The 57,671-nt window shown below is 34.9% G+C and carries 56 protein-coding genes, 2 pseudogenes and 1 riboswitch (2 of these 59 cut by a window edge); of the genes and pseudogenes, 24 read left to right on the plus strand and 34 right to left on the minus strand.

All coding sequences use genetic code 11. The features are described 5' to 3' along the window. The 6 genes from NSQ69_RS26550 to NSQ69_RS26575 all read right to left on the minus strand — a co-directional run. Window positions 1–552, minus strand: the 5' portion of a protein-coding gene (locus NSQ69_RS26550) for an HD domain-containing protein (RefSeq protein ID WP_002130105.1). 753 nt of this gene lie to the left of the window's left edge; 552 of the gene's 1,305 nt are visible here — the first part of the coding sequence; it begins with the start codon at window positions 550–552; its stop codon lies off the left edge, out of view. Between the two features lie 145 nt (window positions 553–697). After that, on the minus strand, window positions 698–1,636 hold the full coding sequence (locus NSQ69_RS26555; protein ID WP_002138981.1) for an ABC transporter substrate-binding protein: 939 nt from the start codon (window positions 1,634–1,636) through the stop codon (window positions 698–700). Window positions 1,637–1,833: 197 nt separating this feature from the next. Next, complete coding sequence (locus NSQ69_RS26560) at window positions 1,834–2,646, minus strand: ABC transporter ATP-binding protein (RefSeq protein WP_000212073.1); 813 nt, start codon at window positions 2,644–2,646, stop codon at window positions 1,834–1,836. 15 nt (window positions 2,647–2,661) lie between these two features. After that, window positions 2,662–3,678, minus strand: coding sequence for a FecCD family ABC transporter permease (locus NSQ69_RS26565; protein WP_002130107.1), 1,017 nt, complete (start codon window positions 3,676–3,678; stop codon window positions 2,662–2,664). Continuing rightward, window positions 3,675–4,730 carry a FecCD family ABC transporter permease gene (locus NSQ69_RS26570; protein WP_000388282.1) on the minus strand — a complete coding sequence of 352 codons (1,056 nt, stop codon included), beginning with the start codon at window positions 4,728–4,730 and terminating at the stop codon, window positions 3,675–3,677. The genes NSQ69_RS26565 and NSQ69_RS26570 overlap by 4 nt, the downstream gene beginning before the upstream one ends. Window positions 4,731–4,967: 237 nt before the next feature. Continuing rightward, on the minus strand, window positions 4,968–5,192 hold the full coding sequence (locus NSQ69_RS26575) for a DUF1450 domain-containing protein (RefSeq protein WP_000526075.1): 225 nt from the start codon (window positions 5,190–5,192) through the stop codon (window positions 4,968–4,970). Between the two features lie 289 nt (window positions 5,193–5,481). Here NSQ69_RS26575 and NSQ69_RS26580 point away from each other — a divergent pair, with 289 nt between their 5' ends. After that, entirely contained in the window at window positions 5,482–6,177 is a 696-nt protein-coding gene (locus tag NSQ69_RS26580) for an RsfA family transcriptional regulator (protein ID WP_002016365.1), read from the plus strand. A gap of 127 nt (window positions 6,178–6,304) precedes the next feature. Further along, the gene (locus NSQ69_RS26585; protein WP_078203733.1) at window positions 6,305–7,150 is read left to right on the plus strand and encodes a lipoate--protein ligase family protein; all 846 of its coding nucleotides are present in this window, start codon (window positions 6,305–6,307) and stop codon (window positions 7,148–7,150) included. A gap of 69 nt (window positions 7,151–7,219) precedes the next feature. Here the strand turns inward: NSQ69_RS26585 and pta are convergent, their stop codons facing one another. Then, entirely contained in the window at window positions 7,220–8,191 is a 972-nt protein-coding gene (gene pta, locus NSQ69_RS26590) for a phosphate acetyltransferase (RefSeq protein WP_000067219.1), read from the minus strand. Between the two features lie 278 nt (window positions 8,192–8,469). Here pta and hemQ point away from each other — a divergent pair, with 278 nt between their 5' ends. From hemQ to gerQ, 4 genes are all read left to right on the plus strand, one after another. Next, window positions 8,470–9,213 (plus strand): hydrogen peroxide-dependent heme synthase, encoded by a 744-nt coding sequence (hemQ, locus tag NSQ69_RS26595; RefSeq protein WP_001287592.1) that lies wholly within the window; start codon window positions 8,470–8,472, stop codon window positions 9,211–9,213. Between the two features lie 195 nt (window positions 9,214–9,408). After that, a complete protein-coding gene (locus NSQ69_RS26600; protein ID WP_078203732.1) occupies window positions 9,409–10,686 on the plus strand; it encodes a serine hydrolase in 1,278 nt (425 codons plus the stop codon). Window positions 10,687–10,860: 174 nt separating this feature from the next. Then, the gene (cwlJ, locus tag NSQ69_RS26605; RefSeq protein ID WP_002068596.1) at window positions 10,861–11,283 is read left to right on the plus strand and encodes a cell wall hydrolase CwlJ; all 423 of its coding nucleotides are present in this window, start codon (window positions 10,861–10,863) and stop codon (window positions 11,281–11,283) included. Between the two features lie 27 nt (window positions 11,284–11,310). Beyond that, window positions 11,311–11,748, plus strand: a complete 438-nt coding sequence (gene gerQ / locus NSQ69_RS26610; protein ID WP_002068595.1) for a spore coat protein GerQ — start codon at window positions 11,311–11,313, stop codon at window positions 11,746–11,748. A 31-nt stretch (window positions 11,749–11,779) separates the two neighbouring features. Here the strand turns inward: gerQ and NSQ69_RS26615 are convergent, their stop codons facing one another. The 4 genes and pseudogenes from NSQ69_RS26615 to NSQ69_RS27815 form a co-directional block, all read right to left on the minus strand. After that, complete coding sequence (locus tag NSQ69_RS26615) at window positions 11,780–12,148, minus strand: DUF423 domain-containing protein (protein ID WP_002130112.1); 369 nt, start codon at window positions 12,146–12,148, stop codon at window positions 11,780–11,782. A gap of 63 nt (window positions 12,149–12,211) precedes the next feature. Continuing rightward, window positions 12,212–12,499: a YwdI family protein gene (locus NSQ69_RS26620; RefSeq protein WP_001198367.1), complete on the minus strand. Its 288-nt coding sequence runs from the start codon at window positions 12,497–12,499 to the stop codon at window positions 12,212–12,214. 6 nt (window positions 12,500–12,505) lie between these two features. Then, a pseudogene (locus tag NSQ69_RS26625) lies at window positions 12,506–12,799 on the minus strand (cation:proton antiporter regulatory subunit); the annotation flags it as partial. Further along, window positions 12,768–12,869, minus strand: coding sequence for an ion channel (locus NSQ69_RS27815; RefSeq protein ID WP_002130114.1), 102 nt, complete (start codon window positions 12,867–12,869; stop codon window positions 12,768–12,770). The pseudogene NSQ69_RS26625 and the gene NSQ69_RS27815, both read right to left, overlap by 32 nt. Window positions 12,870–13,040: 171 nt before the next feature. Here NSQ69_RS27815 and NSQ69_RS26630 point away from each other — a divergent pair, with 171 nt between their 5' ends. The 3 genes from NSQ69_RS26630 to NSQ69_RS26640 all read left to right on the plus strand — a co-directional run bounded on the left by NSQ69_RS26630 (window position 13,041) and on the right by NSQ69_RS26640 (window position 15,854). Beyond that, window positions 13,041–14,324, plus strand: coding sequence for a purine/pyrimidine permease (locus NSQ69_RS26630; RefSeq protein WP_002167308.1), 1,284 nt, complete (start codon window positions 13,041–13,043; stop codon window positions 14,322–14,324). Between the two features lie 205 nt (window positions 14,325–14,529). After that, a complete protein-coding gene (locus tag NSQ69_RS26635) occupies window positions 14,530–15,351 on the plus strand; it encodes a Cof-type HAD-IIB family hydrolase (RefSeq protein ID WP_002130116.1) in 822 nt (273 codons plus the stop codon). Window positions 15,352–15,560: 209 nt separating this feature from the next. Beyond that, window positions 15,561–15,854: a DUF3817 domain-containing protein gene (locus NSQ69_RS26640; protein ID WP_000953390.1), complete on the plus strand. Its 294-nt coding sequence runs from the start codon at window positions 15,561–15,563 to the stop codon at window positions 15,852–15,854. 38 nt (window positions 15,855–15,892) lie between these two features. Here NSQ69_RS26640 and NSQ69_RS26645 read toward each other — a convergent pair whose 3' ends face one another. From NSQ69_RS26645 to NSQ69_RS26665, 5 genes are read right to left on the minus strand one after another with little or no spacing between them, the layout of a single operon-like run. Beyond that, window positions 15,893–16,570 (minus strand): uracil-DNA glycosylase, encoded by a 678-nt coding sequence (locus NSQ69_RS26645; protein ID WP_341099842.1) that lies wholly within the window; start codon window positions 16,568–16,570, stop codon window positions 15,893–15,895. A 19-nt stretch (window positions 16,571–16,589) separates the two neighbouring features. Next, on the minus strand, window positions 16,590–17,582 hold the full coding sequence (locus NSQ69_RS26650) for an ABC transporter permease (RefSeq protein ID WP_341099843.1): 993 nt from the start codon (window positions 17,580–17,582) through the stop codon (window positions 16,590–16,592). Further along, window positions 17,575–18,492 (minus strand): ABC transporter ATP-binding protein, encoded by a 918-nt coding sequence (locus NSQ69_RS26655; RefSeq protein WP_002089840.1) that lies wholly within the window; start codon window positions 18,490–18,492, stop codon window positions 17,575–17,577. Before NSQ69_RS26655 ends, NSQ69_RS26650 begins: the two co-directional genes overlap by 8 nt. Continuing rightward, a complete protein-coding gene (locus NSQ69_RS26660; protein ID WP_078203730.1) occupies window positions 18,489–19,370 on the minus strand; it encodes an SGNH/GDSL hydrolase family protein in 882 nt (293 codons plus the stop codon). Before NSQ69_RS26660 ends, NSQ69_RS26655 begins: the two co-directional genes overlap by 4 nt. 10 nt (window positions 19,371–19,380) lie before the next feature. Further along, window positions 19,381–20,358: a LacI family DNA-binding transcriptional regulator gene (locus NSQ69_RS26665; protein WP_002167305.1), complete on the minus strand. Its 978-nt coding sequence runs from the start codon at window positions 20,356–20,358 to the stop codon at window positions 19,381–19,383. Between the two features lie 98 nt (window positions 20,359–20,456). On the opposite strand from NSQ69_RS26665, the gene NSQ69_RS26670 reads away from it, so the two are divergent. Continuing rightward, complete coding sequence (locus NSQ69_RS26670; RefSeq protein WP_002130121.1) at window positions 20,457–21,083, plus strand: YczE/YyaS/YitT family protein; 627 nt, start codon at window positions 20,457–20,459, stop codon at window positions 21,081–21,083. A gap of 29 nt (window positions 21,084–21,112) precedes the next feature. On the opposite strand, the gene NSQ69_RS26675 is transcribed toward NSQ69_RS26670, so the two are convergent. From NSQ69_RS26675 to NSQ69_RS26685, 3 genes are all read right to left on the minus strand, one after another. Continuing rightward, window positions 21,113–22,408: a homoserine dehydrogenase gene (locus NSQ69_RS26675; protein ID WP_002130122.1), complete on the minus strand. Its 1,296-nt coding sequence runs from the start codon at window positions 22,406–22,408 to the stop codon at window positions 21,113–21,115. 141 nt (window positions 22,409–22,549) lie between these two features. Further along, complete coding sequence (gene metA, locus NSQ69_RS26680) at window positions 22,550–23,455, minus strand: homoserine O-acetyltransferase MetA (protein WP_002143920.1); 906 nt, start codon at window positions 23,453–23,455, stop codon at window positions 22,550–22,552. Next, window positions 23,439–24,737, minus strand: a complete 1,299-nt coding sequence (locus NSQ69_RS26685; RefSeq protein ID WP_002068601.1) for a bifunctional O-acetylhomoserine aminocarboxypropyltransferase/cysteine synthase — start codon at window positions 24,735–24,737, stop codon at window positions 23,439–23,441. Before NSQ69_RS26685 ends, metA begins: the two co-directional genes overlap by 17 nt. Before the next feature lie 234 nt (window positions 24,738–24,971). Continuing rightward, window positions 24,972–25,076: riboswitch (SAM riboswitch) on the minus strand. 319 nt (window positions 25,077–25,395) lie between these two features. On the opposite strand from NSQ69_RS26685, the gene NSQ69_RS26690 reads away from it, so the two are divergent. Continuing rightward, window positions 25,396–26,625 carry a chloride channel protein gene (locus NSQ69_RS26690; RefSeq protein ID WP_033731129.1) on the plus strand — a complete coding sequence of 410 codons (1,230 nt, stop codon included), beginning with the start codon at window positions 25,396–25,398 and terminating at the stop codon, window positions 26,623–26,625. A gap of 66 nt (window positions 26,626–26,691) precedes the next feature. Here the strand turns inward: NSQ69_RS26690 and NSQ69_RS26695 are convergent, their stop codons facing one another. The 3 genes from NSQ69_RS26695 to NSQ69_RS26705 form a co-directional block, all read right to left on the minus strand. Further along, the gene (locus NSQ69_RS26695; protein ID WP_078178094.1) at window positions 26,692–27,318 is read right to left on the minus strand and encodes an FMN-dependent NADH-azoreductase; all 627 of its coding nucleotides are present in this window, start codon (window positions 27,316–27,318) and stop codon (window positions 26,692–26,694) included. A 190-nt stretch (window positions 27,319–27,508) separates the two neighbouring features. After that, window positions 27,509–28,156 carry a response regulator gene (locus NSQ69_RS26700; protein WP_002016393.1) on the minus strand — a complete coding sequence of 216 codons (648 nt, stop codon included), beginning with the start codon at window positions 28,154–28,156 and terminating at the stop codon, window positions 27,509–27,511. A 20-nt stretch (window positions 28,157–28,176) separates the two neighbouring features. After that, entirely contained in the window at window positions 28,177–29,748 is a 1,572-nt protein-coding gene (locus tag NSQ69_RS26705; protein WP_002130130.1) for a GAF domain-containing sensor histidine kinase, read from the minus strand. A 134-nt stretch (window positions 29,749–29,882) separates the two neighbouring features. On the opposite strand from NSQ69_RS26705, the gene pdxK reads away from it, so the two are divergent. Next, window positions 29,883–30,707 (plus strand): pyridoxine/pyridoxal/pyridoxamine kinase, encoded by an 825-nt coding sequence (gene pdxK / locus NSQ69_RS26710; protein WP_002016397.1) that lies wholly within the window; start codon window positions 29,883–29,885, stop codon window positions 30,705–30,707. Window positions 30,708–30,818: 111 nt separating this feature from the next. Here pdxK and NSQ69_RS26715 read toward each other — a convergent pair whose 3' ends face one another. From NSQ69_RS26715 to NSQ69_RS26750, 8 genes are all read right to left on the minus strand, one after another. Next, window positions 30,819–31,874: a GGDEF domain-containing protein gene (locus tag NSQ69_RS26715; RefSeq protein WP_002167302.1), complete on the minus strand. Its 1,056-nt coding sequence runs from the start codon at window positions 31,872–31,874 to the stop codon at window positions 30,819–30,821. 146 nt (window positions 31,875–32,020) lie between these two features. Further along, on the minus strand, window positions 32,021–32,224 hold the full coding sequence (locus tag NSQ69_RS26720; protein ID WP_002130134.1) for a YbdD/YjiX family protein: 204 nt from the start codon (window positions 32,222–32,224) through the stop codon (window positions 32,021–32,023). Then, complete coding sequence (gene cstA / locus NSQ69_RS26725; RefSeq protein ID WP_002089870.1) at window positions 32,217–34,292, minus strand: carbon starvation protein CstA; 2,076 nt, start codon at window positions 34,290–34,292, stop codon at window positions 32,217–32,219. Before cstA ends, NSQ69_RS26720 begins: the two co-directional genes overlap by 8 nt. Before the next feature lie 122 nt (window positions 34,293–34,414). Beyond that, window positions 34,415–35,131: a LytR/AlgR family response regulator transcription factor gene (locus NSQ69_RS26730; protein ID WP_002089871.1), complete on the minus strand. Its 717-nt coding sequence runs from the start codon at window positions 35,129–35,131 to the stop codon at window positions 34,415–34,417. A gap of 208 nt (window positions 35,132–35,339) precedes the next feature. Further along, window positions 35,340–36,539, minus strand: coding sequence for an MFS transporter (locus NSQ69_RS26735; protein WP_002016404.1), 1,200 nt, complete (start codon window positions 36,537–36,539; stop codon window positions 35,340–35,342). Between the two features lie 154 nt (window positions 36,540–36,693). Further along, window positions 36,694–37,434: a WecB/TagA/CpsF family glycosyltransferase gene (locus NSQ69_RS26740; RefSeq protein WP_002016406.1), complete on the minus strand. Its 741-nt coding sequence runs from the start codon at window positions 37,432–37,434 to the stop codon at window positions 36,694–36,696. 21 nt (window positions 37,435–37,455) lie between these two features. Then, window positions 37,456–38,565: a glycosyltransferase family 4 protein gene (locus NSQ69_RS26745; protein ID WP_002089874.1), complete on the minus strand. Its 1,110-nt coding sequence runs from the start codon at window positions 38,563–38,565 to the stop codon at window positions 37,456–37,458. A 95-nt stretch (window positions 38,566–38,660) separates the two neighbouring features. Then, window positions 38,661–40,112, minus strand: a complete 1,452-nt coding sequence (locus tag NSQ69_RS26750; RefSeq protein ID WP_341099844.1) for an O-antigen ligase family protein — start codon at window positions 40,110–40,112, stop codon at window positions 38,661–38,663. A 495-nt stretch (window positions 40,113–40,607) separates the two neighbouring features. Here NSQ69_RS26750 and NSQ69_RS26755 point away from each other — a divergent pair, with 495 nt between their 5' ends. The 3 genes and pseudogenes from NSQ69_RS26755 (at window position 40,608) to NSQ69_RS27825 (ending at window position 42,663) form a co-directional block, all read left to right on the plus strand. Then, window positions 40,608–41,240 carry a trimeric intracellular cation channel family protein gene (locus tag NSQ69_RS26755; protein WP_002016412.1) on the plus strand — a complete coding sequence of 211 codons (633 nt, stop codon included), beginning with the start codon at window positions 40,608–40,610 and terminating at the stop codon, window positions 41,238–41,240. A gap of 241 nt (window positions 41,241–41,481) precedes the next feature. Beyond that, a pseudogene (locus NSQ69_RS27820) lies at window positions 41,482–41,859 on the plus strand (protoglobin family protein); the annotation flags it as partial. Next, window positions 41,857–42,663 (plus strand): methyl-accepting chemotaxis protein, encoded by an 807-nt coding sequence (locus tag NSQ69_RS27825; RefSeq protein WP_370458378.1) that lies wholly within the window; start codon window positions 41,857–41,859, stop codon window positions 42,661–42,663. The pseudogene NSQ69_RS27820 and the gene NSQ69_RS27825, both read left to right, overlap by 3 nt. 90 nt (window positions 42,664–42,753) lie before the next feature. Here the strand turns inward: NSQ69_RS27825 and NSQ69_RS26765 are convergent, their stop codons facing one another. After that, window positions 42,754–44,067 (minus strand): ArnT family glycosyltransferase, encoded by a 1,314-nt coding sequence (locus NSQ69_RS26765; protein ID WP_050000798.1) that lies wholly within the window; start codon window positions 44,065–44,067, stop codon window positions 42,754–42,756. 366 nt (window positions 44,068–44,433) lie between these two features. Between NSQ69_RS26765 and NSQ69_RS26770 the strand changes: the two genes are divergently transcribed. The 7 genes from NSQ69_RS26770 to NSQ69_RS26800 all read left to right on the plus strand — a co-directional run bounded on the left by NSQ69_RS26770 (window position 44,434) and on the right by NSQ69_RS26800 (window position 52,996). Next, complete coding sequence (locus NSQ69_RS26770) at window positions 44,434–44,946, plus strand: acyl-CoA thioesterase (protein ID WP_000412118.1); 513 nt, start codon at window positions 44,434–44,436, stop codon at window positions 44,944–44,946. A 218-nt stretch (window positions 44,947–45,164) separates the two neighbouring features. Further along, the gene (locus tag NSQ69_RS26775) at window positions 45,165–45,893 is read left to right on the plus strand and encodes a glycosyltransferase family 2 protein (protein ID WP_000021472.1); all 729 of its coding nucleotides are present in this window, start codon (window positions 45,165–45,167) and stop codon (window positions 45,891–45,893) included. 6 nt (window positions 45,894–45,899) lie between these two features. After that, on the plus strand, window positions 45,900–46,244 hold the full coding sequence (locus tag NSQ69_RS26780) for a DUF2304 domain-containing protein (protein ID WP_002016417.1): 345 nt from the start codon (window positions 45,900–45,902) through the stop codon (window positions 46,242–46,244). Window positions 46,245–46,475: 231 nt separating this feature from the next. After that, entirely contained in the window at window positions 46,476–47,456 is a 981-nt protein-coding gene (locus tag NSQ69_RS26785) for a glycosyltransferase family 2 protein (protein ID WP_002034967.1), read from the plus strand. 93 nt (window positions 47,457–47,549) lie between these two features. Further along, window positions 47,550–48,971, plus strand: a complete 1,422-nt coding sequence (locus NSQ69_RS26790) for a flippase (RefSeq protein WP_002034968.1) — start codon at window positions 47,550–47,552, stop codon at window positions 48,969–48,971. A gap of 321 nt (window positions 48,972–49,292) precedes the next feature. Next, complete coding sequence (locus NSQ69_RS26795; protein WP_263894398.1) at window positions 49,293–51,965, plus strand: YfhO family protein; 2,673 nt, start codon at window positions 49,293–49,295, stop codon at window positions 51,963–51,965. A 92-nt stretch (window positions 51,966–52,057) separates the two neighbouring features. Continuing rightward, on the plus strand, window positions 52,058–52,996 hold the full coding sequence (locus tag NSQ69_RS26800; RefSeq protein WP_002130144.1) for a glycosyltransferase family 2 protein: 939 nt from the start codon (window positions 52,058–52,060) through the stop codon (window positions 52,994–52,996). A gap of 48 nt (window positions 52,997–53,044) precedes the next feature. Here NSQ69_RS26800 and NSQ69_RS26805 read toward each other — a convergent pair whose 3' ends face one another. Beyond that, complete coding sequence (locus NSQ69_RS26805) at window positions 53,045–53,983, minus strand: SDR family NAD(P)-dependent oxidoreductase (protein WP_078203727.1); 939 nt, start codon at window positions 53,981–53,983, stop codon at window positions 53,045–53,047. Between the two features lie 58 nt (window positions 53,984–54,041). Beyond that, window positions 54,042–54,614, minus strand: a complete 573-nt coding sequence (locus tag NSQ69_RS26810) for a TetR/AcrR family transcriptional regulator (protein WP_002130146.1) — start codon at window positions 54,612–54,614, stop codon at window positions 54,042–54,044. A gap of 169 nt (window positions 54,615–54,783) precedes the next feature. Here NSQ69_RS26810 and NSQ69_RS26815 point away from each other — a divergent pair, with 169 nt between their 5' ends. Continuing rightward, entirely contained in the window at window positions 54,784–56,337 is a 1,554-nt protein-coding gene (locus NSQ69_RS26815; RefSeq protein ID WP_002130147.1) for an ABC-F family ATP-binding cassette domain-containing protein, read from the plus strand. A gap of 23 nt (window positions 56,338–56,360) precedes the next feature. Here the strand turns inward: NSQ69_RS26815 and NSQ69_RS26820 are convergent, their stop codons facing one another. Beyond that, the gene (locus tag NSQ69_RS26820; RefSeq protein ID WP_002167294.1) at window positions 56,361–57,242 is read right to left on the minus strand and encodes a TetR/AcrR family transcriptional regulator; all 882 of its coding nucleotides are present in this window, start codon (window positions 57,240–57,242) and stop codon (window positions 56,361–56,363) included. 299 nt (window positions 57,243–57,541) lie between these two features. On the opposite strand from NSQ69_RS26820, the gene NSQ69_RS26825 reads away from it, so the two are divergent. Beyond that, window positions 57,542–57,671: the 5' portion of an efflux RND transporter permease subunit gene (locus NSQ69_RS26825; RefSeq protein ID WP_050000795.1), read on the plus strand. Its footprint extends 2,987 nt past the window's final position; only the first 130 of its 3,117 coding nucleotides appear in the window; it begins with the start codon at window positions 57,542–57,544; its stop codon lies beyond the right edge, outside the window.

A 57,671-nucleotide genomic window follows, 5' to 3' on the forward strand; every position in this document is an offset into this window, starting at 1 on the left:
AAAATATGCATCTCTTAATAAATAATCCATACGATCGGCATCAATTTGGCTCGAAATCATACTAATCGCTAATTTATTAGTAGATGTTTTCGCAATTACATCTGCTACCTTTTGCGGGAAATCCTTATCCACACGGCTTAACACACGATTAATTTCCGTATCACCAACGATAATCTTTTGCGTAAATTTCTCATGATCTAACGAAAATACTTTTTCAAACGAGTGAGAAAATGGGCCGTGACCGACATCATGAAGTAATGACGCACATAAACATAACAATCTATCTTCAGCATTCCAGTTCGGTCTGCCATCAAACACATCATCAATCATACGACGAATAATTTCATATACACCTAACGAATGAGTAAAGCGACTATGCTCTGCACCGTGAAATGTAAAAAATGTCGTACCAAGCTGCTTAATACGGCGCAAGCGTTGAAATTCTTTCGTTCCGATTAAATCCCAAATAACGCGATCACGCACGTGTACATATTTATGTACTGGGTCTTTAAACACTTTTGTTTCGCTGAGTTTGTCGTTTAAATATACCACTTTCCGACATCCCCCTTTCTTTACTGCATTCTTACTATATATTATAAACGATATAGGAAACAGAAAGAAATGAAAGACTATATTAATTCCTGTTATATAAAGAAAAATCACCTTTACCAAAACAAAGGTGATTTTTCTTTATATATTATTTTCCTAAAATGAACTCAGTAACTTCGTCTAGGATCATTTCTTTACCTAGTGGGAAGTATCCTTTGTTTACATCTTCATTACTGATTGTAAATACATGGTTGTTTTTAACAGCGTTCATATTTTTCCAAATTGATTCTTCTTGGAATTCTTTTAGACGCTGAGAACCGTCACCAGTTGTAAATACGAATAAGTAATCTGGGTTGTAATCAATTAAAGCTTCTTTTTGTATTTGTACTAACGGTTTATCAGTTGGTGTACCTTTAACTGCTGGTAATTTTAAATCACCAAAGATTACGCTACCGTAACCGTAGTCACCGTATACACGGAATGCATTTGGATATGCAGCCATTTTCATGAATGTTGCATCGCCAGTTTTAGCAACGATTTTGTCATGTAATTTGCTTGCTTTTTCATCATACTTTTTGAACCATTCTTTTGTTTCTTTCTCTTTACCGAAGATTTGACCTACTTCTTCGAATTTTGGACGCCATTGGTCTAATGGAGTTTTTAACATAACTGTTGGTGCAATTTTAGATAATTGATCATAAATCTTTTCTTGACGATTGTTTACAATAATTAAATCTGGTTTTGCAGCAGCCACTGCTTCGATGTTAATTTTATCGCCCCACGCAGAACCAACCGGTTTTACATCTTTCAATTTCTTCTCAATATGTGAATCAATTTTTTCTTGTGTTGTATTTGCAGTAATAATCGGTTTCATACCGAAAATTAATAATTCTTCTGTTGAACCACTAAGGTCAGCAATTTTCTTTGGATTTGCAGGGATTTTAATTTCCCCTTTTGCGTGTTGTACAGTGCGCTCTTCAGTTTTCGCATCTGCTTTCTTTTCTTCTTCTTTGTTAGAACAAGCTGCAAATAGTACAGAAGTAACAACTAGTACCATTGCTAATAGTGCCATTTTAAAATTCTTCATATTCCGACTCCTTCTAGCTGTATTTCTCTTATAATTTGCATGTAACTATAAGAAACAAAACAACAATTAATATATATTTATTAATTGTTGTTTATAACCCGTTCTAACGGGCGTTCAACTTCCCATCCGTGGGTAAGAAGCTCAACGTCCATTAGAACTCCCCCTCTCACCTCTTTAAGAGGGGGAAATTCTATTAATTATGCTTTTTTACGCAATTGATTATTAATCATCGCTAAATCGTATGTTAAACAAATTGGTTTACAGTTTACTGGACATGGAACGATTTGCGCTTCAATCTCAAATACGTTACGAAGTGTTTCACTCGTCATAACTTCATCTGGCGTTCCTTGTTTCATTAACTTACCTGCTTTTAATGCAATCATATGATCAGAGAAACGAGAAGCATGATTTAAATCGTGAATAACCATAACAATCGTTCTGCCTTCTTCTTTGTTTAATTTCTTCAGTAAGTTTAATACTTCAAGTTGATGAGCCATATCTAAGTATGTTGTTGGTTCATCTAACACAAGTAAATCTGTTCCTTGTGCAAGAGCCATCGCAATCCATACACGTTGACGTTGACCACCTGATAAAGCTTCTGCTGGACGATTTGCGAATTCTGTCATCCCCGTCACTTCAAGTGCCCAATGAATGTAGCGATAATCCTCTTCTTTCAATGTTCCAAATCCTTTTTGATGAGGAAAACGTCCATATGAAACAAGTTCAAACACAGTAAGGCCTGTTGGCACTTCTGCAGTTTGTGGTAAAATCGCCATTTTCTTTGCGATTTCTTTCGTTGGCTGTTTCTCAATTGCTTTTCCATCAAGATAAACAGTACCTCGTTTTGCTTTCAAAATACGAGAAGCCGTTTTTAATAATGTGGATTTCCCACAACCATTTGGTCCAATAATCGTTGTAATTTGTCCTTCCGGAATTTCAACTGTTAATCCATCTATAATTAACCCTTCATTATACCCAACAGATACCGCATCAACTGCTAAAGTTGCCATACAAAAAGCCTCCCTTTATTTTGTCCTCATAAGTAAATATATGAAATATGGTGCACCAATTACAGAAATAACAAGACCGACCGGTATTTCTGAAGTTGGTAACACACTTCTTGAAATTACATCTGCAAATAAAAGCAAGAACGTTCCTATTAATGCAGCCGTTGGTAACATAATTTGATGTTTACCACCAACGAGGCGTCTCGCTAAATGCGGAGCCATTAAACCGATAAAACCAATGCCTCCCGCCACCGCAACAGATGCACCAGCTAAACAAACTGCAATAAATAATAATTTACGTCTTTCCTTTTCTACGTTTACACCAAGGCCAACTGCTGTAGAGTCGCCTAAATTCATTACATTTAATATGTGCGCTTTACTAATGGCAAGTGGTAAGAAAATAATCATCCATGGGAGTACACTTAGTACGAACTTCCAATCTGTTCCCCATAAACTTCCTGCCAACCAAATCGTTGCAAAACGGAAGTCGTTAGATGTCATCTTCATAGAGAAAATTAAACTAACCGCACCAAATCCGGCTGCAACAGCGATACCAACAAGAATTAATCGAGTTGATGAAACACCGTCTTTCCATGCTAGTAAATAAATAATAACCGCTGCTAATATCGCACCAACTAACGCGAAGAATGGAAGGATAAATACAGATAAAAATGTACCAGTTCCAACTTTTCCAAAGAAAAAGTAGACGAATACAACAACTGTTAATCCCGCTCCGGCGTTAATACCTATAATACCTGGATCAGCAAGTGGGTTTCGTGATAGCCCTTGCAAAATTGCACCTGACATAGCTAATGCAGAACCAACTAATATAGCAATAACCATACGCGGCATACGAAATTCAAATAAAATAACAGATTGATCTTCTGCACCCAATCCAACTAGTGACTTTAATACATCTATTGGAGGAATTTTAAATGTTCCTGTATTTAAACTTATTAAAAATACAGCAACAATTAATCCTACTAAAATCGTTAAAATAGAAACGTTCTTTTTTGTTAAGACGCTCGTCCTCACATCTTTCCTCTCCCTTCATTACGTGCTAAGTAGAGGAAGAATGGCACCCCAATTAGCGCTGTAATTGCTCCAATTGGCGTTTCAAATGGTGGATTAATAACGCGAGATAACATATCTGCACATTCAATTAGCAATCCACCTAAGACCGCAGAACATGGAATAACCCATCTATAATCTGAGCCTACAAGGAAACGAGTCATATGCGGAATTACAAGTCCAACAAATCCAACTGATCCTGCCATAGAAACCGCAGAACCTGTTAATACAAGAACAAGTACTGTTCCGATAAATTTAATTAATGTCGTATTTTGACCAAGTCCAATCGCAATTTCTTCACCAAAGCTTAAAATTGTGATATATCTCGACATCATAATTGCTATAATGAGACAAACAAGACCAATCGGTACTAACATATTAATACTTTGCCATTTCACTCCGGCAACACCGCCTGCATTCCACATACTTACCTCTTGGGCAAGGTTGAAATACAATGCAATTCCAGATGAAATTGCCCCTAATAAAGCACTAATTGCTGCACCTGCTAAAGCTAATTTTACAGGCGTTAATCCACCTGGTGAAGAAGACCCAATACCATATACAATGCTCGCTCCAAACGCAGCTCCAATAAAAGATGCGATAACAAACATTAAATAAGGTGAATTAGGGAAGAATGCATACATAATTGCAATTCCGAATACAGCACCATCTGTAATCCCCATTAACGATGGAGATGCAAGTGGATTTCGTGTCATACCTTGCATAATTGCACCTGATACCGCTAAAAAAGCACCTGCAACTACGCCCCCTATTGCTCTAGGCATGCGAAGTTCTTGAATTACGTTATGGTGCGTTATGGAACCATCAAACTGAAATACAGCTTGCCAAACGGTCTTTAAACTAATATCTGCTGCACCAAACGAAATAGAAACTGCCATACTTAAAGCTAACAAAATTGTGCCTGCTATTAAAATAATAGAAGCAACGAGCGGTCTGCTCTTAATCTCTTTAACATTCACATCTTGCTGTTCTATACTCCTTGCGCTCGCTTCCATCCCTCAACCATCCTAACCAACAACATATATTTAATAAAATGAAATTTATTCTCAAATAATAATAAAAAAATTAGGTGAATTGACCTTTTTCGTGATAATGATTATCAGAATCAGACACTTTCTATTCTACCTACCACGTCAAAAGACTGTCAACCATTATTTTGAAATACGAATTCATACAAAACGCTATCTTATGGACATAAAAAAAGAAGAGTAATCTGTTCACTCTTCTTTTTCTTACTTATTTAATTTTGCTTCAATTTTTACAATTAATTCGTCTTCTGTTGGAGCCGCAACTGGACGATTATTTACAAACGCGAATGATTTTTTACGACCAGGGCCACAGTAAGACTGACATGCAACCTCAATCGTTGCACATGAATCTACTTTTTTCAACTTCGGAATCAACGTTTTAACGTTCGTTGCCTGACAATCATCACACACACGAAATTCGTTTCCCATTATATATAACACTTCCTCTATTTTAAACTTTTCACAAGTACATTTAAAAATAAACACTAAATGGTATTTTACCGCTCTTTGAAGCTTGTTGCAAGTCTCCGGGCGTAGCTCTATTCCTATATAAAGCCACCTATTTTTTATATTTTCTCCTTCAAAAGCTTTCATCATTCATAGCCACATTTCTTCTCTTCATTGAAATCTACCATATTTTTAAAAGCTTTGTATAAAAGCTCATTTTTTTGCCCATTATAAAAATAGGAAGTTCATAAAAAGAAAGGGAGTTGAATCTATGAAAGTAAGACAAGATGCTTGGACAGACGAGGACGATTTATTACTTGCTGAAACGGTGCTTCGCCATGTTCGAGAAGGAAGTACTCAATTAAATGCTTTTGAAGAAGTAGGAGATCAGTTAAATCGCACATCTGCTGCTTGTGGTTTCCGCTGGAATGCTGTTGTTCGCTATAGCTATGAACAAGCTCTTCAACTAGCAAAAAAACATCGTAAAGATAAAATGCGTGCTGCGGGCGGTGAACAGACAAAAAAACGTTTGCTTTACACACCACCAGCTTCAGCGGCGGCGATAACTGATTATGAAGAACACGTACCGTATGAAACAGCTGTTCAATATACAGAAGCTACTCCATATCAAAAGCCGACTGTCCCTGCTCCAAAAAGCTCAATAACAATGCAAGATGTTATTTACTTTTTACAAACAGTTGGATCTTCAAATATAAAAGTAACAGCTCTTGAAAACGAGAATACGAGATTGAAACAAGAAATTAAAACGCAAATCCTGCGAAATGAAGAACTAGAAAAGAAACTAGAAAAATTAGAACAACAATCTCATACTGTACAAGAGGATTACGAAACACTTATGAATATTATGAACCGTGCTCGTAAATTAGCAGTAATGGATGATGAGGAACGCTCACAAACATCTTTCCGCATGGATCGAAACGGTAACTTAGAAAAAATTGCAGAATAAAAAGGATGCATGCAATGCATCCTTTTTATTCTTTCACCTCTAAACTTCCCTTTATATATGAGAAAACCCCTTTCTACATTTTTTGCTATAATAGAGATTGTCATTTTAAAAATAAGGGGTTAGTTATATGAGCAATTCCCGTTCGATTTTATCTCAGCCAAAGTGGCGTATTGTAGATCAGTCTAGTTTAGGACCAACTTTCCATGCACTTCAGTCATTCGCAATGGATGACACGTTATGCACAAGTATTGGAAATGGTCTATCCGCTGCAACAATGCGCTCTTGGGTTCATCACAATACAATTGTTCTTGGCATTCAAGATTCACGCCTACCACATTTAGAAGAAGGTATTTCCTTTTTAAAAGAAAACGACTTCAATGTTATCGTTCGTAATTCTGGTGGACTTGCTGTCGTACTTGATGAAGGTGTTTTAAACGTATCACTTTTATTCCAAGAAACAGAAAAGGGTATCGATATCGACCTTGGATACGATACGATGTGGCATTTAATTAAGGAAATGTTAAAAGATTACGATGTTACTATCGAAGCAAAAGAAATTGTTGGTTCTTATTGTCCTGGTAGCTACGATTTGAGCATTCGCGATCAAAAATTTGCTGGTATTTCTCAGCGTCGTATTCGCGGAGGCGTTGCTGTACAAATTTACTTATGTGCGACAGGAAGCGGATCTGAGCGTGCCGCACTCGTTCGTGATTTTTACAACGTAGCAATTCAAGGCGAAGAAACAAGATTTACGTATCCTGAAATTGTACCGAGTACGATGGCTTCACTATCTGAATTACTTGGCGAAACAATTACAGTGCAAGATTTAATGATGCGCCTTTTAAAAACGTTGCAACAATTCGCGCCAAAGTTAACACCATCTCAGCTAACAGTAGATGAAGTTCCTTTATATGAGACGAATTTACAACGTATTATTGACCGTAATAATAAGGCACTTGGTTTAGAAAAATAGAAACCAAAAAGACCACCCTCATTTCAAAAGAAATAGGATGGTCTTTTTTCATATTAATTCGTTATAGAATTAAAGTGCTTGAGCTGCTGTAATTAAAGCTAACTTGTACACTTCTTCTTCGTTACATCCACGAGACAGATCATTTACAGGCATATTTAAACCTTGTAAGATTGGTCCTACTGCTTCGAAGTTACCTAAGCGTTGAGCGATTTTGTAGCCGATATTACCAGCTTCTAAGCTTGGGAATACAAATACGTTAGCATCACCTTTAATTGTAGAACCTGGAGCTTTCTTCTCAGCTACAGATGGTACGAATGCAGCATCGAATTGGAATTCTCCATCTAAAGTTAATTCAGGAGCCATTTCTTTTGCAATGCGAGTTGCTTCTACAACTTTTTCTGTTTCTGGAGATTTCGCAGAACCTTTTGTAGAGAAGCTTAACATAGCAACGCGTGGGTCAATACCGAATAGTTCAGCAGTTTTCGCACTTTCGATACCAATTTCAGCTAAATCTTGGCTGTTTGGTGCAATGTTAATTGCGCAATCAGCGAATACATACTTCTCTTCTTCACGTACCATGATGAATACGCCTGAAGTTTTTGTAACGCCTGGTTTTGTTTTAATAATTTGAAGTGCTGGACGAACTGTATCAGCTGTAGAGTGAGCTGCACCACTTACTAAACCTTGTGCTTTGCCCATGTATACAAGCATCGTACCGAAGTAGTTTTCGTCTTTAAGGATTTTGCGAGCATCTTCTTCTGTTGCTTTACCTTTACGGCGTTCAACGAAAGATGCTACCATTGCATCCATTTCTTCGTATGTAGCTGGGTCATAAATATCAACGCCTGCTAATGTTAAGTTCATGCTAGCTGCTTTTGCGCTAATTTCTTCTTTATTACCAACTAAGATTGGTTTTACTAACTCTTCTTTTGCTAAACGCTCTGCAGCGCCTAAAATTCTTTCATCAGTTCCTTCAGGAAGTACGATAGAAATGCCTTTTCCTTGAACTTTTTCTTTTACTGTTGTAAATAAGTTGCTCACGAATAAACCCTCCTACATATGTTAAAAAACTCTATCTTTAAGAATACTGCTTTTCCTCTATATTTTAAACTTATAGCTCCCAAAAAATAGATAAAATGAAAATGATTATATTTTCATAAAATTCAGCATAGAAATAAAGCCCCTTTAAGCCTTATCTCCTCCTATTTTCAAGTAAATTTAAATGTGACAATTTTATGCGCTGAAACTTTATGTAGATGTTTTTAATCCTATATATGCTATAGTTAACGTGTAAAATATCATTAACTGAGGTGAATAGAATGAGTGAAGCAACAACAACGTTAGATGGCTGGTATTGTTTACATGATTTACGTTCTATTGATTGGGCAGCATGGAAAACATTATCTAGTGACGAACGCGGACAAGCAGTGTCTGAATTTTTAAATGTCGTTGAAAAATGGAACGAAGTAGCTACTGCAAAAAAAGGCAGTCATGCAATGTATACAGTTGTTGGTCAAAAAGCAGATATTATGCTTATGATCTTACGTCCAACAATGGAAGAGTTAAATGAAATCGAAACAGAATTAAATAAAACAACATTAGCTGAATATTTAGTTCCTGCATATTCTTACGTATCTGTTGTTGAACTAAGCAACTACCTTCCAGCTGATGAAGATCCATACCAAAACCCACAAATCTTAGCTCGCTTATATCCTGAGTTACCAAAAGCAAATCATATTTGCTTCTATCCAATGGACAAGCGTCGCCAAGGTGATGACAACTGGTACATGCTTCCTATGGAAGAACGTAAAAAAATGATGTACAGTCACAGTAAAATCGGTCGCCAATACGCAGGGAAAGTACGCCAAGTAATTTCAGGATCAGTCGGATTCGATGATTTCGAGTGGGGCGTAACATTATTCGCTGACGATGTTCTTCAATTTAAGAAGCTTATATATGAAATGCGCTTCGATGAAGTAAGTGCCCGTTACGGTGAATTCGGTACATTCTTCGTTGGGAACATTTTACCAGACGAAAAAGTAGAGAAATTTTTACACATATAATAATGAAAAAGGAACGAATTTCGTTCCTTTTTTTATTATCCTCTATATTTACCCACAAAAAACTTCTTTTCTCTGCAAATTTGAACAAAAATCGACAAATTCTTTTCAATTTCCTTACAAAATTGTAACCTTTCTATATCCAAATTTATGCTAAAATGGTACGAGCTATATGCTAATAACGATGCGAAGGTGATAATGTATATGAAGAAAATCTTGTCTATTTTACTAGCGTCTCTTTTGTTAATTTCTTCCTTAGGAGTAACAACATCCCATGCAGAAGAAAAAATACATATAGAGGCAGCTGCTGCACTGCTATTTGATGCGGATACAGGAAAAATACTGCATGAACAAAATCCAGATGAATTACTAGCTATCGCTAGTATGTCAAAATTAATTGTTATTTATGCCGTATTAGAAGCAATTAAAGAAGGAAAAATCACTTGGGATACGAAAGTAACTATTTCTGATTACGCTTATGAAGTTTCACGTAATAATGAATTCTCTAACGTGCCGTTCGAAAAAGGACGTCAATATACTGTAAGAGAATTATACCATTCTATCGTTATCTTCTCTGCAAATGGATCTAGTATTGCTTTAGCAGAATTACTTGCAGGAAGTGAAAAGAACTTCTTAAATCTCGCAAATGAACATGCGAAAAAACTAGGGTTAAAGAAATATAAATTTGTAAACGCTACTGGGTTAAATAACGCTGATTTAAAAGGAAAACATCCTGAAGGAACTGATCCGAATGGAGAAAACTCCATGTCAGCTCGCGATATGGGTATTCTCTCAAAAACAATTATTACAAAGTATCCAGAAATGCTAGAGGATACAAAACAAAGATTTAGAAACTTCCCAGATAATCATCCAAAACCAATTCGTATGGAAAATTGGAACTGGATGTTACCAGGTGCTGCTTTCTCTTATGAAGGAGCAGATGGTTTAAAAACAGGAAGTTCCGATACAGCTGGGTATGGCTTCACTATTACAGCAACACGTGGTGATTTACGCCTCATTTCAGTTATTATTAAAACAAAATCAATGGATGAGCGTTTCACAGAATCTCGTGCATTAATTGAATATGGATTTAATAACTTCGAAAAACAGAAATTAAAAATAGATAAAAATAACAAAATTTCTGTAGTAAAAGGAAAAGAAGACTACGTAACAGTTGCACCAGAAAAAGAAGTGACAGTAGTTACTGCAAAAGGTAGCAAATCCCCTTACAAAATTTCTACTGAAGCAGATAAATCACTTGCTGAAGATGAGCATTTAGTTGCTCCTATTAAGAAAGATGCAAAGGTAGGTTCAATCGTCTTAGAACCATCTGATAAATATGGTTTCTTAGACGGAAATAAAAGTATAAAAGTTATTGCAAAAACGACTGAAGAAGTAGAAAAAGCAAATTGGTTCGTATTAACAATGCGTTCAATTGGCGATTTCTTCTCAAATTTATGGTCTAAAGTATTTTAATGATGAAAAGCTAGCTCACGCTAGCTTTTTTTATTTTCCCCTCTAGATGTAAAACTTCGTTTGGTTGTCATATCTGCGTCCTTTTTCTCATACGTATGAACTAGTAATTGTTCCACACTTCATCTAGAAAAAACCTCTTTCCGAAGGGTATTCCAAAAAGAGAGGTGACACATAATGGGTGTTATCGCGCATACAGAAGAAGATGTAAAGTTATTAGCTAGACTCATGCGTGCCGAAGCTGAAGGAGAAGGACAACAAGGCATGTTAATGGTTGGAAATGTCGGCGTAAATCGTGTCCGCGGAGATTGCTTAGACTTTAAAAAAGTCCGAAATTTACGTCAGATGGTTTATCAAAATCCTGGTGGTTTTGAAGCAACTCAAAAAGGGTATTTTTATCAACGAGCGAGAGAACAAGATATCGCCTTAGCCCGCCGGACAATTCAGGGACAACGTTTTTGGCCCGCCAACTTTTCCTTATGGTTCTTTAGGCCTGAAGGTCCTTGCCCGCCAACTTGGTATAACCAACAAAATTCAGGACGTTTTAAAAAGCACTGCTTCTTCCAACCATCTGGTGAAGATTGTCCTGGCGTATATTAAGGAATGAAAATGAGGAGGGATTTTTGAATGGCACAGCAACAAAACCCATACTATGGAACAGGTTTTTATCAACCATCCGGAACTTATGTGCAACCACAACAAATGACCCCACAGCAACAGCAGCAACAGCAACAACAGCAAGCGATGCAACAACAAGCTGCTCAGGCTCAACTTGCAGTTTCTCAAGGTATGTTACCACTAGAGCAATCGTATATTGAAAACATCCTTCGTTTAAATAAGGGTAAGCCAGCTACAGTTGTAATGACTTATGAACGCGGTAGTTCGCTTGGTACACAATCTTATACAGGGATCATCGAGGCAGCTGGCCGTGATCATATCGTAATTAGTGAGCCGAAATCTGGAAAACGCTTTTTACTACTAATGATTTATTTAGATTATGTAGAATTCCCAGGAGAAATTACGTATTTACCTGGTCAACAAGCAACTTATGCTCCAAGACCATAAAAAAAAGCTGGCGAATGCCAGCTTTTGTTTTTTATAACCCTTTTACAACTGCAGTTCCGACTAAAATCCACGCCACAATAAACGCTACACCACCAAGGGGTGTAATTGGGCCAAAGAATTTAATACCTGTTGTACTTAATGCATAAAGACTGCCTGAGAACATAATAATCCCAGCTACCATAAGCCAACCTGCAGTGTTTAAAAGTGATGATTGCATTTTGTCCATTAATAGAGCAATTACGAATAAGCCACCTGCATGAAACATTTGATATGTAACGCCCGTCTTCCACACTTCTAACATTTTTGCAGAAATTTTATTTTCTAAACCATGTGCTCCAAAAGCCCCTAATGCAACAGATAGCCCCGCTGCAATACAACCTAGTAAAAAGAAAATTTTCATCTTAATTCCCCTTTTTATTTTTATCATAAGCAATTTTCACATATAATCCAAACGATTTAATCCCTAAAAATCAAATAAAGAATTACCATTTGCACCTTCTTCTTTTATATACACAGGTTCTCCAGAAACTGGCATAACCGGTTGAACTGTTGTTATAGGCTGAGATCCGATTATTTGTGATTGAACTTGTGGTTCTCTATACGTAGAAGGCTCAACTTGTTCATCTAATAATAAATCACATAGTGCACGCACAACTAATAAATGCTCTTTTGATTTTTGTCCTTCACTACTTTTTGCCTTTGCAATTTCACTCGCCATTTTATTTAAAACCTTATCGCTAGATACTTGCATTCCTTGTCACCTCTTACTTTGTAGTTCTTTCTCAAATTGCCTCAGTTTCTCCACTGAACCAAATACTATTATCATATCATGTTCTTGCAGTTTTTCCTGCCCCGTTGGATTATGGATAATATACCCATCTCTTAAAATCGCTAAAATTGTTACACCAAATTGATTTCTCACATTACTCTCTAATAACGATTTACTAGCTAAGTTAGAACCTTTACCAACTTGAATTTCTTCAATTACAAATGATTGCTCTATTCCATACAATACTGTATCAATATAATGCACTGTTAACGGATTCGCAATATCCAACCGTTAATACAGTAATCATCGTCATCCAAAATGCTTGAAACAGGCTAATCTCTTCAATTGTCATAAATCATAGCATTCCTAGAATTACAACAAAAGTCATACATATAATCGCTATCCATAATTGCTTCCGTACATTCATATTATGTTTCAACTCTTTTCTCTATCTACAATCTTTGCCAGAGGAAATGAAATACGTATATACTAGAAAACGGAATCTATGAAAGAGGTTGATATAATGAAGCTATTTCTTTCTGCCTTACAATGGGCACTATTTATTTTAGCTGGAAGTCTTATTGTACCAATTAGTGTCGCAACTAGTTACGGCCTTGATGGCGCTGAAGCTATCGCGTTTGTACAAAGAACATTATTTGTTCTCGGTTTTGCCGGTCTCTTGCAAGCTATATTTGGTCATAAACTTCCTATCCAAGAAGGTCCTGCAGGCCTTTGGTGGGGAATTTTCTCCTTGTATGCAAGTTTAGGCGTCGTATTATTTGGATCAAGCAATGAAACACTTAAGGTCCTTCAGTACGCTTTCCTATTAAGTGGCATCATTTGTATTATTCTTAGTGTTTTTGGACTTATTGATAAACTAGTTCGTTACTTTACACCGACAGTAATTGGAACGTATTTATTCCTTTTGGTCGCACAACTTAGTGGCTCCTTCTTAAAAGGCATGTTTGGCCTTGATGGACAACATACAGAAGTACAGCCAAAGGTATTTATTCTTTCACTCATTGTTATTTTACTATCTTTTTTCATTATGAAGCTACCTATTATTGGACAATATTCCGTTCTTTTCAGTATCGTCTGCGGCTGGATATTATTTGCGTGCTTCGGATTATCTAATCCAGTAACACCTGTGACAGATATAATTCGTCTTCCATCTCTGTTTGTTTTCGGAATGCCTCGCATTGAATGGAACATGGCAATTACGGTAGTTTTCGTCACACTACTACTTCTAACAAATATGTTAGCAAGTATTCGCGTTGTACAAAAGGTTGTTTCTAAGTATGAAGAAGATGCTGCGGAGAATCGCTTCAAACAAGCTGGCATTATAACAGGAATAAATCAATTGCTAGGCGGTCTATTTTCAGCCATTGGTCCTGTTGCCATTTCTGGATCCGCAGGATTTATTGCAACGACAAATATTTATAAGCGCCTTCCATTTATGTTAGGGTCAAGCTTTATCATTCTTGTTAGTATATTCCCAAAGATTACTTCATTCTTTGCAGCCATCCCCGTTGCAGTTGGGTATGCTGCGATTTATCCTGTATTTGCAAGCATGATTGGTCTCGCTTTCCGCGAATATGACACTGTACAAAATAAAGAACAATTATTTAAAGTAGCGGGTCTTTCAATCTTTACAGGAGTCGGCGTTATGTTCGTTCCAGCTGGAGCGTTTTCTACGCTACCACCATTTTTAGCATCATTTTTAAGTAACGGTCTTGTTCTTGGATCTGTAATGGCTATCTTGCTGGAAATATTATTTTCTCGTTCGCACGAAAAACAACCATCGTAAATTGGAAAACTTCCATTATTGCACTCTATCTTTAGAGTTGTTACGATAATGATAAATTATCATGGGCAACACGCTCATGATAATTTATACTAACAATGCAGAACTTCTCCTAGTTTCATGCAAAGAAGTTCGATGTCTTACTATATATTCCCCACTATCTTCATAAAAATTTATTTCTATTTCAACAAAGAAAGGAATTTTCTATATGACTTATAAAATGATTGTTTTAGATTTAGATGATACTTTATTACGCGACGACCATACAATTTCACCTCGTACGAAAGAGGCTTTAATGACAGCACAAGAGCAAGGAGTTAAAGTTGTACTTGCTTCTGGGCGCCCAACGTTTGGTATGCGCAATGTTGCAAAAGAACTTCGTTTAGAGGAATACGGTAGCTTCATTCTATCTTTTAACGGCGCAAAAATTATTAATTGTAAAACAAATGAAGAAATCTTCAGTAGTACGCTATCTCCTGAAATCGTTCACAACCTATTTGAAATTAGTAAAACTGAAGACGTATGGATTCATACTTATATTGGCGATGATATCGTAACGGAAGAAAATAATCCGTATACTGAAATTGAGGGCGACATTACTGGTATGCCAATCGTTGTAGTAGATGATTTTAAAGCCGCTGTAACAGAGCCTGTAGTAAAAGTATTAATGAACAAAGAAGCTGAACGTCTTGTTGAAGTAGAAAAGAAACTACAAAAACAACTAGAAGGCCAATTAAGCGTTATGCGTTCTAAACCATTCTTCTTAGAATTTACTGAACATGGTGTTACAAAAGGAACAAGCCTAAACCAACTAATCCAAAAACTTGGTATTAAACGCGAAGAAGTTATCGCAATGGGCGATAGCTATAACGATCAAGCGATGATTGAATTTGCTGGTCTTGGCGTTGCGATGGGCAATGCACCCGATGATATTAAAGAAATCGCAAACTATGTGACAGATACAAATATGAACGATGGTGTTGCTAAAGTTGTAGAGAAATTTGTACTAAAAAGCGAAGCGCTTGTTTAATATTTTCATTCATAAAACCTATTTGAAGTCAAATACTTCAAATAGGTTTTTATTTAAATTGCAATGCTTTTGTGACTATATTTTGAACTTTGCACTATTCTCGTAGTGTAAACTTTCTTTTTGTATATAATTAAACAAAATAGACTATTTCATTTTGAAAAAGAATACAAATTTACTATATAAAAGCATACATTAAAGGAGGCTACTTCATGTTATCTACACCAATCGGAAGATTAAGAGCAATCGGCTTAATTGAGGGGATTTCTTTCCTATTACTATTATTTGTAGCAATGCCATTAAAATATTTTGCAGGGTTTGCAACAGCTGTTAAAATTACAGGCATGGCTCATGGCGTTTTATTTATTCTATTCATCTTTGCGGTAATTCAAGTAACAATCGTACACCGTAAATCAATTTTATGGGCACTTGGGGCATTCGTTTCATCAGTTATCCCATTTGGTACTTTTGTACTAGATGCAAAACTAAAGAACGAACAACAATAATAAAAAGGTAGTTAACAACTGTTAACTACCTTTTCTATTTATAAATTTGGAATTTCCCAATCAATTTCTCTTTCGCCCATATTAACTAAAATCGTATTTACTTTAGAGTACGGCTTACTTCCAAAGAAACCTCGTCTTGCTGATAATGGACTTGGATGTACGGACTCGATAATATAATGATTCGTATTCGTAATTAACTTTTTCTTCGCCTGTGCATGACGTCCCCATAATATGAAAATAACTGGTTTTTTACGATCATTTAATAACTCGATTACGCGATCTGTGAAATGTTCCCATCCTTTTCCTTTATGAGAATTTGCTTCACCTTGACGAACCGTTAACACAGTATTTAATAATAAAACTCCTTGCTCCGCCCACGTTACTAAATAACCGTTATTCGGAATTTCATAACCATATTCATCTCGAAGTTCTTTATACATATTTAGCAATGATGGCGGCGTTTTAATATCAGGTTGTACCGAAAAGCTTAAACCATGCGCTTGATTCGGTCCATGATATGGGTCTTGTCCTAAAATAACGACCTTTGTATTTTCATAACTTGTATACTCTAGAGCGTTAAAAATATCTTCTACCTTTGGATAAATCACATGCTCCTCATACTCTTCTTTTAAAAAGTTAGCTAAATTTTGATAGTATTCTTTCTCAAATTCTGGCCCCAGTAATGGTCCCCAATCATTCTGCAAAATGTTTTCCATGCCTTCACTTCCTATCCAATTAATTCACCATATCCTGCCTTGTAAATACTACAAACGAAATGGTAAGAGATACTACTGCCCAAACCGTTAAATTTATTAAAGAAAATCCCATTGATAATCCTTGTAATGCAGGCAGTTTTCCTGATAAATAATCCGTTAGCGATAAGTTGACACTAAAAATGTATTTCGCACCTTCCCAAGACGTTGCGAATGAACTTAAAATGCCGCCTGCAATTAACGCAGCTAACATAACGCCCATACCAGCTGGTGTATTACGAATTAAAACAGAGACCATAAATGATATAGTTCCAACAACGATAGCAACAAACCAAGCTAGTCCGTACGCCATTAAAATGTATTGCCACTGCGGAATAAGGTGGACAAAGTTCGTATTTAACGTTTCCTTATCAATGACGAATCCTGTTAACACAGGTAAATTCCATCCAGAGTATCCAAATACAAGCCCTGATAATGCGTAAGCAAACAAACCGACAAGAAGCAATATGAGCGAAATGAAAAATAACATCGTCACATATTTACTAAGGAGTATTTTCCAGCGCCGAATTGGCCTCGTCAGAAGCATTTTCATCGTACCATCGCTTCGTTCTCCTGAAACAATATCAATGGCGACAATCATAACGAGCAATGGAATAAATAACGTTATTCCTTGTTCAATAAACGCCCTCACAAATGTCGGTGCTCCTGGCGCAGTCGGATTAATATTATGATCTAAATAATATTGTTGTTGTTCCACTCTTACTTTTAACCAATCCCGCCATTCTTCTGGCAATCTAGAATTGTTCAAGCGGTTTTGTGAATCAACAATTTGTTGCTGTAATGATACTTTCCAATCGGTCGTACCAAGCCTTTTTTGCGTCGTTTCTATTTCACGATACTGAGCATACACAAAAAGTGGAATCAAGATTGCTAAAATAAGCATGACAACAACAATTCGTTTCTTACGATAAATCTTTTCTGATTCATTTAAAACTAGATTCGCAAATTCACGCATGTTGCTCACCCCTTGTGAGTTCAATAAATAAATCTTCTAGCGTAAATACAAGCTCTTTGACGCTATGTACATCTATCCCGTTTTCTACAAAATGCTTATTCCAAACATTAATAGACGCGACATCCATACGACATAATAAACGCTCATCTTCTACACTAACTTCCTCTATCTCTTCAGCAGCGTCTAACATGTCTTTCGCTTTGGAAATCGGTGTAACGACCCATTCCACACGATCACTCGCTGTTTTGATCAACTCTTCAATAGGTGCAACTGTTATCATTTTTCCTTTATGAATAATAGCAACACGGTCGCATATCAGTTGCACTTCACTTAGCAAGTGACTCGAAATAAATACACTCATATTTTCTTCTTTTACAAGCTTATGTATAAATTCCCTAAGTTCTCTAATCCCAGCTGGATCTAAACCATTCGTCGGTTCATCTAATATGAGCAATTTCGGGTTTCCAAGCAGCGCCTGTGCAATTCCAAGACGCTGCTTCATACCAAGGGAATATGTTTTTACCTTATCGTGAATACGCTCATCTAAATGAACCATTTTTGCAATTTCAATAATACGTTCATCTGATATATCACCAAGCATGCGCGCAAATTGCTTTAAGTTTTCCCATCCCGTTAAATATGTATAAAGCTCTGGGTTTTCAACTATACTTCCAATTTGACGCATCGCTTCTCTGAAATTTTCCTTAATAGAATAACCACCGATAGAAATAGTACCTTCTGTCGCTTTAATCAGTCCGACTAACATTCGAATTGTTGTCGTTTTCCCGGCTCCGTTCGGTCCTAAAAACCCAAACACTTCTCCTTGTTTTACATCAAATGAAATGTCCTCTACAAGCGTCTTCTTTCCAATTACCTTCTTCAAGTCTCGTACAGAAAGTATCGTCGTCATTTTATCCCTCCTTGCTCTAGTTTTAATTTACTTACGACGTTTTGGACTAATCGCTCTGCCATATATGTGTAGCCTACTTCATTCGGATGAAAATGATCGGAGTATAATAAATCTTTCCCATGATTTTGGAATAAATCAAATGTCGGTGTAATATATACATTTTTATCATTTAATGCTAACTTCTCTAAAGAAGCATTCCAATCAACAACAATATTTGATGAACCTCTTAAATCTTCTACATCCTCAAAAGGATTGTATAAACCTAGCCAAAAAATAGGACTATCTGTGTTTAATTTACGAATTTCTTCTATAATTTTCTTCGCTTCATTTTGAAACGTTTCCGTATCAGGACGATACGTCTCTAAATCTATCTTTCCGAGCGATTCCCATCCTGGGAACAAATCATTTCCTCCAATTGTTAAAACAATTACATCTGCTTGCTTAATTGAATATTGAGCTCCGCTGCTTTCGATTTGTTTTAATAAATCGGGCATTTTCGCACCACTAACTGCCAAATTGCTTAGTGCAACTTTTTGTTTATAATCTTTTTGTAAATTCTCTTTCATTCGTCCAATATAGCCAATTCCTTCTTTATCACCAACGCCGCGCGTTAACGAATCACCTAAACTAACTACTTGTAACGTTCCTGTTTTCTTTTTCTCTTTTTCCAATACGTCAGTCTTCGTAATTAATTTTGAAGCTTTCGGATTTAATACATCATTTACACCCGAAACAAAACCGTATGCAAATAAACAGAAAGACGCAATTGTAATGAGTAGAATTACTTTTACTAATTTTGATCTCATATCAAAACCCCTTTTAGCCCCTATAGATTGTCCATAATTATACCAAACGAATTTTCGAAAAGCGATTTTCACACCTTCTCTATTATGTCGTTTCCCTATCTACCAAACCTGGTAATAACTCTACATGTTTCACATCTATTTCCTCATCATTAATCTTTTCATATAATAATTCAAATGCCTTTACACCAACATTTTTACTAGAATGCGAAATCGTCGTAATACCTAATATATTTGCCACCTCTTGATCATCACATCCGATAATCGTAATATCCTCTGGGATACGAATTCCTTGTTTTTTCGCCTCCGTTACCATTCCTGCAGCAATATGATTGCAAGATACAAGAAAAGCCGTCGGTTTTACAGACATACGAGCCCATTCCCTGACTACATTGCGCCCATCTTCCACCGTAAAACAGCCCTTAAACTTCCAGGCATCTAACGGTGTTACAACAATCTGTTGAAGTGAATCTTCATACGCCTTTTTTCGCCTCTGGCTATTAATACTATTACTTCTTCCAATGCAATATCCGATACGTGTATGACCAGCATCTATTAAGCTTTTCATCCCGCGCAAAAATACTTTGTAGTAATCAATATGTACACTCGAAATGAATTTTGAATCTATTTCTTCACACATCACAATTGGACCAAACTTCGTATACTCTTCAAGTTTTTCCTTACTATTTGTCCGTGAACATATAATTACTCCATCAAGCTTTTTCATTTTTAACATATGTAAAATTTCAAGCTCTTTTTCCTCGCTATAATTTGTCTGGCAAAGCATCATATTATAATTGTTCTTTGCGGTTTCCTTTGATATCCCCCCAATAATGGCACTGTAATATTGATCATTTACGTGCGGCAATAACACGCCAATTACATTCGTTTTTCCTTTCACTAAATGAATCGCATTCACATTTTGCGTATAATTTAATTCTTCAATAATCGCTAAAATCTCTTTTCGTTTCTGTTCATTCACATACGGATGATTATTGAGTACACGTGAAACAGTTGAAACAGATACACCAGCAAGTTCAGCAATCTTTCTTATATTAGTCATCTCATTCTCCCCTTCCCCTCAAAAATTCTCGCTTGACCTGGTAAGCTTTCCACAGTATATGCTTTCTTAGCAAATACATTTTGAAAGGATATACAACTATGCTTCGATTCAAACTAGAATATATATTTTTCATTGGCGGTTTACTCATTCTCGCCATCGGTATTAATATGATGACGACAATTACTTCCTTTGGACTTAGCCCTTATGATTCCTTCTTTATTGCACTATATCAAAATTTTGGGATAAGTATTGGTTTTTGGATTTTCATGATTAACTTTGTTTTTACCCTGATCGTACTCTTTTGGGACAAAAAACAAATTACAATCGGCACAATTGTCACAATGATTCTTATTTCTCTTTTTGTTGATTGGGTTGGTTCTATTACGACTATTATGGACATTATCCGCTCTCTTCCAAAATATATAACACTTGTTTGCGGAAATCTATTCGTCGGAGCCGGAATTGGTCTTTACGTCTCTACTAACCTTTGCGCAGCACCTCAAGAGGCTTTCGTTTTAACTGTTGCTGAGAAAAAGAAATGGACATTTAGAAGAACAGAAATTTCATTAGCTTTTTTATTTTTAACATTAAGCTTCTTATTAGATGGGCCAATCTATTTTGGAACAATTATCTTATCCTTTACAACAGGTTGGATTATTCAAGCTTTTATTCAAGTTGGTACGCAAATTTTAAATAGAAAAAAACCTATTAAGCAAGCCGCTTAATAGGTTTTTTCGTTTTATTAGAAGAGATACTACTTAGCATCTCCTTCAATTCGATAATTTGCTTTCACACAATCTATTTCTTCATACGATTGCAATGTATGTAGAATGTACTCATAATCCGCAAGAGAAGCACGATGCGTTACGATTACGATTTCTGCTTTCCCTTTCTCTTCAAGTGGCATTTGAATAATCTTTTCAAAACTAACACCGCGCTCAGAGAACAATGATGTGATTTTTGCAAACACACCAATTTCGTCTTTCACATGAAGTCTTAAAAACTTTTTCACAACAATTTCATCTGGCTCTTTTAGTACCTTTTGATATTGCGGGACTACCGCACTATTTCCGTTTACACCAAGCCTAATATTTTGCATTACAGCAACTAGGTCAGAAACAACAGCTGTCGCTGTCGGTAAACTTCCTGCTCCCGGTCCATAAAACATCGTTTCTCCTACCGCTTCACCATACACATAGACAGCATTATATTCATTTTGCACTGCCGCAAGAGGGTGTGCATTTGGAAGTAAAGTTGGCTCAACTGTAACCTCTAATTTCTCGCCATCTCGCTTTGCAAGACCAATTAATTTAATTGTATAGCCTAAGCTCTTACTATATTCAATATCTTCTGCTGTAATAGAAGTAATTCCTTTTACCTTCACATCTCCAAGCTCTACATTTGTAGAGAAACCGAGGGTAGCCAAAATCGTCATTTTTCTTGCTGCATCTAAACCTTCTACGTCTGATGTTGGATCTGCTTCTGCAAATCCAAGCTGCTGAGCTTCTTTTAACACGTCGTTATATGCTCTCCCTTCGTCTGACATTTTCGTCAAAATAAAATTTGTCGTTCCATTTACAATTCCCATTACTTTCGTAATAAGATCTGAGGAAAGTCCTTCTACGATGCTTCGTAAAATTGGAATCCCTCCAGCTACACTCGCTTCGTAAAATAAATCAGCCTTATTATCTTTTGCTACCGCTAAGAGTTCCGCTCCGTGTAACGCCATTAAATCTTTATTTGCAGTCACAACGTGCTTCCCGCTTTTTAAAGCTTGTAAAATATATGCTTTTGCATCATCAATGCCGCCCATTACTTCAATGACAACATCAATATTAGGATTATCTAAAATTTCATTCACATCTTGTGTTAATAGAGTAGAAGGCACGTCTACTTCTCTCTCTTTCTCAATGTTTTGCACCAATACTTTCGTTACTTTCACTGGACAACCTACTTGGTGTATAAGTCGTTCTTGATGATCTGTAATAATACGAACTACACCACTACCAACTGTCCCAAGACCTAATAACCCCACTTGAATGTCTTTCATAATACTGTCCACCCCTCAAAAATTGTGTTTAGATGCCATTATATAGACAAAAAATCTGAAAAACAATGTATTTTGAATATTAAGAAAAATAAAGGTTAATCTTTACAAATAAAACGCTACCACGTGTTATACAATCATTATTTACAATATATAAGGGGTTTCTTGATACACATAATAATTCAGCCAATTAGAGAATAATAAATTCCCATGACTCCTCCACCTAACAAGTGGCTTCTCATCTGGATTATTATGTTTAAAATAATTTTTTGGCACATCAATATTTAACCCTCTTTGGCAGTCCCGTTCGTATTCTTGCTTTAACGTATCACAACTGTATTCACTATGTCCGAGTGCGAAAACTTGCCTTCCCTCTTGCCCAATAGCAAGATGAACACCTGCTTCTTCAGAATTGGCTAATAACGTTAATTCTTTCACCTTTTCAATATCACTCTCTCTTACTTCTGTATGACGAGAATGCGGAGCAAAAAACACTTCATCAAACCCTTGTAACAATTTCACATGTTGCTCGCGAACCTCATGTTCAAATACACCAAACATTTTTTCCGCAAGAGGATACTTCGGCACACCATAGTGATAATACAAACCTGCTTGTGCCCCCCAGCAAATATGAAGCGTAGATGTTACATTCGTTTTTGAATACTCCATAATACGTCCAAGCTCTTCCCAATAATCTACCTCTTCAAAAGAAAGAGTTTCAACTGGTGCTCCTGTAATAATGAGTCCATCAAATTTTTCATCCTCAATATCACGAAATGTTTTATAGAAGCTCGTTAAATGGTCCTGCGCTACATTGCGAGACAGATGCGATTCCATATGAAGTAAATGCACATCTAATTGCAACGGCGTATTTCCAATTAAACGAAGTAATTGCGCCTCTGTTTCTTGCTTTGTGGGCATTAAATTTAATATAGCAATTTTCAAAGCACGTATATCTTGTGTTACTGCTCGCTCCTTCGTCATTACAAAAATATTTTCCTTCTGCAATACTTTGCGAGCTGGTAAATCTTTATCAATTATGATCGGCATGTTGTTTACCTCCGACTAGCGCCGCTTCTAAATCTGCAATAATATCAGAAACATCTTCTATACCGACCGATAAACGGATTAAATCAGATGTAACGCCAGCTAAACGCTGATTTTCTGCGCTTAATTGTCTGTGCGTCGTACTAGCAGGATGTATTACACAAGTTCTTGCATCAGCTACATGCGTTACAAGAGTTGCAAGCTTTACATTTGCGATAAATTCTTTTGCTGCTTCTAATCCGCCCTTAATACCAAATGTTAAAACTCCACTAGCACCTTTTTTCAAATACTTTTGTGCTAACGAGTAATTTTCATTACTATCTAATCCTGGATAATTCACCCATTCAATGCGATCATGATTAGCAAGCCACTTAGCAACTTCGAGAGCATTTTCACTATGACGCTCCATTCGTAAATGCAATGTTTCCAGGCCAATGTTGCTAATATATGCATTGAATGGGCTCATACAGTTTCCGTAGTCTCTTAATAACTGAACGCGTGCTTTCACAATATACGCTGCTGCTCCAAAATTTTGAACATAGCTTACGCCATGATAACTCGGGTCAGGTTCGACAAGCTCAGGGTATTTTCCATTTGTCCAATCGAAGTTCCCTCCATCTATTACAATCCCGCCTAGAGAACTTGCATGGCCATCAATATATTTCGTTGTAGAATGGACAATGATATTTGCCCCATGTTCAAACGCCTGGCATAAATAAGGCGTCGCTAATGTATTATCAACGATAAAAGGTACTTCTAATTCTTTTGCTGCTGCTGAAAGTTCTTTGAAATTCAAAACGTTCATTGCTGGATTTCCTAACGACTCTGCATAAACGAGTTTTGTCTTATCATTAGCAAGTGCCGCAATTTCATCTGCCGTTAAATTAGGATTAAAGAACGTAACATCTATGCCCAGCTTTCGCAAACTCACTCCAAATAAATTAAACGTTCCTCCGTAAACAGTTGAAGAACAAAGCAAATGGTCTCCACTACTGCAAATATTTAAAACCGCAAGCATAATGGCTGCCTGCCCAGAAGCTGTTGCAACAGCCCCTACACCGCCTTCTAAATCTGATAACTTCTGCTCAAATGCAGCTAGAGTAGGATTTCCAATACGCGTATATATATATCCTTCTGCCTCTAAATTAAATAGTGCCGCTAAATCATCTGACGTATCGTATTTATACGTTGTACTTTGATAAAGTGGCAAAACACGCGGTTCACCATTTTTTGGCGTATAGCCACCTTGCACACAAATCGTTCCTTTCCCCCATGACTCTCCCATCTCTCATTCTCCTTTCTTTTCTCCCGCTATTTGCGGGTAGTAAGACTCCCACCTCCAAATTCGGCAAATGCGAGGAAGTTAGGCGGGAGATAACTGCCCGATTGATGAAGGCTAATAATTAGCGGGGGAGGGGCAAAACCCCCACTGATTAAAGTTTCACTTTATCCAAAATAAAAAACTGCCCCTTCCCTGAAAACAAGAAAGGAGCAGTTTGAAAACACGCTCTAAGGCTCTTTCTTATCTCTCAGGATTATTACCTGCAGGATTTGGCACAATTCCGTTATACGGCTGTTGCCAAGGTTTCATCGGGCCTGTCCCTCCACCTTTTCTTGATAAGACTATGCAATTACCGTTGATTTTATAGCAATAATTTCCTGATGTCAAATAGTTTTTCTGAATGTTCTAAATTAAATGCAAGGAATTTAATACAAACAATAAAAGAAATATATTCCATATTCATTTGAAAAAGACCTTTTAAAAACTCCAATCCATATATAGAATTAAATAGGTGGTTTAACCGCGTTGGTTTCAAATTTTCATGAGATCCCAATATATTGAATAAGCCACCCTCTCAAAAAGATACTATATATATTCAATTCATTTCACACTAGCATATTTAATCTTTTCTACATGAAAACTTACATAACGGAGGTAGAACATGAAAAATAAAAAAGACATGCACCATATACTCGTCCTATATGGCATTCTTTTAGGCTCTATAGTAGGAGTCACGGTCTGGTCATTTTTAGTCACAATAAATATCGGAATTCACTTTATTTGGGGATACTTACCTACTCTTTTCTCTTCTCCCCCTTATTACACCATTTGTGTAACAATCATCGGTGGTATCCTCGTTGGTTTAACACAAAAATACTTCGGTACATATCCACGTCTTATGCCGGAAGTGATGGCTGAATATAAAAAAACAGGTAGAATTGAATACCGTTTTGTACATAAAGCTACTTTAACTGCGATTATCGTTTTAATATTTGGAGCTAGTTTAGGACCAGAAGCTGCACTTGTTGGAATTATCGGTGGACTTTGTACATGGGTAGGAGATCGCTTTAAATTTGCTTTAAAGGGAATGAATGAACTAACAGAGGTTGGAATTGGTGCCACTTTAAGTGTTATTTTTAATGCACCATTATTCGGTTATTTAGCTCCCAATGAAAATGAGGATAAGCAAATTAATGAATTTTCGAAAGGAAAAAAAGCAATCGTATATTTAGCTACCACTTTTGCTGGTTTTTCCGTTTATTTATTGCTTAGTAAACTCGATAATCGTGGATCCTTTATTGTTGATTTTGGGGAAGGGTCTCTTGCTCTTAATGAATGGATCGCCTTTCTACCACTTGCTAGCATTGGTGCTATAGTTGGTTTCTTTTACTTCAAATTAGAATTCACATTAGAGAAATTAATCCACCCCTTCAGGGAATACAAGGTATCACTTGGAATTATAGGCGGTATTTTATTAGGGGTTACAGGAACTTTTCTCCCGTACACGTTATTTTCAGGGGAACATCAATTAAAAGATTTAGTCGTTGAATGGAGCCATTTATCCTTTTGGGTACTACTTCTTTCAGGAGTTTTAAAATTATGTATTACTGCCGTTTGTTTAAATACGGGTTGGCGCGGCGGACATATTTTCCCAATTATATTTGCTGGATCAAGTATCGGATATGCTATAGCTTCTATTATCCCTATAGATCCAATAGCTTCTGTAGCCATCGTCACGACAGCTATTTCAAGCTATGCATTAAGAAAACCAATAGCTATAACATTACTATTACTCATGTTTTTCCCGCTCAATTTATTATTACCGATGCTCGGGGCAGCAGCGATTGGGAATGCATTTCCGCTTCCTAAACATAACGAAACTACAAATTAATATAAAAAAACAGCATTAACATTTAAATGTTAATGCTGTTTTTTCGAGTGACGATTATATTTTTAATTAAAATTTACTTGCTACTTTAGCCGCTTCTTCAAGACCTGCTGCAATGATCTCTTCTGCTTGATCTGGGAATTGGTTATGTCCTTCAATAACTACCGTTTCCATATTTGTTGCGCCGAAGAAGCCCATCATGCTCGCTACATATTTTACAGCCATTTCCATTTCAGCTGCTGGTCCTTCAGAATATACGCCGCCGCGTGCATTTAATAACGCAATCTTCTTATCTCCAATAAGCCCAACTGGACCTTCTGGTGTATATTTAAACGTTTTACCAGCACGGTTTAAATAATCAATATACGTGTGTAATACGGCTGGAATCGTTAAGTTCCATAATGGGAAACCGAAAACTACTTTATCAGCTTCTAGAAATTGATTTAAATACTTATCAGCAACTGCTACCACTTTTGCTTCTTCTTCTGTTAAATCAAATCCTCTACCTGCTTTGAATGTACCATTAATCATATCTACGCCTACATATGGTAATTCTTCTTTATATAAATCAAGTTCTACCACTGTATCATTTGGATGTGCTTCTTTATAGTTTGCTAAAAATGCCTCGTATAATTTCACACTAACTGCTTGTTCCGCTGGGCGGTTGTTTGCTTTTACAAATAAAACTGTTGCCATTGTTTTTCCTCCTACTACTCACTCTTATGTTGTTATATATCACTTACGAAAAAGGGTACTCCCTTATAATTATTGTTGCTTACAAATACATTTTATCTTTATATCAAGACAATTACGTCCTCACATAGACGTATTTTTCCATAAAAAAAGTCCACCTTCTAAAGGCGAACTAGGTCTTACGACTTTTGTCTTATACAATTCCATTTTTCACTGCATATAATGCTGCTTGTGTGCGATCGGATAAATGTAACTTACTCAAAATACTACTCATATGAGCTTTTACCGTTTTTTCTGTAATAACTAAAACAGAAGCAATTTCTTTATTACTCATCCCTTTCGCCAATAACTGCAATACTTCATTTTCTCTCGCTGTTAATACATCCACTTGAACGGAAGGTTCTTCTTCTTTCTCTTCCTGTGGTAATGTTTGAGAAAGAAGGGCATTTGCTATATCTGGATGTAATTGAATATTACCTTTATACGCGCTTCGAATAGCTTCAACAAGCTGATCTGGTTCGATATCTTTTAAAATATAACCGCTCGCCCCAGCTTTTAGTGCCGGCAATACATGAGCTTGATCAGAAAAACTAGTCAATACAATTACTTTCACGTTTGGATATTCTTTTTTAATACAAGCTGTTGCCTCAATTCCATCCATCTCAGGCATATATAAATCCATTAATACGACATCTGGACTCGTTTCGCCTACTTTCACTAGCGCCTCTTTCCCATTATTTGCTTCACCAACTAATTCAAAATCTTCCTGTGTGCTTAGAAAAAATGCTAATCCTTTTAAAACAACTGTATGATCATCAACTAACAATACTTTTATTTTCACAAACTTCCCTCATTTTCACATCATAATGGTACGTTTACTTTTATACTCGTTCGTTTCTTACTACTTACAATTTTAATTGTTCCACCAACTAATTCTACTCTTTCACGCATCGTAGTCATACCGAGTGATTTCTTCTCTTTTATATCCTTTTCTACAAACCCATTTCCTTGATCGACTATTTCTAATGATACATTTTTCTCCGTCACTTTGAAATAAATCGTCGCTTCTCTTACATTCGCATGCTTACTTACGTTATTTAAAGCTTCTTGTCCAATTCGCCATAGCGCTTCTTCTACTACACGCGGCAAATCACGTACACCTGTAACTTGTTCCCGAATTTTCAATCCTAAACTTTCACCATACTGCTTTAAAGCTGGTAATAACCCTTTCTCTAATCCAGCCGGACGGAGCTGCCAAATTAATGTCCTCATTTCTTTTAAGGCACCTTGTGCTAATTCACGCATCTCATACAAAGACTGATCTACCTTTTCATTTTGACCCTTTAAGACAGCTTCAGCGCCTTTCGTCATAAACGTTAATGAAAACAACTTTTGTGAAACAGAATCATGTAAATCTCTAGCTAAACGATTACGCTCTTCCATTCGTACAAGTTCGCGGCGTTTTTCATTTAATCTTAAGTTCTCTATCATTAATGAAATATGATTTGCTAACGCTTGTACTACATCTATCGTATTTATATCAAATTCTCCATTATTAGAACTTACACTTAATACTCCAAATATATGATCTTGAATATGTATCGGAATAGCGATAACTGTCCTATTGGGATGCTCTATATTACCAACCTGACGCTTCGACAAGACAGATTCTTCTTTTTCCAACGCTTCCTGTGCTACTGCCCTCAAATCATCTTGTAGTTCACCTTTCTTATAAGAAGCTCTCACAGCTAGTTCATTTTCTTCTCTAATAAAGAATACAACTTGCTCCCATAGAAATAAGCTCCCTATTTGCATTACAATCTCTTCTGGTAATGCATTAAATTTATGAATTGTCCTTAAAGCTTGAATAAAGCGTTCTAACTTTACATAATAATGAGCTCTTCTCTTTTCATTTTCATACAGTTTTGTACGCTTTAATGCCGTTCCAATTTGAAAGGCAACTGATTGTAATAGTACTAATTCTTCTTCCGAAAAATGCGTTTTACCTGGGCTAGCTACATTTAACACGCCAAATTCATCTTCTCCCGCTTTTAGCGGTACTGTCGCATGATGTACAATCCCTTCTGTATCTCCCCAGTTGTATTCAATCGCATTATTAATTCTCTTACATTCAATAATATTAACTGCTCGCTCTAGTTTTCCTTCCACAAAGCGGTGTAAGCACCAGCAATTCCCCTCACACATCGGTCGTTTATTTTCGAATTTCAATCCCTCTGGTAATTGGTAATCAATTAATTTTGTATATCTACCATTTTCATCCGCAAGGAAAATCCACCCTGTCGTTAAACCAGTTACATTCAACAGCTTTTCCAGCACAGCTTGAAGTACGTGATATGTATCATTTGAGGTATTCAACGTTTCTGCAATCTCTTTTAATATAACTAATTCATTTGTACGATTCTCTTGAAACATAATTCGTCTCCTACATACAAGATTTTAAATAGTACTTAACATAAATCATCTACTTTTCACTTTGTACTTATTCGTAACATTGATATAATGGTGAAAACATAGTTTTCATTATATCACTTGAGGGGGCTTTCATAATGACATTGAATAAGGCACTTACTATCGCTGGTTCTGACACAAGTGGCGGTGCTGGTATACAAGCAGATTTAAAAACATTCCAAGAACTTGGTGTATACGGAATGACATCTCTTACGACAATCGTAACGATGGATCCACATAACGGTTGGGCACATAACGTATTCCCAATCCCAGCTTCTACATTAAAACCACAATTAGAAACGACAATTGAAGGCGTTGGCGTAGATGCTTTAAAAACGGGTATGCTTGGATCAGTAGAAATTATCGAAATGGTTGCGGAAACAATTGAAAAGCACAATTTCGAAAATGTAGTAGTTGATCCTGTTATGGTATGTAAAGGAGCGGATGAAGCGTTACATCCTGAAACAAATGACTGCTTACGTGACGTTCTTGTTCCAAAGGCATTAGTCGTAACGCCAAACTTATTTGAAGCATATCAATTAAGTGGTGTGAAAATTAATTCTCTTGAGGACATGAAAGAAGCTGCAAAAAAAATCCATGCTTTAGGCGCTAAATACGTACTGATTAAAGGTGGTAGCAAACTAGGCACAGAAACTGCTATTGATGTGTTATATGACGGCGAAACATTCGATCTTCTAGAATCAGAAAAGATTGATACGACAAATACACACGGTGCAGGTTGTACATATTCTGCTGCAATTACAGCAGAACTTGCAAAAGGAAAAACGGTGAAAGAAGCAGTAAAAACTGCGAAAGAATTCATCACAGCTGCAATTCGTCATTCATTTAAGATTAACGAATATGTAGGACCAACACATCACGGTGCATACCGCAAATTCGTTGCACCGAAAGAACTTGTCTAACATAACGCTTTTTATTAATAAATTTAAAAATAGATTAAAACCCACAGAACATTTATTGTTCTGTGGGTTTTAATTACTTTACAGAAATCTTTTAAAGTACTCCCCGAATTCCTATGATGCTGAACTAACCTTGTTTCTACCATTTCTTTTCGAATAATATAACGCATCATCCGCTGATTGAATAAATTGCTCAGGTGATTTTTTATATTCTGAAAGCCCAACAGAAACTGTAATTTTAATTTTTCCCCCATTTTGCAGTTGAAATGAATGCTTTTCAACTGCTAGTCGAATTTGTTCCCCTATACGAGTTCCAAATGCTACTCTCTTTTTTGGTAACAACAGAGCAAACTCTTCGCCACCCTTTCGAAAGACTAAATTTGGGAATGGTGCATTTTCTAACAAAATACGCCCTAGTTGTTTTAACACTTCATCTCCAGCAGGATGACCGTACGTATCATTTACATACTTAAAGTGATCAATATCGATAAGTAATAAACAAAGTGAATCATTTTTCATATGCTTGCTACCAATATGACGATTCATCTCGAAATCAAACTGTCTTACATTTCCTAGATTCGTTAATGCATCTATCGTTGCATAATGCTTCATCGTTTGAAATAATTCATTGGATTGCAATACATAACTTGCACTTACAAATGTGACGTATGCCGCTACAATACAACAAACTAAATATAATGCCACTACATATATATCCTTAAATAAAATATAAAGTGGTAGTATTAAAATAGATAAACTATATACATTAAACCATATCCATTTTGTAAATATAGAAATCTTCATCCGCCAAATGAGAGTAACACCAATCCCTATTGCCACGATAGTATAGCAAGCCAATTCAGAGGCTAAAGAATACTCAGTAAAAAATACCCGTGTTATTAAAGTGATCATAACTGTTATACTACTAGCTATCGGGCCACCGATTATAATCGCCAAAACAACAGCTAAATAACGTAAATCCAACATAATATCTTCAATATGTACACCAAAATGCATCAATAATATACTTAATATCCCAGTTAAAATACCGACCAAACATTTCTGCCAAAAAGAGAATCCTTCTTTTAATGGCTTATCTCTTAAAAGCTGAGCACCTACAAAGATAAAGGACAGAATGATTGTCATATTTACAAATAGATCTCTAAACATAAAATAATCTCCCTACTTTTTCTTTTCCTTCTATCCCTTTCTATATGTTATAGTATTACGAAATCCCTATAATTCCCAAACTTTTTATTTTATTGTTCCACGTGGAACAGCAAAATAAAAAAGGAGACGAAATTTCGTCTCCTCCATTAACAACATCGTGATATCTTTCCGCCTTTTGCATTAAATCTAGCTTCTTGTGCCTCAGCAAAAAATTGCTTTTGACATAGAATTTTCTCTTCTGGATGATTTATTTTCATGTGATTTACATACGTTTCATAACTTGGAACTCCGACAAGTAAACTAATAAATTGCTTTCTCTTTCCCCATACGTTCCGTAAATTTTTAAGCATAGTTCCTCGACTCACTTTCATCTTTTGGAATATATGGTGCCTCTTTTAACGGCATTGGCTTATTTCTTAATACTTGAATCCAAATTCGAAGTGCAGAAATTAATACAGCAATTACAACTATCATAAAAATTCCACAAAGTGCCGCATCAATATAGTCATTAAAAATAATTTGTTTCATTTGTGCAACATTTTTAGCTGGAGCTAATACCTTACCATCATCTAATGCTCCCTGAAATACTTTCGCATGTGATAGAAATCCTATTTTAGGATTTTCATGAAATAACTTTTGATAACCAGCTGTCATCGTTACAATAAGTAATCCTATAGTCGGAATAAGCGTTACCCAAACGTATGCCTTTTTCCCCATTTTGAATAAAATTGTCGTTCCAAGTAATAGTGCAATCCCCGCTAACATTTGATTTGCAATACCGAAAAGTGGCCATAGCGTATTAATTCCACCGAGAGGGTCAACCACCCCTTGATATAAGAAGTACCCCCAGCCTAATACGCATAACGTTGTAGCAACCACATTCGCTATTGTGGAATCTGTTTTAGCAAACGGCTTGTACACATGCCCTAAAATATCTTGAATCATAAATCGTCCTACACGTGTTCCAGCATCAATCGTTGTTAAAATAAATAGTGCTTCAAAAAGAATGGCAAAATGGTACCAAAATGCCATCATCGCCGTTCCACCTATTACTTGTGAAAATATATGTGCCATACCAATTGCTAATGTTGGTGCGCCACCTGTACGTGATAAAATGGTCTGTTCTCCGACGTTAACAGCAAGTTCTTTTAATTCATTCGGTGTAATAGCAAATCCCCACGAAGAAATAACTTGAGCCGCTTGTGATACATCTGTTCCGATCAGCGCTGCTGGACTATTAATTGCAAAATAAGTTCCTGGTGTTAATACACAAGCTGCAATCATAGCCATCGCTGCTACAAATGATTCCATTAACATTGCCCCATAACCAATTGGCTGTGCATGACCTTCTTGCTCAATCATTTTCGGCGTCGTACCTGATGAAACGAGAGCGTGGAATCCAGAGACAGCACCGCAAGCTATTGTAATAAATAAGAACGGAAATAAATTCCCGGAGAAGACAGGGCCTGTTCCATCAATAAACTTAGATACTGCCGGCATCTTCAAATCTGGAGCTACAATTAAAATACCAATTGCTAATCCAAGTATCGTTCCTATTTTTAAAAATGTACTTAAATAATCACGTGGTGCAAGGAGCATCCAAACTGGTAATGCCGATGCAATGAATCCATATACGATAAGCATAATAGCAATTGTTTCACCACTAAAAGTAAACATACTTGCAAGTGTTGGATTTTCTGCTACATACTGTCCACCAATAAGCGATAGGACTAGTAGAACAATACCGATTACTGATCCTTCCCCTACTCGCCCTGGTCTAATGTAACGCATGTAAACTCCCATTAAAATAGCAATTGGAATTGTTGCTGCGATTGTAAACATTCCCCATGGGCTTCCAACAAGTGCCTTCACAACTACTAAAGCTAATACTGCTAATAAAATTATCATAATACCTAAAATACCAATCATCGCAATTAATCCTGTAACAGGACCAATTTCATCTTTAATCATTTCTCCTAATGATTTACCATTACGTCTCATTGAAGCAAATAAAATTACAAAATCTTGTACAGCTCCGGCAATAACTACCCCAACAATAATCCAAATAGTCCCAGGTAAATATCCCATCTGCGCCGCCAAAATTGGTCCTACTAAAGGACCTGCCCCTGCAATCGCAGCGAAGTGATGTCCGAATAAAACCCATTTATTTGTTGGAACATAATCCTTCCCATCATTTAAAGTATGAGCAGGCGTTTGCCTATTATTATCTAGGCCAAAAACTTTCCTTGCTATAAATCTACTATAAAAGCGATAAGCAATCGCATACACTGATACAGCCGCAACTAATAGCCATACAGCATTAATTGTCTCACCTTGTGATAAAGCTATTACACCAAAAGCAGATGCTCCTACTGCTGCAATAACTCCCCAAAGTAAAATTGATTTCAATGTTTTCACGTACAATCCCCCCATTACTACTTCTTAGAGGAGATTGTACTAAATTTTCTGAATATTTAATTTGAATCCTCCTTATCATGAAGGATTTCTAGGCTATTATGTTAAAATTCTCTCATTACTTGTCATAGCTCAATTTTATTTCGAAGCCGTTTTACATAATTACGGCTTACTGGAATCGGTTGCTCATCGTACCTGTCTAAATGCAAATTATACGTGCCATTATAATAAGGTTTAAGTTCTTGTACATATGACATATTAATTAAATAGCTTTTATGTACACGTAAAAAATCATATGCATTTAGTTTATTTTCTAATTCCTGGAGTGTGTATGTTGAAATATACTGATTATTCGTTGTATAAATTGAAACGGTTTTATTTTCCTTATTTTTACTAATATATACAATATCCTCCGGGAGAATATATCTAATCCCCTCATGGCCTTCTATCGGCAGTTTACGCAGATGACTCTTTGCTTTCTCACCTTGTTCTTTTCCCATTTTATATAAAATGAATTGTAAATCTTCTTCACGAAATGGTCGTAATAAATAATAAAACGCTTGGAAACGAAAAGCTGTAATTGCCTCTTCTATATCCTCACCAATAAAAATAAATTTCGTATAACAATTCACTTCTCGTAACAAACTCGAATATTCAAAACCAGTACCATCCATTAATTGCGAATTTAAAAAAACAAAATCAGGTGTATGTTTTTTCATTATTAGCAAAGATTCTGTTCCAGTTTTCGCTTCAAAACATTCTACATTTCGAATGTTTTCAGTAAAGTTCTCAACTAATTTTCTTCGCTCTTCTGTTTCTTCCATGATAAGTAAGATTTTCATTTATCCAGCCACCTAATTCCTTTGTCCATATGTCTTGTTGTATACATTCGCTTTAGTAAGAAACATTCCCTTTTTCTTACTATACCATTATTTATCTAAAAAAACAGAAAAAAGGAAACCACTTTGGTTCCCCTTTTCTTTTATCCCGATTGGTGCGGGCTAATAATCAGTGGTTGATGGACAAAACACCACTGATTAAGGTTTCTCTTTATACTAATTCCCTCTGTTTCGTTTCTTGACCAAGTATAACTACAGCAAGTGCCCCAATTAAAATTGATCCACAGAAAATCGTAAATATTAGCGATAGTGAAGCTTGTGAAGCAACTAAATACCCTACTAATAGTGGTCCAAGAATACCACCAATACGCCCAAATGCAGCTGCCATTCCTGCACCTGTACCGCGAATAGTTGTTGGATACTGTTCCGGTGTATAAGCGTATAATGCACCCCAAGCACCTAAATTAAAGAAGGATAGTAACATACCCGCCACTATTAATGCTGTTAATGAATCCGCAATTCCGAACACATAAGCACTACATGCTGTACCAATTAAATACGTAACCAATACAAATTTACGACCAAGACGTTCAATAAACCATGCAGCTGTGAAATATCCTGGAAGTTGAGCTAAAGTCATAATGAGCACGTACTGAAAACTTTTTATTAAACTAAAGCCTTTCAGTACCATTACACTAGGTAACCAAAGGAACATTCCATAATAGGAAAAGACCACACAAAACCATAGAATCCATAACATAATTGTTGCTTTACGATATTCTCCAGACCAAACCGATTTTATATTTTCAATAACAGATGGCCTTTTTGCAACCTTTTGGAATCTTGGAGAATCGGGTAAATTCCATCTTAAATATAAAGCATATAACGCTGGAACTGCACTTAATACCATAGCAACTTCCCAACCGTATTTAGGAATAACAAAATATGAGATAAGAGCTGCGATTAACCAACCACCAGCCCAAAAGCTTTCTAATAGTACAACTATTTTTCCACGTTCGTGCGCTTCAACACTTTCTGATACAAGAGTAGATGCAACTGGAAGTTCCCCGCCAAGTCCCATACCAATTAAAAAGCGTAAAACGAGGAACATCGCGAATGTCGTCGTTAAAGCAGTTAAACCACTACCGATAGAAAATAGTAATAATGTAATAATAAAGACCGATTTCCGTCCTATTTTATCTGATAGTATCCCAAAAAGGAGCGCTCCTACTGCCATACCAATTGAATTAACGCTACCTATCCAACCCATTTCTTGAGTACTTAATCCCCAATCTTTTTGGAGTGCTACGATTACAAATGAAAGCATTCCAACATCCATTGCATCAAATAGCCAGCCAAGCCCTGCTATACCAAGTAGCTTTCGCTTCGAAATTTCTTTTACCTTGCTCACAAGAAGTCCTCCTTACACAGGTGTCTTTACACATCATTTTACATGTGTGTATTGCATAAGTAAAATACTTTCTTATAAAAATTCTCCTTCATCATTCCCAAAAAGTAAAATGTTTATCAAAAATAAACAAATAAAAAAAAGTAGCGATGTTCCGCTACTTTTTTGAACGCATTACTTCTTTTAAAAATTCAGCTAATACTAACTGACGACGCCAACGTGTTGGATTACTACATAATCTGTAAAACCACTCTAAATGAATAGATTGAATCCATTTTGGCGCACGCTTTACCTCTCCAGCCCACACATCTAAACTACCGCCTACTCCAACAGCCATTTTCGTTTCTAAACGATGCTTATTGTTTTGGATAAAGTTTTCTTGTCTTGGAAAGCCAAGTGCAACAAGTAATAGATCTGGTTTTGCCTCTTGAATACGTGAAACAATATTCTCTTCTTCTTCTTGTTTAAAATATCCATCTTGTATCCCCACGATAGATGCAGCCGAATATGTCTTCGTTAAATGATCAGCCGCGGCTTGTACAACATGTGGTTTTGCACCTAATAAGAAAACAGATACTGGTTTATTCTCTTCTGATAACTTCGCAAATAAATTACACATTAAATCAAAACCTGCTACACGTTCTTTTACAGGTGTACCAAGCATACCACTTGCTTTTACAACCCCAATACCATCAGGTGTAATTAAATCGGTATTTAGTAATGTTTTATGGAACTCTTCATCCTTTTTTGCACACATAACAATTTCAGGATTTGCTGTTACTACCTGAAAAGTATGAGTTTGCTCCAATTCTAGTTGTTCCTTTAAATATTGGACCGTTTCATCCATTGTCATTGTAGAGAAAGGAACACCTAGAATATCAACCGTTTGTACTGCCATAATTAACTATCCTCTCTATCATTAAAGGTTTTTTGCTATTAATTGCTTATATGTTTCTTTCGTATCTTCATATAATTTTTGAAGTGAGAAGTTCATAGTAGCATGCTCATAAATATGCTTGCCCATTACTGATAACTCTCCAGTTTTCCACTTATCATACGCCTCTTCTAATGCCGATGCCAATGCTTTTCCATCACCAGTTGGTACAATCCACCCATAAGTTTCATCTGCAATTAACGGTTCGATTTCTCCAGCTCTAGTCACAATTGATGGTACACGTTGATTTGCCGCTTCTAATAAAACTAATGGAAATCCTTCACTATGGGAAGTTAACAAATTGACATGTGATGAAGCAAATAATTGTTTCACATCTTGACGATGCCCTAAAAATTCAACTTTATCATTAATCCCTTTTTCAGTAGCTAACGCCTTTAGTTCTCTTTCTAACGGCCCGTCACCAACTAATAACACTTTAATTTTCTCCAATTTTGTTTGTTGTAACGCATCGAATAAAACTTCATGTCCTTTAACAGGATGCAAACGCGCTACTTGGATTGCCGTAAACACATCTTCATCAATATTAAACATTTCCTTTTTATTATAGCCATCTGCTTTTTCCTGATCATATTCAATCCCGTTATAGATAACATGCATCTTTTCATTTGAAATACCTAATGCGGCTAAGCTTTTTTTCAACCTATTCGTTACAACAAAAAATAAATCTATATTTTTTAAAGCTTTCAAATTTAATTTAGTAAAAATCCAGCCTTTTAAGCCTTGTTTAGTAAAGTCTTGAAATGGATCACTATGAATTGTCGTAACCCATTTTGCCGCGAATTTCTTCTTCATTAGAGAAACAAAGAAATTCGCCCTAGGACCGTGTGTATGAACTACATCAAATTTTTCTTTATTAATGAATTCACTTATGTTCTTTAAAATGGATAAATCATAGCGAGATTTTTGTGAAAACACATGAACTTTTATTCCTAGCTCTCTTGCTTCTTTCGCAACAATTCCATCTTCAAATACTGCTAATTCTACTTCACCATCCGGAAACTGATCGAGCAGTGAAATAATATGTGTTTTTCCTCCACCATCTTCTGCCCCTGCATTCATATGCAATATCCTCATATTTTTTCCTCCTTTAAATCCTCGCTACATTTCCATCTATCTTTATTTTACTGTACTAAAAAATAAAAGCTAACAAAAGTTAGCTTTTATTTTTATCATTCAATTTCTAAATCTACAATTAGCCAAGCTAACACCACTACAAAGTAAATCCCTACTCCTGGTGCTGTCAAAATATGCCCTGCAATATATGCAATACCTAATGCTAATACTAAGCTTGCTGTAATCATTCCATATTTCACATTAAATATTTCCTTAAATCTTGTAACAAATGCTAGTAGGATTCTTACGCCGTAATAAATAAATGGAATCATCATTAACGCAAAACCAATAATTCCGAAATCATAAAACCAATCATGGAAGTCCATTTCGATTAGCTTCGGATCTGGCTCTTTTTGTTCATTATACTTAAAGTTACCTGCGTAACCCATTCCAAATAATTTTTGTGACATTGGCGCTTCTTTAAAGAACTGCTTATGTCTCTCTTCATATACTTGACGTCCACTGAAAATAAGATTTTCTTGATTTTCTTTCTTTTGCTCTTTCTCAAGCTCTTTCTTAACTTCAGCTTCTACCTTCGCCTTTTCTTCTGGTTTTTCAACTTTATGTTGTTTTTCTTCTTTTTTAATTTTCTCTTTAATTTCTTTTTCTTTTTGACCTTGCTGCGCTACATTTTGTTCTGATAAATAGTTGTTATGAATACCCATATTTTGTGCTAATGGCGTCATTTTAAACGTTCCAACAACACCAGCCAATAGGACAATAGCAATTAATCCATTAAGTACAAGAGACATTTTGTTTGGATTTCTTCTATCAAATAATAATTGTAGTACGATAATCCCGATTGCTGCTGCTAACGTAGCACCAATTGAGCCCATCCCTACTTTCGTACCGACTTGAATTAACGAGTAAATCATTAGAAGCGATGGAATCCAATATAAAACGTGTTTCACGCTCTTTGTTTTTTGAATAGAATATAGTACCACAATAGGGAAAATAATAGCTAAGATTGACCCTAGTTCATTACCTGCATAGAACCACCCTCGGGAACCAACTTTCATCCATTGATAACTACCAAAGTCTGTAGATGTCGAAATAGAAATAACCATAATAGCGTTAATGATTAATGTTGAATACACAATACTATTTCTGACTTTGTCACTAATATTTACTTTCTTTTTCAATGATTTTAAAGCTAAAATGTATGATCCTAGCATGATATATATATATAATGCCTTCGCAACAAACTTAACTTCTTCACCAAGTACAATAGGATTCTTAACTAGTTTATTATTAATAAACCCTATCCCTAAAACTACTGCTAATAGTATTAAGTAAATTAAAAACTTCCTATTTTCCTTCTCTTTTGCCTGAATTAAAATGTAAATACCACCAACAGCCATAATAAGAAATCTTACCAAAATTCCAACAGTGGCATTTGACTTTAATAAAACGATGCTAAGAGACGTTAATAAATCTAAAACAGGCTGTAAAATAATAAAAAAGAGCAAAAAATGCTCAAATCTAACCCTAGCTTGATTTGCTAACATTCCAAGACCTCCATACAAAATCTTCACATTATCTTTTAATCATAGTTTTCTACTGTTTAAACACACCTAGCAATTATAACATAACTCATATTTAAATTGAGAACTATTTTTCATGCCGAAACTAGTCAAATCCAGCATTATTAGTAACCGAAAACATTGTCCTTTAGCTATCCTTCCCTATCCCTATAAAAACTATCTAACACATATGCACTTATTTTCGACCGTACAGAAATATTTTTTTATCATTTTATACAAATGTACAAAGCGGACTTATCTTATTGTACCATCCCTCCAACTAAGCTACATCAAAAAACTATACTATTAATCTTTCCACACTTTTTCGCTTTACTTTATTGCTACTTATCAAGCATTTTCAAACGCTTTCTTTAGCTATTTCATCCATTTTTCTACATGTAGCGAAAAGTAATTGTTATTTCCAAAACTTTAGTGTATATTTTTTCTCTGGAACATCTTTAAGAGGAAGGAATTAAAGCCATGTTATTAATCGATATATTTACGTTTCTTGGCATTATCGCCGCTGCCATTTCTGGTACATTAGTTGGTTTAAAAAAAGATCTAGATTTATTTGGTGTCCTTTGTTTAGCTGTAGCTACTGCGCTCGGCGGCGGTATTATTCGTGATATTATGATTGGTAACCTGCCTCCTGTCGCATTTGTAAAACCCATTTACTTTTTCGTAAGTGTACTATCAGCATTATTCACATGTATGTTTTTCGAGCGCATTAATAAACTTCAAGTCGTTATTATGCTTTCTGATGCTGTTGGTTTAGGGGTATTTACAGCTATTGGTGCAAATGCAGCAATGTCACATCACGTTGACGCCTCGTTTTTAGTCGTTTCAATGGGAGTTATTACAGGTATTGGGGGCGGTATTTTACGTGACATTTGCGCTCAAGATATCCCGTATGTATTCCGAAAAGAGATATATGCAATTGCTTCTATTCTAGGAGCAGTTAGTTTCTTAATTACACATGCAATGGGGGCACACATATTAGCTTTCTATGTCTGTTTATTAATAACATTCGTTATTCGTGTAGTCACCGTAATATATAATGTACATTTCCCAGTTTTCTTTAAAACACATGCAAAAATTAATAAAGGCCATTAAGAGAATTCTACATAGAATTCTCTTAATTTATATGCAATTCCATATACTATAGAGTAATTGTATATAAAAATATATAATTAAATTAGAATAAAAAAATGAAAACGTTTTATAAACAGGGGGAAGAATGATGCTTGGGGTTTTTAAAAAAAATAAAACAAACACCAGTATAATTGAATTAAGCAAAGGCCAACAAATCATATTTAACGTGCCTGCTAATTCTGAACTAAAAACTCAAATGGATATGCTACATATTTCAAAGGAAGATTTACAAATTGTTAAAGTATTACAGCCATTTATTTATGAGGAAATAGATTGGATAACAGAAAAATTCTACACCAACATCACAAAACAACCTAATTTAATTGCTGTTATTGAACGCTACAGCTCTATTCCTAAATTAAAACAAACTTTAAAGACACATATTAAAGAATTGTTCAGCGGGAATATGAATGAAGATTTTATTGAACAACGTGTTAGAATTGCAAAAAGGCACGTACAAATTGGTTTACATAGAAAATGGTATACCGCTGCTTATCAAGAATTATTCCGCTCCGTCATAAAGATTTTGCAAACGAAAATTTCAACGATAGACGATTTTTCTTATTCTATAAACGTAATAAATAAATTATTCACATTAGAACAAGAACTTGTTATTGCAGCTTATGAATCCGAATATGAAAGAATCCAAAAAGAACATGAAAAAGAAAAAGAACTGACAACTATGACGATTACACATATTGCAACAGAACTAGCGGCAGTATCTGAAAAAACAAGCTCTTCTATTCAACAGTTAACATCTAAATCAGAAAGTATCGTAGGAATTGCAAAAACAGGTACATCATTAGCTACGACATCAGAAGAAAAGGCCAATAAAGGAAAAGAACAATTGAATCTGCAAAACAAACGAATGGAAAGCATCCAAACGAATATGGAAACTATCATTACTGATACTCATGAACTTCTTGATATTTCTAACAAAATTAACGAAATCATTGATATTGTAAAATCAATCGCCGAGCAAACAAATTTACTAGCATTAAATGCTGCTATTGAATCTGCACGTGCTGGCGAATTTGGTAAAGGTTTTTCAGTCGTAGCGGGAGAAATCCGAAAGTTATCAGAGCAAACGAAAGAATCAATTTCCAACGTTACAAAACTCGTTGAAAAAACTAATGAACAAATTATACACGTCTCTTCTTCCGTGGAACAAATAAGCTCTCTCGTATCTGAAGGGACAGATAGTATGCATGCGACAGATCAATATTTCCAAGAAATCGTAAAAGATATGTCTAACTCTAAAGAACAAAATAAAAAAATTGAAAATGAATTAGAGACTATCTCACAAGTAATGAAGAGTATTCAAGACGATTCCTCAACAATGGCCTTAACAGCGGATAATTTACAACTAGAACTAAACCGATAAGACAAATCGATACAAAGTGGAGATTCGTCATCTCCGCTTGCATTCATCCTTATCATCCATCTACAAAAAAAGAATCCAAAATGGATTCTTTTATTTTCTGAAAAATATTTTTTGGCAATAAAAATAACTCATATAAACACCAAAGCTTTGTAAAATAAACAAAGCTGGCATAATAATATTATAATATGCCATATCTACTCGGAAGAGCCTTAACGACACGTATCCGGTAATTAATAATACAAACAACATATATCCTTCATTTTGCTGTTTCTTAATTAGAAAATGTAATAAAGCTATGGCCATAAATAATGTCACCACTATATATATAAGCTTTTCACATTTAAAAATAATAGAATTTATTCCCTCGTCTGAAAGCTGGTTAATAACTGGTTTTAACAGTTTAAATCTTTCTACTTCCATTTCTTTTAACTCTTGATCAATGTGCTCTTTTACACTTTTATTTTTGGATGTTTTTTCTTCATTTTGACTTTTTCCAATTAAAACAGATTGAACATAAGTCTGATTAGAAATCGTATACTGTGACATTCCCATCATCTTGATACCATAGCTCACACCAAAATGAGTACTATAAAACAGAATAAGTATTCCCATCATTTTTAATAGTAATTTTTGTTTCGTTGCTGATTGAAATAATTCAATTAACAGCACATATACAACTATAAAAATAGGTAAAAATAACCCCATTGGGAAAATCATATTGCTAAGCGCAAATAAAATGGCTGAAATTACCCACATATAAGGATGGTCTAATCCCTTATATAAAAATATGTAACAAGCACAATAAAATAAAAATATTGCGAGTGATTCCGCCGTTAATACAGAACTCATAAATATATTTGGAATATATAAAGCGTAAAACATTGATGCAATACGACCACACTCTTCTCCAAAGACCATTGACGCAATGCGATAAATGAAAAATGAAGTTCCTGTACAAAATAAAATATTAAATAATTGTAAAGCGAATACCGTATCACCAAATATACGAATGATGATCGATTCATAAATAATAAAAGGTAACTGTGCTATATTTTCTATATTATTGCCAATTGCAATCTGCTTTGCAGACTCATACATAGCCTTCATATCACCTATCATTGGAACATCTACAAATAGAACTGTGATAAGTCTTACAACTATAGATATGCTCATAAGAAAAACAAGAAATTGTTTATCTGTAAAACGATATTGCAAAATTGATGCTACTAACAAAATAAGAATAACAAAAATCACTAATACAATTGTTATACTTGTTGTACTTCCTCCAAAAAATTGCTTACTTGTTTCAAAAGCCGACCAACAACTATAGACAAAAAATGCGAGCATCGCACCAATCATTATTTTACTGAAGAAAGACGAAAAATTTGTTCTTATATGATTCATATGTCCATTGCACCTCTACTTCCATTCATAACAAAACGATTCTATCATGAATAAGCACAAGGTTAATAGGGAATTTCTATGACAAATACATAGTCATTACTTTTTCACTTGCAATGTAAGCGAATCCTCTTTTACACTACATTTTATATATGATAAATTTTCTTTCAGTTACATGAATACAAATACAGAAATTTCAATAAAGTGAAACTTTAATCCACGGGGGTTTTGTTCATTCCCCACTGACTATTAGCCCGCAAATAGTGGGATAATCCTCTTTTGGAACACTTTACTTCATTAAATATCTAATATGGGTACTCCACTTACACATGTCACTCTGATTGAAAACAGAAAATAGGGGATGAATATATGGAAAAGAAATTCATGCGAGAATCAAAAGCAATTAAAACAACACGTGTTTTTCCTAACGATTTAAATAATCACCAAACACTTTTCGGGGGGAAATTATTAGCAGAAATTGATAGTATAGCTTCAATTGCAGCTGCGAGACACAGCCGCAAACATTGCGTAACAGCATCTATCGATTCCGTTGATTTTTTAACTCCAATTCACCAAGCAGATTCTGTTTGTTATGAAGCATTCGTATGTTATACAGGAAAATCTTCAATGGAAGTTTTCGTAAAAGTAATTGCAGAGGATCTACTAGCAGGCGAGCGTAGAATGGCCGCAACGTGTTTCATTACATTTGTCGCATTAAAAGACGGAAAACCTTCATCTGTACCACAAGTAATTCCTGAAACAGAGGAAGAACATTGGCTACATACAACTGGTTCAGAGCGTGCCGAAAATAGAAAAAAAGGACGTTTAAAAAGTAAAGAAATGGCTGAAGTGTTAACTTTAAGTAAGCCTTGGAATATGTAACATTAGGATTTTATCTTATACATGCACAGGTTTTTTCTTCCTTGCATGTATTTTTTATTATAATAAAGTGTTAAGCCTTAGCATTTTTATTCTATGCCTGTTCCCTAAAATCACCCATCAGCTTTTCCTTTATTTTGTTATACTATTAATGGTATATTAAATAATGTTCGTTTAAAAATAACCATAATACGATTAAGTATATAAGGGATGGTGCGGTAATGTCTATTGAGGTACCAATTTCAATACCAAAAACGTTAATTATTATTCCAGCGTATAACGAGGAAGAAGCAATTGCAGATACATTAACAAGATTATTAGAACTAAAACAGCATTTTACAGCATTAAGCATTTGCGTTATTAATGATGGATCAAAAGATAAAACAGCTCAAATCGTAAAAGATTTCCCTGTTCATCTTGTTAATTTACCATATAATCTAGGTATCGGTTCAGCTGTACAAACTGGATATAAATACGCTTATGAGAACGGATATGATATTGCGATTCAGTTCGATGCTGATGGACAACATAATCCTGATGATTTATACAAAATCATACAGCCTATTGCCGAGGATCAATGCGATATGGTGCTTGGTTCACGTTTTACAGAAAAAACAGCATATAAAGGTAGTATTTCCCGAAGAATCGGTATTTTTTATTTTACCGCTCTATTGAAAGTACTAACAAAACAAACATTTATGGATCCAACTTCTGGGTATCGTGCTATCAATCGAGAAGTAATTAAGATTTTTGCACACAATTATCCAAAAGATTATCCGGAGCCAGAAGTCCTTATTCATTTAAAAAAGAAAAAACTCCGCATTAATGAAATATCTGTAAATATGCAAGAGCGACAAGGTGGACAATCTTCCATCACTCCCCTTAAATCTGCATATTACATGGTGAAGGTAAGTCTTGCTATATTGATGCAAAAAATCGTGAAAGGTTGATAATAAATGCATATAATTACCTTTTCATTTATCTTTATTTTATTACTATTCTTCTTAATTATTAATTCCATTCGTCGTGGGACTTTAGAAACAAAATATGCTATTTTATGGATTTTCGTTTGTGTTGCAATGGCTATTTTAAGTTCTACGGATAAAATTATAAATTGGATTGGAAAACTATTAAAAGTAGAATATCCTCCGTCCATTTTATTCTTATTCGGACTATTATTCTGTTTTATCTTAATTTTTGACCTGACGAGAAAAATCTCCAAATTACACCATCAACTTGTAACATTAACGCAAGATTATGCATTATTAAAACAAAAATTAAAGATAACAGATAAAGAATAACTTCCTAACTAAATACTAATATATAAAAGCTCCTGAATTTTGCTTGAAAAATTCAGGAGCTTTTATCATTTCAAATTATTTCTTTCTAATTATAAGAGATACCACAATAGAAAGTTGATTTACAAAGTTTATATGCGTTAAACTTATACAGATGTTCTTGTAGTCTTCTTCCTTTCAAAAGGCTTGTATATATGGTACAAAACATAAAAAATTTGAGGAGATAAAAACTCTATGATGGAACAAAAACAACTCGTTTCCGTTGTCATACCTCTGTATAATACGGAAAAATATATTGAAGAAACGATGCAATCAATACTAGATCAAACATATAAAAACATTGAAATTGTAATTGTAGATGATGGAAGCAAAGATCAATCACCTTCTATCGTAAAAAATCTTGTACAAAAGTACCCAGGACAAATAAAATACGTCCCTCAAGAAAATCAAGGTGTTTCTGTTGCTCGTAATACAGGAATTGAAAATGCTAGCGGAGAATATGTTGCTTTTCTTGATAGTGATGATTTATGGAATCCAACAAAAATCGAAAAACAAGTTGAAAGCATGCATAAAAACAACATGAACGCTTGTTATTGTGGCTATATGAACTTTTACGAAGAGACTGGTGAAAAAATTGAGCACACGACAAACTTTATTAAAGGTGATATGACAAAAGCTTTCTTAACGCATCAAGTTGTTGCTCAGACGAGCACTTGGATTTTCAAAAGATCTATCGTGATGGATCATAATATTCGTTTCACACCAGGATGTAGCTGGGGAGAAGACTTAGAATTTCTATTTAAATTAATGAGCGTTACAAATGTATGCTATGTAGATGAATATTTAACATATTATCGAATCTTATCAGAAGGAAATCTTTCTTCAAAGTATAAAGATTATGAATTAAAAACAGCAAAAGAATTAGAAGTGTTTAATCGAATGAAAGATTGGGTTCATAATAAATCAAAAGACTTAATCGTGAATGATTCTACAGAACTTATTGAAATCCTTGAAACTTATCTATTCCCATATACAGTCATTAACAATGCTTGTATATACATTAAAGGAAGCTCTAAGTTAGATAAATCACAAGTTCAATTAATCAAGGGCGATATAAATAAATATTGTCGCAAAATTTATTCAAAAAATGGAAAACGAAGCAAAAAGCTATACGCGATGCTTTGGTTTGTACGAATAAAGTTTATATTTTCTTAAATAAAGAATACGCTTTTAAACATACTTTCCATAAACAAATCAAATTTACAAATAGGACGAAGTGCGTCCTGAAAAATAGAAAGGTCTTGTTCCATGAAAACAAATAAAATCCTTAAAAACGCCTCCTACCTATTTGTAGGAAATATTACTGTTCGATTTGTACTTGCTATTGCGACGATTTTCTTTGCAAGATATGTTTCACCAAAGGATTATGGGATGTTTACAACTGCATTAGCAGTTTCCGCTGTTATTTGTTATTTTACAGATGCAGGTTTGACACATACGTTTATGCGTGAAGGAACGAGAAGCAACGCTAACATTAGCGTACTAATTAGTAGTTATTTACGTATTCGTTTAGTATTAGCTATCGTAATTTCTGTGCTCTTCGCTATTTTCGCTCAGTTCTTCTATCCCGATGCTTACTTACGTGCGATGGTATATTGGGTTGTACTGCCGACAATGTTTGGAGCCACTTTACAAGGTGTTGGGATGGCTTACTTCCAAGTAACAGAACGCATGCAATTTACAGCGATTATTTCTGTAATACAAGGTGTAACAGCCGCAGCTGCTCTTCTACTAGGAATGTCCTTTAAATGGTCACTTATGATGGTTGCTGCCATGTACGGGATATCTAGTCTTGTAACAGGACTTATCGCCTTTATAATGGTAATTCGCCATACAACAGTTCATAAGGGCTGGGATAAAGGCATTTTAGATCAATTGCTCATTTTCACAATCAATGGCATTATCATTATGCTCTTACCACAGTTAGGGCCTATTATATTAGAAAAAGTCTCAACATATGAGCAAGTTGGATTCTTTGGCGCTGCATCGAAAATACCTGCTGTACTTTATCAAATACCGGGCGTAATTGCAGCAGCCTTTTATCCAAAGTTATTTGCTTTTGGAAATGAAAAGAATATTGATGAACATAGAAAACTATCTCAGTTCGAATTAAAACTTATGTCTTTCTTAGGAATGGGAATTTCCATCCCATTTATCGCCGATCCAAGTTTTTGGATTGTTACTTTATTAGGTGAACAATATGCACCAGCCGGTGATGCTCTTGCAATTTTAGCCTTTATGGTTATTTTACAATCTATCAACTATCCACTTGCTGATAATTTAACAACTATTGGTCAACAGTGGAAGCGTGCGACAACGATGGGAATTGGATTAGCTGTCGCTATCGTAAGTTACATCGTATTAGGCAGCCAATTTGGAATGATGGGAGCTGCGGTCGCTGCTATCATTACTGAGGTTACTTTATTAATCGGATTTACTTTATTCGTTCGTAAAGGATTTACATTACTATTCAAAGGGATTGTATTTAATACACTAGCATTTATAATCAGTTACGCCCTATACCGCACAGTATTAATTAACTTACCACCACTGGTAGCTCTAACACTTACTGGTATATTGTACGGTATTATTGGCCTTGCAATTGATCCACAAATACGCGGGTTGATTTTAGGATTTGTAAATAAAAAATTAGTTCGTAAAAACGCTTAAAAGCCAAAAGCTTTTCCTATTAAGAATGGAAAAGCTTTTGGCTTTTTATATACCATCATTTACAGAACATAAATTCTGAAGACTGCACTTCATTATTCTCGAATTTTCAGTGGTTAAAAATGCTATATATTCCATGTCAAATTGACTTACTTTCTGAGAATGCTTTATACTAAATTACAAGTAAACTATGAAACTCAATGCTTGTAAAATATATATGATACAACAAAAATATATATTTTTTATGCTAAAACTAAAAAACACACCTTCATAATTGGTGTGTTTTTATATGTAACAACTTTCGAAGGAGGATTATAAATTTTTATGAGCATAAAGCCGAACAATAAGATTTTCTCAAAGAAAACTATAATGATTATTCCGATATTATTATTGTGTGCTTTTGCTTTTCATTATTTCTTTTTAACATCTAATCAAATCTTTTCTGGTACAGGTGATGCATTAAGCCAATTTGGTTTCTTTACATTTCTCCTGCAACATGCCTTTAAAGATGGTAATCTTTTTTGGTCTTTTGATTATGGATTAGGTGGAGATTTATTTGGAGAGTTTAGTTATTATTACAGTACAGCGCCGTTCTTCTGGATTACGCTGTTACTTCCTAAATTAAATATTGAACAAATCTATGATATGAAATTATACATGAGTATTTTAAAAAACTTTTTAGCTATGTTATTCATGTATGGTTCTTTACGTTATCATAATAAAACAATCTTCTCATCTTTTATTGCTGCTATTATGTATGGTGGATGTATTACTTTTATGCGCCATTCATTACTTTGGGATTTCATGGCTGATGCCATCGTATTTTTACCATTAGTAATATGGGGACTTGATAAATATATTATAGAAAAGAAACGTGGACTTTTCTTAGTAGCTGCTACTTTAATGTTAGCATCGAACTTTTATTTTGCTTTTATCACAAGTATTTTCATTTTCATTTACGCATTTTTCCAATACTTTGCCACACAGCAAAATAAAACAATCGTCTCTTTTCTAACCTATTATATTAAAATTGGATTATTATACGGTCTATCACTTGGCTTGGCTGCAGTTTGCTTTATTCCATCAGTCAATGCGGTATTTAGTGCGGATCGGTTAACGAAGAAATTTGATATACCTTTATTCTTTGAAGATACATTTTATAAAGATCTAATGGAAACTATCTTCTTCGTATATGATGCTGAAAATCATCAATTAGCTTTACCAGCTTTAATTTTATTCCTAATCATATTTGGAATGTTTATACGTGATAAACTTGTTAAAAATAAAGTATTCTTTACATTTTTCATGTTCATTCTGTTTATGCTTCCGTATACATACTCTGTATTTAATGGTTTCTCAGCAATGCAATATAGATGGCTTTATTTATTTGTATTTGTAATTGCTCAAACTATAGCATACATCTTAGATTGGATGATTGTTCATAAGAAAGAACATAAATTACCTTATATAATGAGTTCATTAGTATCAATAGGATTATTCATTTATGCATTTTATAGAAAAGTAAATATAAATGTAAGTGATAAACCTTTACAGGTAGTTGACAATATTTTAATCGGAACTATCGTTCTTTCTCTCATTACAGTATGTTTATGGCGTTATCTTTCTAAACCTTTCATACAATTTTTAGTTGTAGTGAACGTACTCGTTAGTACAATTTCCATGAATTACATGTATGCTAATAATATACTTAGTACCGCTTTCGGACAAAGCAATGCTACAAAAGAAGCTTTACATGTATCTGGCTATGATAACAAAGATGAGATTGCTGCCATTCGTTATATACAAGAATATGATAAGGACTTTTATCGTATTCTTAACCCAGGTAGCGCCCATAACACACCAATGTTACAAGGTTATCATGGTACAAGTACGTACCAAAGCTTGATTAATTATTATGTTCATGACTTTATGAAAAATAAATACAACGTATTCCAAGGGTTCGACACTCCTTCGATGTTCTTCCAAGTTGATAGTCGACTACTACTTGAAAATATGTTAGGTGTAAAATATCGTGTACTAAGCGCTGATACAGATCAAAAAAATATCCCATATGGATATAAACTATTAAAACAAGTAGGACCATATAATATTTACAAAAATGACTATGCTTTACCGTTAGGGTATGTATATGATTCTAGTATAAGTGAAGAAGAATTTTCTAAATTAAACTTCGCTCAGCGTGACCAATTATTATTACATGCTGTAGTCGTTAATAATGGAAAAGACTTTTCATTAACTCATTTTGATAAAAAGAACCTTAATTCAAAAGCGGTATCTATCAATATGGAAAAAGTACAACTAGAAAATATGGAAAAAGAGAATAATAAACTCATTGTCCACGGCAATGGAAATATGATTGTACCTATAAATTATCCTAATACTCCTGGAGATTTAATTGTAGAATTAAAGATAAAAAATAAAGGTTCATTCCATGCAGTAGTTAACGGGAAAGATATGGGGAAAGGTGAAGACACTGGTGCATACTCATATCCTTTAGAAAGATTTGTTTATAATTTAGGTAAAGACGATCGCCCAGACCAACTAACTATTTCTATTGATGCGCCAGGTGAATACGAACTTGAAGACTTACAAGCAAATATCGTAAATTACGAAGGTGTACAAAAAGAAACAAAAAAACTAACTGAAAATAGACTTCAAAATATTTATTATAAAAACAACTATTTAAAAGGTGAAATCAACTCAAAAAAAGATGGATTACTATATTTATCTGTTCCATATAGTAAAGGTTGGACTATAAAAGTTGATGGAAAAGAAACAGAATTCACGAAAGCAAATTCTGCCTTTATTGGCGTACCAATTACAAAAGGAGCACATGTAATCGAAATGACTTATGTTACACCTTACTTTAAATTAGGTATGATTATATCAATTATTTCACTAATTATTTGTGTAGCCTTACTAGTTTTTACAAATCAAAAAGGACGCCGAAAATTGCCTTTTAAAAAGCAGCAATGAGCACTCAATAAATCATGAAGCTATCCAAAGCGGATAGCTTCATAAAAAATATTAAATAACGTTTTAACCATTATAAACAAGGAGGGTCAAAAATGACTCTTTCAATAGTCGTACCATGCTACAATGAAGAAAAGATGCTTCGAGCCTTTTATTCAGAGACTTCTCTAGAAATTCATAAATTAACTACCGATTATGAATTTGTTTTTGTAAATGATGGTAGTAAAGATGATACATTAAATATTCTACGTGATTTGGCAAATTCAGATGCAGCTGTTCATTATATATCATTTAGTCGGAATTTCGGCAAAGAAGCCGCTATGTTAGCTGGTTTAAAATACGCTACAGGTGATGCAGTTGTTATTATGGACGCCGATTTGCAACATCCTCCTACACTAATAAAAGAAATGTTAGAAGGATATAACGAAGGTTACGACCAAGTTATTGCAAAAAGAACAAGAACAGGTGATTCACCCGTTCGCTCTTTCGTTTCTCGTCTATACTATAAAGTGATGAATAAGTTTGTAGATATTGAACTAGTAGACGGCATTGGAGATTTTAGACTTTTAAGTAGAAGAGCTGTTGATTCTCTATTATCTTTAAGCGAATACAATCGCTTCTCAAAAGGTTTATTCTCCTGGATTGGATTTAATGAACTAATTATTGGATATGAAAATGTATTACGTTCTGATGGAGAAAGTAAGTGGACTTTTTCTAAATTGTTAAATTACGGAATAGATGGTGTTATCTCATTCAATAATAAACCATTAAGACTATCTATATATCTTGGATTATTAACAACTATTTTAGGGATTTTATACGTAATTACTACATTTATTCAAATTATTGTTGGTGGTGTTGAAGTCCCAGGATACTTCACTTTAATTTCCGCTATATTATTTATTGGTGGTATTCAACTCATTTTCCTAGGTGTTATGGGTGAATACATCGGTCGCATTTATTATGAAACAAAACGTAGACCACATTTTATTGTAGCTGAAAAGAAAGTTAGTGAAGTCAAACAAAAAGCATAATAAAAAAGTTACTTCTACCTACAGAAGTAACTTTTTTTATACTAATATTTACACACCTTTATGTTGCATAGATATAATCGTTTCTTTTAGCCCATTATAATAAGAAGTTTTTGGTATATTCCCAATATACCTCTCATATTTCTCTCCGCTTAATACAACAGGATTTTCTGTCAAATATAGCATTTCCACAAATTCTTTCATCTGCTTATCAAATAGTCCCATTAAATTTATCATACCTTTTTTTACTGTCATTACTGGTTTTGTATATCCCGTTAATTCTTGTATATGTTGAATCATCTCTTCACCTGTAATGACACCATAACCCGGTATGTTCCAATTTTGTCCATAGGCCTCATCACGTAAAGCTAATTCAACCATTGCTTTTGCACCGTCTGGTGTGAAAATATATTCACGAGCAATCTTTTTATCTCCAACAAAGCTTGATAACTTATTTGCAAGTACACCTTTTAAAGTATGATGAACAAGCGTACTTTCTGCATTTGGACCATAAAAATCAGGAAAATGTGCAATAAACATTTGTACACGAGCCTGTTTTGCCATCATTTCTAGCTGTAACCGAATTTTCCCTTTCTTCGTATGTGGTGCCTTTTTAACTTCTTCCACTACAAGTTCTTCCCCTTGCCTCCCATACGCATAAATATTATCAACTATCCCTAACTTACTGTCGTAATACATTGCTACTTCTAATATATTTTTTAATAATTTTGGTTGCTTCTTCTCCCAATCTGAATATGGAATGTTTACAGCATGAAATATAATATCAACGCCTTTCGCGGCTTCCATTATATCCTCCTGTATAAATACATCTCCCGCTACAACTTTCACATTTTCTTCTCCAGAAAATAATATCTCTAATTTCTCTTTATTCCTCGCAAAGGCCACTACATGAATTCCTCTGCTACATAATTCTTTTACAATTGCATACCCCATTGATCCAGATGCTCCTAGCACTAAAGCTTTTTTCATTATATATCCCCCCTAAATTAATTAACCGCTGTTCAATTAATATTAAAAAGAAAATCACTTACATAAGAAGTGATTTTGAAATAAACTCCACGTGTACTTTAGCTAATCCTTTTACTTCTTCAAATGTTTGATCATTCCCACAATAGTGTGCCACAAACCCATGTAATGATAGAAAAACAGACCATATTGTCATTACATTTACCTTCTCATTACACAAAGAAGATACAACAGTAGCAAATTTTTCGTAACTAACATTTGGGCCATCTGCTAAACATTCTTTTAACTCATCATCTCTAATTAAAAACATGATTTCATAATGACTTTGATTTTGCAAACCAAATTCAATAAAACCAAATAAAACAGCTTTCAATTGTTCCTCTTGTGGTAAATTTTGATCATTAATCTCATCTAATTTTTGATTTAGCAATTGAAAATCTTGCTCTACCATCGCATAGAAAAGCTCTGCTTTATTTTTAAAATGATAATAGATGGCACCATGGCTATATCCTAGTTCTGTTGCAATTTTACGCATTGAAGTATGCTGATAACCTAATTTTATAAATAAGTCTCTTGCTACATTCATAATCATTTCTCTCGTTAATTCTTGTTTAACTGCCCTTCTTGGCGACATTTTTCATACCTCACAATTTAATTGACCACTGTTCAATTAACATTATAACCTTTTCCCAAAAAAATACAATTAGTTTCTTACAAAAAGATACATTTTGAAAGGATAGCATTATACTCAATAATTTAGTATCATGATTCAAGGTACTATTTCAAGTTGGACGGAGGATACTATGAGCTTATTAACAGTAGAAAAACTAGGCCATACATTTGGCGATCGCACATTATTTAAAGATGTATCCATGCGTTTACTAGCAGGAGAACATGTCGGATTAGTCGGTGCAAACGGTGTTGGTAAATCAACATTTATGAATATTATTACTGGTCAACTTATCCATGATGAAGGCCGTGTAGAATGGACACCTGGTACAAATTACAGTTACTTAGACCAGCATACAATTTTAACACCTGGTCGCACAATTCGTGATGTATTAGCTGACGCGTTTTTACCTTTATTTGAAAAAGAAAAAGCTTTAAATGAAGTTGCAGAAAAAATGGGAACGGCAACACCGGAAGAATTAGAGGACCTTCTTGAGCAGATGGCAGAAATCCAAGATGCTCTCGAAGCAGGTGGTTTCTATTTACTAGATATGAAAATCGAAGAGGCAGCAAGAGGTCTTGGAATTGATGCAATCGGTTTAGATCGTGATGTTTCAGCACTAAGTGGTGGACAACGTACAAAAGTATTACTTGCAAAGCTATTACTTGAGCAACCAGAAGTGTTATTACTCGATGAGCCTACTAACTATTTAGACGTTGAACATATTCATTGGTTAACTAATTATTTAAAAGAATATCCACATGCATTCTTATTAATTTCTCATGATACGGAATTTATGAACAAATGCGTTGATGTTATTTTCCATCTAGAATTTACAAAAATGACGCGCTATACAGCGACATACGAAAAATTCCTAGAGTTAGCCGAAATTAATAAAAATCAACATATAAATGCTTATGAAAAACAGAAAGAGTTTATTAAAAAGCAGGAAGACTTTATTGCAAAGAACAAAGCTCGTTATTCAACGACAGGTCGTGCAAAAAGTCGTCAAAAACAACTTGATCGCATGGAGCGTATTGATCGTCCTGAAACAGCAATTAAGCCAGAGTTCTCATTTAAAGAGTGTCGTGCAAGTAGCCGTTTCGTCTTTGAAGGTGAAGATGTAGAAATCGGATATACACATCCGTTATTACCAAAACTAACAATGACAATTGAACGCGGTGAAAAAATTGCCATCGTTGGTTGTAATGGTGTTGGTAAATCAACATTACTAAAAACGATTTTAGGAAAAATTAAACCTTTAAGCGGTAAAACAAGTCTTGGTGACTTCTTAGAGCCTGCATACTTCGAGCAAGAAGTAAAAGCTGATAATATAACACCAATTGATGACGTTTGGAACACATTCCCTAGCATGGACCAACATCAAGTTCGTGCAATGTTAGCGAAATGCGGATTAAAAAATGAGCATATCTCTCGCCCGCTAAATCAATTAAGTGGTGGCGAACAAGCAAAAGTTCGTTTATGTAAGTTAATGGGTGAAGAAAGTAACTGGATCCTATTTGATGAGCCAACAAACCATCTTGATGTTACAGCAAAGGAAGAACTTCAAAAAGCTCTGAAGGCATATAAAGGGACAATCCTTCTTGTATGTCACGAACCAGAATTTTATGAAGGCTGGATTACAAAAACTTGGAATGTTGAAGAATGGTCACAAAATAATTCTTAATTATAATAGAAAATCCTTGCGTTCTATATGCAAGGATTTTTTATATTATAGTATGCCGTAAGCCTCAATCGAAACTCATTTAAACTAGGATATACCGCTAAATTAGCAAGCATACCTCTAATGACTGGAATTCTTGGATTTTGCAATCTCATTTCTGCTTCTAAAACATCTAAAGTTACAAGTAACTCATCATTTTCTAATTGATCAGCTAATGTTCGTTTAAATACAATAATTTCACTTAGAAAATGTTCCTTCACCTGTTCCTTAATAAGCTCGGAACTACAAAGAAATTCTCCTAGTCTCTCTTCATGTAGGACAGGTTCCTCCGAAGATTCTAGAAGCCCCTCTACTAAATTGTCTATCCTTTTTAAAATAAAAGCTGAGACATAGGACAAATCAATTTCTGGTGCATTTAAAATAATTAATTCTAAATACCCACGGCATATCCCTTCCACCATAATTACTAGATCTAACAAGTATGGAATAACCTTTTCACCATAAATGAACAGTAAGCTATTCCGATAAAATGCATGAGACTCTAATTTCATCCTCATCATAAACTCTTCTACTTCTTTATTAAACGGAATTGCATTTTCTCTTGCATGCATAATAATAAATTCTTTATGTTTTTGCACATCAGTAAACTGACAATATAATTGTTTTTCAAATTTTTCACGTGGTAATAAAGATTCTTTTTCAATATCCAGCATTTTCTTCTGAATCTTGTCATAATAATATCGAAGTGTGGCCAATAATAACTCGTCTTTTGATTTGAAATATAAATAAAAAGCTCCTTTTGATATACCACATGCGGTTACGATTTCTTGTACTGACGTTGCATTTACACCCTTAGTTGCAAATAACCTCATAGCCATCTCTATAATTAAGCGCTCTTTTTCTTTCATATTCTCTCTCCTAAATTTAATCTCGCATCTTATGTAAATTCAAACTTGATTTTATTCCACATTAACTGAAAATAAAACTCCCCATCTAAAATTTAATGGAGTAAATGGTTTATATAGAAGCCTTTCCATCTATAAAATCCGGTTAGTAAAAGCCAATGATCAGAAAAAGAATAGGAAACCGACTACTTACAGTTTGATTTTATTATACCATCTCTTTTCATTGACGACTGACCAATCGGTCAGTTATATTATGTATTAGACTGACCGATTGGTCAATATAATAAAAAGGGAGCGCAAACATGAACAAAATCATCAATTTCACGTTAAAAAATAAGTTCGCAGTTTGGCTACTAACCATTATTGTTACTATTGCGGGTATTTATTCTGGACTCAATATGAAGCTGGAAACAATTCCTGATATTACAACAC

This window comes from Bacillus sp. FSL R10-2201 (genome assembly GCF_038008665.1).
Taxonomy (GTDB): Bacteria; Bacillota; Bacilli; order Bacillales; family Bacillaceae_G; genus Bacillus_A; species Bacillus_A mycoides.

Coding starts and splice junctions, on each gene's coding strand:
- NSQ69_RS26555 (WP_002138981.1), bottom strand. CDS start 1,636: ATGAAGAATTTTAAAATGGCACTATTAGCAATGGTACTAGTTGTTACT.
- NSQ69_RS26560 (WP_000212073.1), bottom strand. CDS start 2,646: ATGGCAACTTTAGCAGTTGATGCGGTATCTGTTGGGTATAATGAAGGG.
- NSQ69_RS26570 (WP_000388282.1), bottom strand. CDS start 4,730: ATGGAAGCGAGCGCAAGGAGTATAGAACAGCAAGATGTGAATGTTAAA.
- NSQ69_RS26575 (WP_000526075.1), bottom strand. CDS start 5,192: ATGGGAAACGAATTTCGTGTGTGTGATGATTGTCAGGCAACGAACGTT.
- NSQ69_RS26580 (WP_002016365.1), top strand. CDS start 5,482: ATGAAAGTAAGACAAGATGCTTGGACAGACGAGGACGATTTATTACTT.
- NSQ69_RS26585 (WP_078203733.1), top strand. CDS start 6,305: ATGAGCAATTCCCGTTCGATTTTATCTCAGCCAAAGTGGCGTATTGTA.
- hemQ (WP_001287592.1), top strand. CDS start 8,470: ATGAGTGAAGCAACAACAACGTTAGATGGCTGGTATTGTTTACATGAT.
- NSQ69_RS26600 (WP_078203732.1), top strand. CDS start 9,409: ATGTATATGAAGAAAATCTTGTCTATTTTACTAGCGTCTCTTTTGTTA.
- cwlJ (WP_002068596.1), top strand. CDS start 10,861: ATGGGTGTTATCGCGCATACAGAAGAAGATGTAAAGTTATTAGCTAGA.
- gerQ (WP_002068595.1), top strand. CDS start 11,311: ATGGCACAGCAACAAAACCCATACTATGGAACAGGTTTTTATCAACCA.
- NSQ69_RS26615 (WP_002130112.1), bottom strand. CDS start 12,148: ATGAAAATTTTCTTTTTACTAGGTTGTATTGCAGCGGGGCTATCTGTT.
- NSQ69_RS26620 (WP_001198367.1), bottom strand. CDS start 12,499: ATGCAAGTATCTAGCGATAAGGTTTTAAATAAAATGGCGAGTGAAATT.
- NSQ69_RS27815 (WP_002130114.1), bottom strand. CDS start 12,869: ATGACAATTGAAGAGATTAGCCTGTTTCAAGCATTTTGGATGACGATG.
- NSQ69_RS26630 (WP_002167308.1), top strand. CDS start 13,041: ATGAAGCTATTTCTTTCTGCCTTACAATGGGCACTATTTATTTTAGCT.
- NSQ69_RS26635 (WP_002130116.1), top strand. CDS start 14,530: ATGACTTATAAAATGATTGTTTTAGATTTAGATGATACTTTATTACGC.
- NSQ69_RS26640 (WP_000953390.1), top strand. CDS start 15,561: ATGTTATCTACACCAATCGGAAGATTAAGAGCAATCGGCTTAATTGAG.
- NSQ69_RS26645 (WP_341099842.1), bottom strand. CDS start 16,570: ATGGAAAACATTTTGCAGAATGATTGGGGACCATTACTGGGGCCAGAA.
- NSQ69_RS26650 (WP_341099843.1), bottom strand. CDS start 17,582: ATGCGTGAATTTGCGAATCTAGTTTTAAATGAATCAGAAAAGATTTAT.
- NSQ69_RS26655 (WP_002089840.1), bottom strand. CDS start 18,492: ATGACGACGATACTTTCTGTACGAGACTTGAAGAAGGTAATTGGAAAG.
- NSQ69_RS26665 (WP_002167305.1), bottom strand. CDS start 20,358: ATGACTAATATAAGAAAGATTGCTGAACTTGCTGGTGTATCTGTTTCA.
- NSQ69_RS26670 (WP_002130121.1), top strand. CDS start 20,457: ATGCTTCGATTCAAACTAGAATATATATTTTTCATTGGCGGTTTACTC.
- NSQ69_RS26675 (WP_002130122.1), bottom strand. CDS start 22,408: ATGAAAGACATTCAAGTGGGGTTATTAGGTCTTGGGACAGTTGGTAGT.
- metA (WP_002143920.1), bottom strand. CDS start 23,455: ATGCCGATCATAATTGATAAAGATTTACCAGCTCGCAAAGTATTGCAG.
- NSQ69_RS26685 (WP_002068601.1), bottom strand. CDS start 24,737: ATGGGAGAGTCATGGGGGAAAGGAACGATTTGTGTGCAAGGTGGCTAT.
- NSQ69_RS26690 (WP_033731129.1), top strand. CDS start 25,396: ATGAAAAATAAAAAAGACATGCACCATATACTCGTCCTATATGGCATT.
- NSQ69_RS26695 (WP_078178094.1), bottom strand. CDS start 27,318: ATGGCAACAGTTTTATTTGTAAAAGCAAACAACCGCCCAGCGGAACAA.
- NSQ69_RS26705 (WP_002130130.1), bottom strand. CDS start 29,748: ATGTTTCAAGAGAATCGTACAAATGAATTAGTTATATTAAAAGAGATT.
- pdxK (WP_002016397.1), top strand. CDS start 29,883: ATGACATTGAATAAGGCACTTACTATCGCTGGTTCTGACACAAGTGGC.
- NSQ69_RS26715 (WP_002167302.1), bottom strand. CDS start 31,874: ATGTTTAGAGATCTATTTGTAAATATGACAATCATTCTGTCCTTTATC.
- NSQ69_RS26720 (WP_002130134.1), bottom strand. CDS start 32,224: ATGCTTAAAAATTTACGGAACGTATGGGGAAAGAGAAAGCAATTTATT.
- NSQ69_RS26730 (WP_002089871.1), bottom strand. CDS start 35,131: ATGAAAATCTTACTTATCATGGAAGAAACAGAAGAGCGAAGAAAATTA.
- NSQ69_RS26740 (WP_002016406.1), bottom strand. CDS start 37,434: ATGGCAGTACAAACGGTTGATATTCTAGGTGTTCCTTTCTCTACAATG.
- NSQ69_RS26745 (WP_002089874.1), bottom strand. CDS start 38,565: ATGAGGATATTGCATATGAATGCAGGGGCAGAAGATGGTGGAGGAAAA.
- NSQ69_RS26750 (WP_341099844.1), bottom strand. CDS start 40,112: ATGTTAGCAAATCAAGCTAGGGTTAGATTTGAGCATTTTTTGCTCTTT.
- NSQ69_RS26755 (WP_002016412.1), top strand. CDS start 40,608: ATGTTATTAATCGATATATTTACGTTTCTTGGCATTATCGCCGCTGCC.
- NSQ69_RS26765 (WP_050000798.1), bottom strand. CDS start 44,067: ATGAATCATATAAGAACAAATTTTTCGTCTTTCTTCAGTAAAATAATG.
- NSQ69_RS26770 (WP_000412118.1), top strand. CDS start 44,434: ATGGAAAAGAAATTCATGCGAGAATCAAAAGCAATTAAAACAACACGT.
- NSQ69_RS26775 (WP_000021472.1), top strand. CDS start 45,165: ATGTCTATTGAGGTACCAATTTCAATACCAAAAACGTTAATTATTATT.
- NSQ69_RS26780 (WP_002016417.1), top strand. CDS start 45,900: ATGCATATAATTACCTTTTCATTTATCTTTATTTTATTACTATTCTTC.
- NSQ69_RS26785 (WP_002034967.1), top strand. CDS start 46,476: ATGATGGAACAAAAACAACTCGTTTCCGTTGTCATACCTCTGTATAAT.
- NSQ69_RS26790 (WP_002034968.1), top strand. CDS start 47,550: ATGAAAACAAATAAAATCCTTAAAAACGCCTCCTACCTATTTGTAGGA.
- NSQ69_RS26795 (WP_263894398.1), top strand. CDS start 49,293: ATGAGCATAAAGCCGAACAATAAGATTTTCTCAAAGAAAACTATAATG.
- NSQ69_RS26800 (WP_002130144.1), top strand. CDS start 52,058: ATGACTCTTTCAATAGTCGTACCATGCTACAATGAAGAAAAGATGCTT.
- NSQ69_RS26805 (WP_078203727.1), bottom strand. CDS start 53,983: ATGAAAAAAGCTTTAGTGCTAGGAGCATCTGGATCAATGGGGTATGCA.
- NSQ69_RS26810 (WP_002130146.1), bottom strand. CDS start 54,614: ATGTCGCCAAGAAGGGCAGTTAAACAAGAATTAACGAGAGAAATGATT.
- NSQ69_RS26815 (WP_002130147.1), top strand. CDS start 54,784: ATGAGCTTATTAACAGTAGAAAAACTAGGCCATACATTTGGCGATCGC.
- NSQ69_RS26820 (WP_002167294.1), bottom strand. CDS start 57,242: ATGAAAGAAAAAGAGCGCTTAATTATAGAGATGGCTATGAGGTTATTT.